Source organism: Saccharibacillus sp. O23 (assembly GCF_002205895.1).
Taxonomy (GTDB): Bacteria; Bacillota; Bacilli; order Paenibacillales; family Paenibacillaceae; genus Saccharibacillus.
In genome coordinates, this window is sequence record NZ_NJDE01000003.1 from 57,672 (window position 1) to 115,342 (window position 57,671).

The 57,671-nt window shown below is 59.9% G+C and carries 46 protein-coding genes (2 of these 46 cut by a window edge); 12 read left to right on the top strand and 34 right to left on the bottom strand.

Annotated features, from left to right (window positions below; genetic code table 11):
* The 12 genes from CDO73_RS04350 to CDO73_RS04405 all read right to left on the bottom strand — a co-directional run.
* Positions 1–7,260 carry the 5' portion of an S-layer homology domain-containing protein gene (locus tag CDO73_RS04350; RefSeq protein ID WP_088487285.1) on the bottom strand. Its footprint begins 3,858 nt before the window's first position, so only the first 7,260 of its 11,118 coding nucleotides appear in the window; its start codon is at positions 7,258–7,260; the stop codon falls past the left edge of the window.
* 384 nt (positions 7,261–7,644) lie between these two features.
* Positions 7,645–9,810, bottom strand: coding sequence for a helix-turn-helix transcriptional regulator (locus CDO73_RS27330; RefSeq protein ID WP_306437506.1), 2,166 nt, complete (start codon positions 9,808–9,810; stop codon positions 7,645–7,647).
* A gap of 22 nt (positions 9,811–9,832) precedes the next feature.
* Positions 9,833–10,078, bottom strand: coding sequence for a hypothetical protein (locus CDO73_RS04360; RefSeq protein WP_088487286.1), 246 nt, complete (start codon positions 10,076–10,078; stop codon positions 9,833–9,835).
* Between the two features lie 16 nt (positions 10,079–10,094).
* Positions 10,095–11,540, bottom strand: coding sequence for an ATPase domain-containing protein (locus CDO73_RS04365; RefSeq protein WP_088487287.1), 1,446 nt, complete (start codon positions 11,538–11,540; stop codon positions 10,095–10,097).
* A 149-nt stretch (positions 11,541–11,689) separates the two neighbouring features.
* The gene (locus CDO73_RS04370) at positions 11,690–13,396 is read right to left on the bottom strand and encodes a hypothetical protein (protein WP_088487288.1); all 1,707 of its coding nucleotides are present in this window, start codon (positions 13,394–13,396) and stop codon (positions 11,690–11,692) included.
* A 2-nt stretch (positions 13,397–13,398) separates the two neighbouring features.
* A complete protein-coding gene (locus tag CDO73_RS04375) occupies positions 13,399–14,214 on the bottom strand; it encodes an ABC transporter ATP-binding protein (RefSeq protein WP_088487289.1) in 816 nt (271 codons plus the stop codon).
* A gap of 93 nt (positions 14,215–14,307) precedes the next feature.
* Complete coding sequence (locus CDO73_RS04380; RefSeq protein ID WP_088487290.1) at positions 14,308–15,153, bottom strand: stalk domain-containing protein; 846 nt, start codon at positions 15,151–15,153, stop codon at positions 14,308–14,310.
* 346 nt (positions 15,154–15,499) lie between these two features.
* On the bottom strand, positions 15,500–16,930 hold the full coding sequence (locus CDO73_RS27115) for an MFS transporter (RefSeq protein WP_256972561.1): 1,431 nt from the start codon (positions 16,928–16,930) through the stop codon (positions 15,500–15,502).
* Positions 16,931–17,072: 142 nt separating this feature from the next.
* Positions 17,073–18,242, bottom strand: a complete 1,170-nt coding sequence (locus CDO73_RS04390; protein WP_088487291.1) for a winged helix-turn-helix domain-containing protein — start codon at positions 18,240–18,242, stop codon at positions 17,073–17,075.
* A 301-nt stretch (positions 18,243–18,543) separates the two neighbouring features.
* Positions 18,544–19,371: a carbohydrate ABC transporter permease gene (locus tag CDO73_RS04395; RefSeq protein ID WP_088487292.1), complete on the bottom strand. Its 828-nt coding sequence runs from the start codon at positions 19,369–19,371 to the stop codon at positions 18,544–18,546.
* Entirely contained in the window at positions 19,371–20,237 is an 867-nt protein-coding gene (locus tag CDO73_RS04400; RefSeq protein WP_088487293.1) for a carbohydrate ABC transporter permease, read from the bottom strand. Before CDO73_RS04400 ends, CDO73_RS04395 begins: the two co-directional genes overlap by 1 nt.
* Before the next feature lie 99 nt (positions 20,238–20,336).
* Positions 20,337–21,575 (bottom strand): ABC transporter substrate-binding protein, encoded by a 1,239-nt coding sequence (locus tag CDO73_RS04405; RefSeq protein WP_088487294.1) that lies wholly within the window; start codon positions 21,573–21,575, stop codon positions 20,337–20,339.
* Positions 21,576–21,974: 399 nt separating this feature from the next.
* On the opposite strand from CDO73_RS04405, the gene CDO73_RS04415 reads away from it, so the two are divergent.
* Positions 21,975–22,781 carry an alpha/beta fold hydrolase gene (locus CDO73_RS04415; RefSeq protein ID WP_088487296.1) on the top strand — a complete coding sequence of 269 codons (807 nt, stop codon included), beginning with the start codon at positions 21,975–21,977 and terminating at the stop codon, positions 22,779–22,781.
* A 120-nt stretch (positions 22,782–22,901) separates the two neighbouring features.
* Here CDO73_RS04415 and CDO73_RS04420 read toward each other — a convergent pair whose 3' ends face one another.
* The gene (locus CDO73_RS04420; protein WP_088487297.1) at positions 22,902–23,864 is read right to left on the bottom strand and encodes a 1,4-dihydroxy-2-naphthoate polyprenyltransferase; all 963 of its coding nucleotides are present in this window, start codon (positions 23,862–23,864) and stop codon (positions 22,902–22,904) included.
* 219 nt (positions 23,865–24,083) lie between these two features.
* Between CDO73_RS04420 and CDO73_RS04425 the strand changes: the two genes are divergently transcribed.
* A complete protein-coding gene (locus CDO73_RS04425; RefSeq protein ID WP_088487298.1) occupies positions 24,084–25,448 on the top strand; it encodes a TrkH family potassium uptake protein in 1,365 nt (454 codons plus the stop codon).
* Between the two features lie 647 nt (positions 25,449–26,095).
* Entirely contained in the window at positions 26,096–26,800 is a 705-nt protein-coding gene (locus CDO73_RS27420) for an HNH endonuclease (protein ID WP_373446969.1), read from the top strand.
* Between the two features lie 128 nt (positions 26,801–26,928).
* On the opposite strand, the gene CDO73_RS04435 is transcribed toward CDO73_RS27420, so the two are convergent.
* On the bottom strand, positions 26,929–28,476 hold the full coding sequence (locus tag CDO73_RS04435) for a sensor histidine kinase (protein WP_179218564.1): 1,548 nt from the start codon (positions 28,474–28,476) through the stop codon (positions 26,929–26,931).
* 547 nt (positions 28,477–29,023) lie between these two features.
* Between CDO73_RS04435 and CDO73_RS04440 the strand changes: the two genes are divergently transcribed.
* Positions 29,024–29,200 (top strand): CsbD family protein, encoded by a 177-nt coding sequence (locus CDO73_RS04440; protein ID WP_088487301.1) that lies wholly within the window; start codon positions 29,024–29,026, stop codon positions 29,198–29,200.
* A 477-nt stretch (positions 29,201–29,677) separates the two neighbouring features.
* Here the strand turns inward: CDO73_RS04440 and CDO73_RS04445 are convergent, their stop codons facing one another.
* Positions 29,678–30,271 (bottom strand): TVP38/TMEM64 family protein, encoded by a 594-nt coding sequence (locus CDO73_RS04445; protein ID WP_179218606.1) that lies wholly within the window; start codon positions 30,269–30,271, stop codon positions 29,678–29,680.
* A gap of 223 nt (positions 30,272–30,494) precedes the next feature.
* Between CDO73_RS04445 and CDO73_RS04450 the strand changes: the two genes are divergently transcribed.
* The 3 genes from CDO73_RS04450 (at position 30,495) to CDO73_RS04460 (ending at position 34,656) form a co-directional block, all read left to right on the top strand.
* A complete protein-coding gene (locus tag CDO73_RS04450) occupies positions 30,495–31,004 on the top strand; it encodes a cupin domain-containing protein (RefSeq protein ID WP_088487302.1) in 510 nt (169 codons plus the stop codon).
* Between the two features lie 191 nt (positions 31,005–31,195).
* Positions 31,196–32,839 (top strand): histidine kinase N-terminal 7TM domain-containing diguanylate cyclase, encoded by a 1,644-nt coding sequence (locus CDO73_RS04455; protein ID WP_179218566.1) that lies wholly within the window; start codon positions 31,196–31,198, stop codon positions 32,837–32,839.
* Between the two features lie 317 nt (positions 32,840–33,156).
* Positions 33,157–34,656: an amidase gene (locus CDO73_RS04460; RefSeq protein ID WP_088487304.1), complete on the top strand. Its 1,500-nt coding sequence runs from the start codon at positions 33,157–33,159 to the stop codon at positions 34,654–34,656.
* Positions 34,657–34,817: 161 nt separating this feature from the next.
* Here CDO73_RS04460 and CDO73_RS04465 read toward each other — a convergent pair whose 3' ends face one another.
* Positions 34,818–35,171 (bottom strand): nuclear transport factor 2 family protein, encoded by a 354-nt coding sequence (locus CDO73_RS04465; RefSeq protein WP_088487305.1) that lies wholly within the window; start codon positions 35,169–35,171, stop codon positions 34,818–34,820.
* 151 nt (positions 35,172–35,322) lie between these two features.
* Here CDO73_RS04465 and CDO73_RS04470 point away from each other — a divergent pair, with 151 nt between their 5' ends.
* Positions 35,323–36,234 (top strand): DUF72 domain-containing protein, encoded by a 912-nt coding sequence (locus CDO73_RS04470; protein WP_088487306.1) that lies wholly within the window; start codon positions 35,323–35,325, stop codon positions 36,232–36,234.
* Positions 36,235–36,317: 83 nt separating this feature from the next.
* On the opposite strand, the gene CDO73_RS04475 is transcribed toward CDO73_RS04470, so the two are convergent.
* The gene (locus tag CDO73_RS04475; protein ID WP_143536081.1) at positions 36,318–36,905 is read right to left on the bottom strand and encodes a nitroreductase family protein; all 588 of its coding nucleotides are present in this window, start codon (positions 36,903–36,905) and stop codon (positions 36,318–36,320) included.
* Between the two features lie 375 nt (positions 36,906–37,280).
* Here CDO73_RS04475 and CDO73_RS04480 point away from each other — a divergent pair, with 375 nt between their 5' ends.
* Positions 37,281–38,810, top strand: a complete 1,530-nt coding sequence (locus CDO73_RS04480) for an alpha-amylase (protein WP_088487308.1) — start codon at positions 37,281–37,283, stop codon at positions 38,808–38,810.
* Between the two features lie 216 nt (positions 38,811–39,026).
* On the opposite strand, the gene CDO73_RS04490 is transcribed toward CDO73_RS04480, so the two are convergent.
* Entirely contained in the window at positions 39,027–39,674 is a 648-nt protein-coding gene (locus CDO73_RS04490) for a LysE/ArgO family amino acid transporter (RefSeq protein ID WP_088487310.1), read from the bottom strand.
* 109 nt (positions 39,675–39,783) lie between these two features.
* Here CDO73_RS04490 and CDO73_RS04495 point away from each other — a divergent pair, with 109 nt between their 5' ends.
* A complete protein-coding gene (locus CDO73_RS04495; RefSeq protein ID WP_088487311.1) occupies positions 39,784–41,217 on the top strand; it encodes an aminotransferase-like domain-containing protein in 1,434 nt (477 codons plus the stop codon).
* 247 nt (positions 41,218–41,464) lie between these two features.
* Here the strand turns inward: CDO73_RS04495 and CDO73_RS04500 are convergent, their stop codons facing one another.
* From CDO73_RS04500 to CDO73_RS04530, 7 genes are all read right to left on the bottom strand, one after another.
* Positions 41,465–42,130: an NAD(P)H-dependent oxidoreductase gene (locus CDO73_RS04500; RefSeq protein WP_088487312.1), complete on the bottom strand. Its 666-nt coding sequence runs from the start codon at positions 42,128–42,130 to the stop codon at positions 41,465–41,467.
* A gap of 154 nt (positions 42,131–42,284) precedes the next feature.
* Complete coding sequence (locus CDO73_RS04505; RefSeq protein ID WP_088487313.1) at positions 42,285–43,268, bottom strand: aldo/keto reductase; 984 nt, start codon at positions 43,266–43,268, stop codon at positions 42,285–42,287.
* An 87-nt stretch (positions 43,269–43,355) separates the two neighbouring features.
* Positions 43,356–44,384 carry a DUF4850 domain-containing protein gene (locus CDO73_RS04510; RefSeq protein ID WP_179218568.1) on the bottom strand — a complete coding sequence of 343 codons (1,029 nt, stop codon included), beginning with the start codon at positions 44,382–44,384 and terminating at the stop codon, positions 43,356–43,358.
* Positions 44,381–44,917: an RNA polymerase sigma factor gene (locus CDO73_RS04515; RefSeq protein ID WP_088487315.1), complete on the bottom strand. Its 537-nt coding sequence runs from the start codon at positions 44,915–44,917 to the stop codon at positions 44,381–44,383. The genes CDO73_RS04510 and CDO73_RS04515 overlap by 4 nt, the downstream gene beginning before the upstream one ends.
* A 669-nt stretch (positions 44,918–45,586) precedes the next feature.
* The gene (locus CDO73_RS04520) at positions 45,587–46,150 is read right to left on the bottom strand and encodes a hypothetical protein (RefSeq protein ID WP_088487316.1); all 564 of its coding nucleotides are present in this window, start codon (positions 46,148–46,150) and stop codon (positions 45,587–45,589) included.
* A 379-nt stretch (positions 46,151–46,529) separates the two neighbouring features.
* Positions 46,530–47,174, bottom strand: a complete 645-nt coding sequence (locus tag CDO73_RS04525; RefSeq protein ID WP_088487317.1) for a pyroglutamyl-peptidase I — start codon at positions 47,172–47,174, stop codon at positions 46,530–46,532.
* Entirely contained in the window at positions 47,171–47,527 is a 357-nt protein-coding gene (locus CDO73_RS04530) for a potassium channel family protein (RefSeq protein ID WP_088487318.1), read from the bottom strand. Before CDO73_RS04530 ends, CDO73_RS04525 begins: the two co-directional genes overlap by 4 nt.
* Positions 47,528–47,771: 244 nt before the next feature.
* On the opposite strand from CDO73_RS04530, the gene CDO73_RS04535 reads away from it, so the two are divergent.
* On the top strand, positions 47,772–48,287 hold the full coding sequence (locus CDO73_RS04535; RefSeq protein WP_088487670.1) for a hypothetical protein: 516 nt from the start codon (positions 47,772–47,774) through the stop codon (positions 48,285–48,287).
* 268 nt (positions 48,288–48,555) lie between these two features.
* On the opposite strand, the gene CDO73_RS04540 is transcribed toward CDO73_RS04535, so the two are convergent.
* From CDO73_RS04540 to CDO73_RS26415, 7 genes are all read right to left on the bottom strand, one after another.
* On the bottom strand, positions 48,556–50,499 hold the full coding sequence (locus tag CDO73_RS04540; protein WP_088487319.1) for an acyltransferase family protein: 1,944 nt from the start codon (positions 50,497–50,499) through the stop codon (positions 48,556–48,558).
* 323 nt (positions 50,500–50,822) lie between these two features.
* Positions 50,823–51,893 carry an ABC transporter substrate-binding protein gene (locus tag CDO73_RS04550; RefSeq protein ID WP_088487321.1) on the bottom strand — a complete coding sequence of 357 codons (1,071 nt, stop codon included), beginning with the start codon at positions 51,891–51,893 and terminating at the stop codon, positions 50,823–50,825.
* A complete protein-coding gene (locus CDO73_RS04555; RefSeq protein WP_088487322.1) occupies positions 51,890–52,711 on the bottom strand; it encodes an ABC transporter permease in 822 nt (273 codons plus the stop codon). The genes CDO73_RS04550 and CDO73_RS04555 overlap by 4 nt, the downstream gene beginning before the upstream one ends.
* Positions 52,708–53,526 (bottom strand): ABC transporter permease, encoded by an 819-nt coding sequence (locus CDO73_RS04560; RefSeq protein ID WP_088487323.1) that lies wholly within the window; start codon positions 53,524–53,526, stop codon positions 52,708–52,710. The genes CDO73_RS04555 and CDO73_RS04560 overlap by 4 nt, the downstream gene beginning before the upstream one ends.
* Entirely contained in the window at positions 53,516–54,643 is a 1,128-nt protein-coding gene (locus tag CDO73_RS04565) for an ABC transporter ATP-binding protein (RefSeq protein WP_088487324.1), read from the bottom strand. The genes CDO73_RS04560 and CDO73_RS04565 overlap by 11 nt, the downstream gene beginning before the upstream one ends.
* Positions 54,644–54,911: 268 nt before the next feature.
* Positions 54,912–55,259: an NUDIX hydrolase gene (locus tag CDO73_RS04570; RefSeq protein WP_256972562.1), complete on the bottom strand. Its 348-nt coding sequence runs from the start codon at positions 55,257–55,259 to the stop codon at positions 54,912–54,914.
* Between the two features lie 88 nt (positions 55,260–55,347).
* Positions 55,348–55,506, bottom strand: coding sequence for an NUDIX hydrolase (locus tag CDO73_RS26415; protein ID WP_306437507.1), 159 nt, complete (start codon positions 55,504–55,506; stop codon positions 55,348–55,350).
* A gap of 111 nt (positions 55,507–55,617) precedes the next feature.
* Between CDO73_RS26415 and CDO73_RS04575 the strand changes: the two genes are divergently transcribed.
* Positions 55,618–55,803: a hypothetical protein gene (locus tag CDO73_RS04575; protein ID WP_088487325.1), complete on the top strand. Its 186-nt coding sequence runs from the start codon at positions 55,618–55,620 to the stop codon at positions 55,801–55,803.
* A 72-nt stretch (positions 55,804–55,875) separates the two neighbouring features.
* Here CDO73_RS04575 and CDO73_RS04580 read toward each other — a convergent pair whose 3' ends face one another.
* Positions 55,876–57,294, bottom strand: a complete 1,419-nt coding sequence (locus CDO73_RS04580; protein ID WP_088487326.1) for a GNAT family N-acetyltransferase — start codon at positions 57,292–57,294, stop codon at positions 55,876–55,878.
* A protein-coding gene (locus CDO73_RS04585; RefSeq protein ID WP_088487327.1) for a F390 synthetase-related protein crosses the window boundary here: on the bottom strand, positions 57,272–57,671 show its 3' portion. Its footprint extends 944 nt past the window's final position; 400 of the gene's 1,344 nt are visible here — the last part of the coding sequence; the start codon falls outside the window, past its right edge — the gene reads right to left on this strand; its stop codon occupies positions 57,272–57,274. The genes CDO73_RS04580 and CDO73_RS04585 overlap by 23 nt, the downstream gene beginning before the upstream one ends.

Consider the following 57,671-nt stretch of genomic DNA (forward strand, 5'->3'; position numbering starts at 1 on the left):
TCCGGCCGACGCTCCGAGCGCGACCGGAACGGTCGCGTCGGTTCCGGCCGACGTGCGCTGACCGAGCAGCGTCGTGCCGTCCGCCGCATAGACGCGGACGATATCGCCGGCTTGAATGCCGCGAACTTCGACGGTATCCGACGTCGTTCCGACGTTATTGACGATCGTCACGTCGTCTGTCGAAGGCGGAGCGGCCGGCTGCGGCGCTTGTTCCGCCAAATAGTCGATCAAAGCCGACAGATCGCCTTCCGTTCCGTTTCGTTCGATGCTGATACGAACATCGCCCGCAGCCGCGCTCAAGGTAACCGACACGGTTGCGCTCGTGCCTGTCGACGTATGCCGACCGAGCAGCGTCGTGCCGTCCGCCGCATAGACGCGGACGATATCGCCCGACTGAATCCCCCGCACTTCGACCGTATCCGCCGGTCCGTAGTTGTTCGTGACCGTCACGTTCGTATCGGTCGGAGGCGTCGGTCCTTGCGGCGCCGGTTCGGCCGCGTAAGAGATCGGAGCCGACGGAGCGCCGACTTGGCCGGCGCGCTCGATCCGGATGATCACGCTGCGGTCCGTATTGTCCAGCGTGACCGACACCACGGTGCTCGTACCCGTCGACGTATGCTGACCGAGCAGCGTCGTGCCGTCCGCCGCGTAGACGCGGACGATGTCGCCCGACTGGACGGCCCGCACTTCGACCGTATCCGCCGGTCCGGCGTTGTTGACCACCGTGACGTTGGTAGACGTCGGCGCGTTCGGCGCCTGCGGTGCCGGTTCGGCCGGATAAGTCTTCGGAGTCGGATCGCTTTCGACGCCTCCGCGCACGATCGTGACTATTACGCTGCCTCCGTCCGCGTTCAACTCGACCGGAATCGTGACGCTCGTTCCCGCAGCCGATTGTTGGCCGAGCAGTGCGTTCGTCGCGCCGTCGTAAACGCGGACCAGATCGCCGGCTTGGACGTCTTCGACGACGACGATCTTATCCGACGTCGTGCCCGTGCCGTTCGTGACCGTGATGTTGCCCGGAGCCGGCGGCTCCGGAGACGGTTCCGCCGCATACGTCTTGACGGCGGAACGCGCGCTTTCGAGCGTTCCGGCGCGTTGGACCGTTACCGTGACGCTGCCTCCTTCCGGGTCGAGAGAGACCGGAACGGTCGCGCTTGTTCCCGTCGAAGTGACTTGGCCGAGCAGAGTCGAACCGTTTCCGTCATAGACGCGAACGATATCGCCCGACTGCACGTTCGTCACCGCGACCGTATCCGAAGTCGTTCCGGCTTCATTGTTGACCGTAATGCTGGCCGCGGTCGGAGCTTCGGACGTCGGCGTTTGTTCCGCGCCGTACGTCTTCGGCGTGCGCGCGCTCTCGTAACCGCCGCGCACGACGCTGACTTCCACCGTGCCTCCGCCGGCCGACAGCGCCACCGGAACCGTCACGCTCGTTCCGGTCGCCGTGCGTTCGCCGAGCTCGGAAGTTCCGCCCGCCGCATACACTTTGACGATGTCTCCCGATTGAACCCCCAGCAGCGTTACGCTGTCCGAAGCGGTGCCTGCGGCATTCGTGACGGTAATGTCCGCCGCTGCCGGCGACGGCGTCACGACCGGTTCCGCCGCGTAAGGTTTCTGCGTGCTCGTGCTCTGAACGCCGCCGCGCACGATGCTCACCCGTACGCTGCCGGCCGAAGCTCCCAACTGCACCGGCACGACGGCGCTGGTGCCGGCTGCCGTCACTTCGCCGAGGAGCGTCGTGCCGTTGGCATTATAGACTCGGATCTGATCGCCGCTTTGAACGCCGGCAACGGTGACCGTATCGTTCGCCGTTCCCGCCGCGTTATTGACCGTGATATTGGCCGACGGCGGCGCCGTCACGCCCGAATTTTCGGCCGGATACGAGACGGACACCGGACCGCTGGTTACCGAATTGCGCTGTACCGTCAGTTTGAGCGTGCTGGCATACGATTTCAGACGCAGCGTCCGCAGCACCGCGGTTCCCGTATCGTTCGCGACCTCGGTGCCGAGACTCGCGTTCTCGTCGTCGAAGAACTCGACGATGTCGGCTTCTTCAAGGCCGGTTACCGTGACCACGTCTTCTTCATTCGGGTCCGGCGAACGTACGACGCTGACTTGAGCCGCTCTCGGAGCAGCAGGCTGAGCCGGATCGTACGCGTCGTACGCCGCGCTCGTCCGCGCGCTTTCGCTGCCGTCGCGGATAATCGAGACGAGGACCGTACCGCCGCCGTTGTCGTCCAGATCGACCAGTACCGTGACGCTGCCGTCCGCCGAAGCGGTCGCACGGTTCAGTTCCACGCCGTTCGCGCCTCGGACGACCACGATGTCGCCCGCCGTCACGTTATCGACGACGACCGGATCTTGCGCGCCTTCATCGTTCGTTACCGAGATGTCGCCCACGGCAGGACCGGAGCCCGGAGCCGCCGCTTCCGCATCGTAATTGATGCTCGTGGTCAGTCCGGCCACGCCCCGTCGTTCCAGAGCCACGCGGACGGTTCCGCCTTCCGGCTGCAAAGTGACCGGGATGGTAAATGCGCCGTCGTTGCCGACGTCGGAACGCCCCAGCACCGTCAGATTGGCATCGTACACGACGTAGACGTCGCCGGATTGCACGCCGGACGCGTCCACCGTAACGGTTACCGTATCCTGATTCCCCGTATTATTGACTACAACGACATTGCCGGCCGCCACCATCGGTACCGTCTCGGCGCCGGCGGCAAACGCGACGCGGCTGCTCTCTACGCCGCCTCTTACCCGCACGAGCGAGAACGTCTCGCCGGCCGGAGCGATGACCAGACTGACCGTCGTCGTACCCGATGCATAATCGGCGGCACCCGCCAATTCGCCGTTCGCCCGGTAGACGCGGACCGATTCGCCGGCATTCAGGCCTCGAACGTTCAACGAGTCCCCGTCGCCTACCGCGTTAACCGCGCTGACTTGCGAAGCGTCGATCGGTTCGACCGTCTCCGCGCCGTAGGTGACGGCCACGGAAGAGCTGAGCAGACCGCTCCGTTCGCGCGCCACGTACAAGCTGCCTCCCGCCGCGTTCAAGTTGGACGGGATGATCACGACCACGGTCCCGCCCGTGGACGTCTGAACTCCGATCTGCGCATTGGACGAGTCGTAAACGTGGATAATGTCGCCCGCCGTCACTCCGCCTACGGTGACCGTATCGACCGCGCCGCCCGTATTGGATACATTGGATACCGTAATGTCGGCCGCCGAAAGGGCCGGAATCACTTCCGCTCCGTAAGGAACGTTCGTCGGCTGGCTGCTGACGCCCGCTCGAGTAATCGACACCTGCACGATCCCGCCGGTCGGGATCAGCGGGAACGCGACCTGAACGGAAGTCCCGCCGGTTACGGTGCCCGTACGCGTTGTCCCGTCTTCGGTCACGGTTACGATGTCGCCGGACTGCAAGCCGACGACGGTCACCGTATCGGAGGACGTGCCGCTCGCGTTAACGACGGCGACGTCGTTGACGGCAGGCGCCGGAACCGTCTCGCTCATGTACGAGACTTGAACGGCCGGACTTTCGATCGTGTTGCGGATAACGGTCACGCGCACGCTGCCGCCTGCGGGCACGAGCGTTACGTCGACCGTCGCCGTTCCGCTGCCGTTCGCGGATGCCGTTCCCAACTGCTGCGATCCGTTCGCGTTGTATACGCGCACCGTATCGCCGCTTTGCAGGCCGTTCACGACCACCGTATCGCCGCTGCCGGTATTGTTGGTGACCGCGATATCGTTCGGGTCCGGCGCGGCTACGGTCTCGGCATTGTAAGGAACGCGGGTCGCCGAACTGGATACGCCGTCCGTACCGTTCGTGCTGTAACGTTGGATCGAGACCGCGACAAAACCGCCGTTCGCCGTCAGGATCACGCTGCCGCCGGCCGAGCCTCCGCTTGCTTGGAACTGCTGCTGATCGATCTGCGTATTCGCCGTGTTGTAGCTGACGACCGTCACGTAGTCGCCGTTTTGCAGATTGTTGACGGTCACCGTATCTTGAGCCGTTCCGGTGCCGTTATCGACCACAATGTTTTCGGCTGCGGGCGGCGGTACGGTCTCCGCGCCGTAGTTCGCCGTCGTCGCCTGGCTGGTTACGGTATTGCGCGTAATCGCGACCGTCACATACCCGCCTGCCGGAGCCAAAGCCAAATTCGCGGTCAACGACGTTCCCGTCGCCGCCGGAGTCGTGACGGTAGCGATCGGCGTCGTGCTGCCGGCAGCGTAGCTGTTCACTTTGATCGTGTCGCCGACGGTCAAGCCGTTCACGGTTACCGAATCGTTGGCCGTTGCTGCGCCGTTCGTCACGCTAATATCGGCAAGCGCCGGCGGATTGACCACTTCCGACGGATACGTGACGCGCGTCTCCGCGCTGGTGCGTCCGTTGCGGGTCACGGTTGCGGCGATCGTGCCGCCTCCCGGAACGAGCGGCGAGGTCAACGCGATCGCCCCCGTGCTGCCCGACGCGCCGGCCGTTCCGCTGCCCAATTGAGCGCCGCGTGTTCCGTCCGTGTCGACCGCGTAGATCGTCACGGCGTCGCCGGACGTCAGTCCCGTCACGGTTACCGTATCGCCGCTGCCGGTATTGTTGACCGGCGTAATATTACCGGCGGCCGGCGGGCTGACCGGCTCGGGACCGTAAGTCACGTTGTTCGGTCCGTTCAAGCCGAAGCCCGGAGCGGTAAAGGAAAAACTGAGCGTACCTCCTTCCGACAGGAGCGTCGTCTGCAATTGGTAGCGTCCGTCGGCTCCTACGACGCCGTTGGTCGCCAGCGGCGTACCCGCGCCGTTCGCTTGCGGATACACGGTCACCGTCGTATTCGGCGTCATGTTCGTCAGAACGAATTCGTCCAGCCCGCCTTCGGCGTTCACGACGGATACCGAACCGGTGAAGTTCGCGATTTCGGCCGAATAAGAGACCGATGTCGCGGCGCTTTCGATCGTGTTGCGAACGATGCTGACCCCGAGCGTTCCTCCCGTCGCCGTGAGGGCGATCGGGGAAGACGCGCTATAGGTTCCGCCCGCTCCGGCCGTCGCGTCGGCCTCGACGACGGCCTGGCCGCTGCGATAGATGCGGACTTTGTCGCCGGCTTGCAGGCCGGCCACCGCGATCTGATCGGACGAACCCGTATTGTTGGTTACGGCAATGCTCGTCGATGCCGGAGCAGGAACGAACTCCGCATTGTAAGAGACGTTCGTCTTCATGCTCTCGATCGTATTGCGGATAATGCTGACCTGAACGCTTCCTCCGCCCGGCGTCAGACTAAGGCTGCCGAGAGAAGCCGAATACGTACTGCCGGAACCGGTTGCCAGAGCCGAACCGAGCTGCGTCGAGCCGTCGGCCGAATAGACATGGATCGCATCTCCGGCTTGCAGGCCGCTCACGGTCACCGTATCCGTTGCGAACGGGTTGTTCGCGACCGTGATCGTATTGACCGGCGGCGCCGCGACGGTCTCCGAATTGTAGACGACGGCCGTACGGTCGCTCGTGATCGTATGGCGCAGAATCGCCACGTAGGCCGTGCCGCCTTTCGCCGTCAATTTGACCGGAACGGTCACGCTCGTAGCGGAACTGCCTACGGTTGCGCGGCCCAATTCGGTGCCGCCGCTCGGCGCGTCGTATACGATCGCCACGTCGCCCGCTTGCAGGCCGGTAACGGCAACCGTATCCGAGTCGCCGGAATTGTTGGTCGCCGTAAGCTGCGATGCGGACGGCGCGTCTACTTGTTCCGGGTTGTAGACCAGCGTCAGGCGCGGTCCTTCGATCGTGTTCCGCAGAATGCTCAGCGTCACGCTTCCGCCGTTCGGCAGCAGCGTCGCGGGAATATCCACGATTCCGCCGCTGGCCGGCGAAGAAGTGATCGGAGTCGCCGTGCCGACCTGAAGACGGATCCGGTCTCCGTCTTGCAGACCTTTGACCGACACCTTATCGGTATCGTTCGAACTGTTGGTAATCGTGATGTCCGAAGACAGCAGCGATTCGACGGTCTCCGCCAGATAGACGACAGGCAGAGCCAGACTCTCGACGCCGTTGCGGACGAGGGTCAGATTGACCGTTCCGCCGCCCGGCGTGAGCGCGACCGTCCCCTGAGCCGTACCGGCCGAGTTTGCGGTCAGCGATTGCAGCAGCGTGCCGTCGGTCGCGTAGACCCGGACGATATCGTTCTGCGTCAAGCCGGTCACCGTTACCTGATCCGAATTGCCGGTGAGATTGTTGATCGCGACCAGATCGTTCGTCAGCGCAGCGACGACTTCCGCCGCGTAAGGCACGACCGTACGCGTGCTCTCCAAGCCGTTGCGAACGCGCGCGACGTACAAGTTACCGCCCAGAGGCGCGAGCGTCGCGGACGCGCTGACGGACGTCTGGCCGGAAGCGACGGGATTCGAAGTCTTTTCCGGTACCGTAGCGGTCAGTGTTTCGTAGATGCGGAAACTGTCGCCGGGCGACAGATTGCTCACCGTTACCGTATCCGAATTGCCCGAAGCATTATTGACGTAGACCGAAGTCAGAAGAATCGGAGGAACGATCTCGGCCAGATAAACGACCGACAATTTGGCGCTTTCGATGCCTCCGCGCGTCTGGCTGACGTAGATCGTGCCGCCCGCCGGCGTCAGGGCCAACGGAACCGTAAGCGTCCCGTCTGACTGCGCGGTCAACTGAGTCTTAAGCGAATTGTCCGGATTATATATTTTGATGATGTCTCCGGTTTTGACGCCGCCTACCGCGACGGTATCCGAACTGCCCGGATTGTTGGTGACGTTAACGGAAGCTAGAGCGAGCGTCAGAGCGCCGACGTTGAGCGTGGCGGCCTGCGTATCGAGAGGGGTCGTGCTGATGACGGTCAAATTCAGTCCGTAAGCTTTGGCTTGAAAATCATAATTGCCCGAAGCCGGAAGCGTCTTCTGCTTCAGCGAGAGGGTGGTGGTCGTGGATAGGAGAGCCAAGCCGAGGCCGCTCAATCGGACCCGCTGCCCGCCGTCCAGAATCTGCGAAGGCGTCAGATTGACGCCGTTGATTTGGTCCGAGGTCGTGGCCGTGATTCCTGACGGCAAAATGAAATCCAAGGCCCCCAAGTTCAAACTTAAAACGGCACTATTGGTGTAAGCCACGTTGATGTCCGTTTTATCGCCTGCCACCGCGGACGGATTGGACATCGTCACGGTCAAAGCGCTTGCCGCGAGCACGCGTGCCGGGCTCAAAGGAAACATGGCGATCAATAAGACGATCGCCATCCATCCGCTCAACCATGATTTCATCGTCCGTCTTTTCTTCCTTTTTTCCATCCTGCATCAGCACCCTCTCTTTTTCTGTGTGTTTCTGCGGCTCGACGACATTTGCTGCTGGATCTGATTCAGGCTCTTCATTCGCAAAAAACTTCCCTTTTTCTTACAAAAAAGTGCCTTTGGAATTTTTATACAACATGAGGAGCAATTTTTCCAGTAGACTCCAAAAAATAGGGAATATATTACTATTTACTCACAAAAAAAGATCTTCCAAATTAGGAAGATCCACTTGTTTCATTATTAGAACTGCTGGGTAGCAAGCGAATGATCAAAAAAAAAAAAACGACGAGCTTCCCGCGAAACGATCGCATTCGTTTCGCGGTGACTCGTCGTTGTTAAGGTTTCCGATGCCGTAAATCAGCCGATTCCCCGATTGAACACTCTTGCGATCGCCTGCGCCCGGTCGCTTACGCTCATCTTGTTGAAGATGTTGGTCAGATGGTTCTTGACCGTATGTTCGCTGATAAACAGCTTGGCGGCGATATCTTTATTGCTCGACGCGCGCACGACCAACTCGAGAACTTCTTTCTCCCGCTTGGAGAGTCCGAACTCTTTGACGATCGCGTCGATCCCGCGTTCTTCCGCTTCCGCAGGGTTGAACGAGGCGCCCGAACCTTCGGACAGCGCCACTTCGCTCTGCACGGTATGCCGCACCGCCATAAACTTGCGAAAATGGTTGAACAGTTCCGGCGAGACGCCGGTCAGATGCAGACGGGCAGCCGTTTCTTCGTCCAGACTCGCAAAATACGTCACGGTCCTCAATACCTGAGCCGGTCTCGCATACGAGAAGGACCCGTTCTGGCCTTCCGAATCCGCCAGTGCCCGATATTCCTTCAGCACGGCCAATTCCTCGGCAAACGCCTCGCCCAATTCGCGCCGAGCCGCATCGTCCAGCACCGACAGCATGGCCGTCCGTTGAAGCGAGACGGCTTCTTCCGCCGGAATGCCTCCGTAACGCGCGTATTCGTCCAGCAGCCGCAGAACCAGATCCGTCTGCTTGCCTTGATCGTCTTCGCTCCGTTTCGCCGAGGCGTACATCAAGCGCAGAAAACGTTCGTTCTGCAAGCCGAGCTCTCGCTGATCGTGCACGGATTGCAAGATGATGCTGCCCATCGTGGCGAGCGCCAGCAGCACTTCGCGGCATTCTTCCGCTTCTTGCTCGCTGCTCAAAGAAACGGCCAGCACGCCTCTGGCTTTGCCCGCATAGACGATCGGATATTCGATCATCAGTTGGCCTTCTTCCGTCTGCGACAGCTCGAATCCTTGCAGCTGCGAAGGGCTTTCCCGCAAGAACCGTTTGGCGACGTCGCGCGCATACTGTTCGGCGAAGTCGTTGGCGATTCCGCGCGACACGATCTGCACTTTGTCCCCGCTCGAACTTTCATGCACGATAATGGCGGAAGACGGGTTCCAGATCAGACTGAGACTCATATCGACCAGCATGAACATGATCCGCTGCGTGTTCTGGGCGGAGATCATGAAGCGCGTGACCTCCATCAGCGGACGCAGCCGCTGGATCTGGCGTTCCATGCGAGCCTCGATCGTTCCGCTGGCGATATATTCGCTGATCAACGCGATCAGCATATCTTCGAATTCCCGCAGCAGCGGATCGTTCTGGGACTTTTGCTTGGCAATGAGGAACAGAATCCCCATCTGTTCGCTGCCTACCCGAATCGGGAAGCAGCGCAGCCCGTAGAAGTCTCCGATCCCTTTTTGCTTGAGGAAAAAAGATCTCGGATCGCGCTGAACGTCCGTCCACTGCATCGGACTGTCGCTTAACGCGGCCTGTCCGAGAAATCCTTCGCCTTCGCGGAATTCCGTATTCTGCAAGCTCGAAGCGCCTTCTCCGACCGCTCGCACGATCCGGTATTCGCCCGTCCCTACCTTCTCGGCATATCCCATGACGTCCGCTCCGGCGCTGATATCCATGAATTGTTCGAACGCTTCGTCGACCGAAGCGCGTTCCCGGCGCGCCGTAGACAGAACCGAGCGCAGATCCGCGAGACGTTCGCGCACGTAACCCTCTCGATAAGCCGAGCGCAGAAGACGTTCAGCGGTCTCCGCCAGCTTGCCGATCTTCTCTCGCCAGACTTCCGCTTCTTCGGCGGACAGCTCTTCGGCCTCGAGTACCAGATCGAGCAGCAGCTTACGGCTTTCGTCGTACAATCCGGCTCTGGCCGCTTCTTCTTCCAACATGGCTTTGGTGCCCGACTGGATGAGTACGCCGGCGACCACGTAGTAGACGGCGTCGTTCGCCGGAGATTTGAACGGAGCGATGATGAATTTGACTCCGGGGAGCCAGAGATCGCAGAGAGCGGGGCGGGTCAACCCGGCATACAGGCTCACTTCCTGCCAGAAACGTTCCCTCGTCTCGCCTTCCGACTCCTCCAGTTTGCGGAAAAACGGATGGTACGAGGAAGGCCGAACCAGCGGACGGCCTTGCCCGTCCACGATCAGAATCGATAAACGCGTAAATTCCGCATAGGTCTGTTGAACTTCTTCGACGGTTTTCTTTATGTCCATTGTCCAGCTTTTTTCGATCATATTAATGGATCTCCACTTCGCTTTGAGTATAAGGGGTTTTGTACGAATAGATTGCCATATTCCCTTCACCTCTTTTATCCAGGATGGAGATTGCGGCCAAGCGATTCAATACGATTTGCAGCGGTTCCACGCCGCGACCGAGTTTCTTGGCAAGGCCTTTCGCGGTCTCGTAGGCGTAAGGGTTGTTCTCGAAAAACACCGTGCACTCCATCTGTAGCTTCAACAACTCCTGGTCCGAAATCGTCATCTTTCTCGTGTGCCCCCTATATCAGCCTAACATACGGTCTGTCCCTGATATTGTCGACGATATGGGGAGCCGACATGCGGCCGCCCGGGGATTTCGTGATCTGGAGATACTGATAGCTTCCGTCCACCCACGTGCGGATAACCCCGTTGGAGGCCCGCTCGAGGAAGGATGCCGTCTCCAGCCCGATTTCCGTGAAATTGCTCTGGCAGAGCACGGTAATGCCGGCTGCCCTGCACCGGGCCATCTCGTCGGCAAAATGGCGTTTGACGAACTCGCGCCCGCGCTCGGAAATGATCGTATTGAGGTCATAGTGAATGAACCAGCGTTTGCCTTGAACGATCGTTTCGCGAAAATGCGGGTTGATCGCTTCGTACACTTTCTTCTGGTATTCCTCGTTCGAGAGCCGATCCACGTACACGATCAGATTCTCGTACTCGGGCGCGACTTTGCGATGGTAGTGATCGATAAAGAAGACTCTTTCTTCGAGCGCGGCTTCCCGGAGCGACGCGCCGAAGAGCTGGAGCGACTGTTCGAGGGTTTCGACCGAACTGAGTCCCGACAGCATGAACAGCACGCAGTCGCCCTGCTTGATGCGTTCGGCGTAGATCGAAGTCATCAGATATTTGTAATTCGCTTTGCTGTTGCTGTCCAACATGAATGCGCTTCCCTGCGGCAGGCCGCCGAGCAGCAGCTCGTCGAGCGATTCGATGCCCGTACTGAGGCGATCCACGCCGTCGCTCAAGATCTTGTCTTCGACCATCGACAGCGCGGGCAGGATGCAGATCCCGTCTTTCATGAAGCGATAATGATGTTCGCCTTCGACGATGCAGGTTCCCCGCATCTTCAGGATTTCGATCGTGCGTTTGCGGTATTTCTCCAGATGTTCGCGCAGCGACAAGCGAATGATGCCGTCGCAGACATAATTCTCGAACGGCGTGGAGCGGCCTTCCCATTCTCCGTATTCTCTCAGGAAAAAGGCGGTGAGGTTGAATTTGCGCATAATGTTGCGGATGGAATAGATCTGTTCGCGTCCGTCGGTCTGAATGCCGCCGAGCGTCCGGAACAAGCTGATGCTGTCGATGACGACGCGTTTGCAATCGATCTCGCGGATCAACTGTTCGAACAGACCGTCCGTTCTCATCATCTGATCGAGCAGCACGTCGGGTTCCAGACAGATGATCCGCAGCTTGTTCTGACGCTCCAATTCGCGCAGGTCCCAGCCGAACCCCGACATGTCCCGATAAATTTGCTCCGGCAGTTCTTCGAACGTGATGTAGATGCCGGACTCGCCGTACTGCCTGGCGCCTTCGAGCAAGAACTGAATGCCCAGCGTCGTCTTGCCCGTGCCCGGATTCCCTTCCAGGATGATCGTCGTTCCGCGAGGCACGCCTCCGCCAAGCAGTTCGTCCAGTCCCGGAACCCCCGTATATACGATATCTTGGCTAAGCCCCGTCTCTTGCATAAGTTCCGCCGACCCCCTTGAACCGAAATGATTGAAGCCGATGATTCGCTGTCTTGAGAATAGGAAATTTCTCTTATTCTGATTCTACCCGATAATATATGCGTTTGAAATAGGTTTTCCATTTTTTCCATAGGTATGTCAAAGATGATTCATTTGTTCGGCAAAAGGGTAGATCGCCAGATCCAACCATTTATCCCCAATACGAGAACAAGCAGGATCCAGACGGCGTACCCCGGAAACACCGTTTTGACCGCGATATGGGCGCCGGCGATCAAGCCGAGCAGCAGCATCGCGCCCAGCGTTCGCATTCCGCCGCTCTGATCGCTCGTAGGAAAAGGAAGCGAGAACGGCAGATCCCGATCGACGAACCGGAGCATGAGCGGAAGCAGAAGAGCGGCGACCGCCGCGATCACCAGCAGATCCGGAAGGATTCGGAAGCCGAACAGCCGGACGAAGACCGCCGACTCGAGCACGAACAGCGGCAGGAACAGTCGGATATACAAGGCTTTGAGCGTTCCGCGGAACGCCGCTTCGATACGGCGGATCGGAGCGCTGCCGTAGATCCAAGATCCTTTGAAGCTGCCCGAATATTTGATCATGAGCACCAGAGTGGGAATCATGATCGCGCAGGCGTACAGATTCAGGTAACCGATCCCGTGCCGGTAATCGATGCCCGCCAATCCGCCTTCTCCGCTCGCCGCGAGACTGAACAGGAACAAGAACGGAATCACCAGCGAGAAACCGAGCGACGGATAGACTTTGAGCTTGAACTCCCGTTCTCCGGCGAGCATCGACGACGCGAACACGTAGAAGGCCCTTTCTTCCGGTTCGCGGCAGACCAGATTCGCGAGCGTCCGGTTCAAACGGCGGGCCGGTTTGCTGCGGCCGCGCGGATCGGCTCCGCCCAGTTTCTCCAGGCTGCGCTCGAAAGCGGGCATTAACAGATACCCGACCGCGACGCCGGCGAGCGGAACGACGACCCCGAGCAGAGCCGGCACGACGTACAGCGGCTCCGCCCGTCCGTTCAGCAGCCATTCGAAGCCGGCGGCATACCAGAGAGGCGGCAGCGCGAGCTCCCACCAGCCGGGACGGAAATCGACCGCGAACCGCGCCAGATCCATCGCCCGGACAGCCAATTGATAGCCGACCAGCATGAAGACCGTCATCGCGATCTGCACGTAGTTGATCATGTCTTTGAGCGTCTCTCCGTCGAACAAACGAAGAATCAGCAGATAAACGAACACCGTGAACAACGCGACCAGCAGCCCGCCGAGCAGCAGCGACAGCAGAAGCAGCAGGCCGAATCCGAATCCGTACCGGACCATGCCGACGACGACGGGAACCGCGCCGAGCACCAACGCGAACTGGGCGAAATAGATCAGCACATGCAGCGTTTTGGCCATGCCGAGCGTTCGCGCGTCGACAGGCTTCGTATGCAGGATCGGCTTATCGCGCACGTCCAGCAGCACGGAAGAGAAATCCGACAGCATGGCGGTCATCATGATGAACAGCAGAATGGACAGCATGACGCCCGCTTGGATCAGATACGAGCCGTTCATCAATAAGAACAGGGAAGAGATCGCGCCGTACAAACCGTAGAAAAACAGCGTGCGCCGCAGCCCGCCGCCTTCTTCCGGCAGGTCTTTGGGTTTCAAAGCCGCGTCGCTCCGGGTGCCGAAGCCCCAAGCGCGGGAAGACCCTTTCGACGGAAACAGAGCGGCAGCTCCGGTCGTCCGGCGCTGATCCAGCGTCAGCTTGAGGGACAGAATCCGTCGCATGACGGGATAATCCACGCCCATTCTCGTAAACAGAGGGCGTATGCGGTCAAGCGCGCGAAGCGTGCGATAGTCGTTCATGATTATCGCTCCCCTACGGCTTCGGCCAGACGTTCGGCGATCTTGCGATGCTCGTGGAAATCGGTCAGTTGGTTGAACAATTCTTCCAGCGACTTCTCTCCGCTTCCGGCCCGCAGTTCCTCGAAGCTGCCGTCGGCGGCCACGCGTCCGCCGCTGAGCAGCACGATCCGGCTGCTGATCTTCTCGACGACGTCCATGATATGCGAAGAATAGAAGATCGTCTTGCCCTTTGCCGCCAACAGTTCGAGCAGTTCTTTGACGATCATGACGCTGTTGGCGTCCAGTCCGCTGAGCGGCTCGTCGAGGAAAATCAGATCGGGATCATGCAGCAAGCTCGAAGAAAGCAGCACCTTCTGCTTCATTCCTTTGGAATAAGAAGCGATGCGCGAATCGATCGCATGGCTCAGACCGAAGCCGTCCATGAGGACCTGCGCTTTGCGTTCGGCCGAGTCCGGCGCCAAGCCGTACAGCTCGCCCGCGAAAGTCAGATATTCCCGCGCCGTCAAACTGTCGTACATCTCCGCCGTTTCCGGCACGTAGCCGATCCGGCGCTTGTATTCGTGCCCGGACCGCGCGATGTCTTCGCCGAACAGGCGGACTTCGCCCGTATAGCCTTGCACCAATCCCAGCATGATCTTGATGGTCGTGCTTTTGCCCGCGCCGTTGGGGCCTATGTACCCGATGATCTGGCCCGGCCGCGCCTCCAGATCGATCCCGTTCAACACGTAACGGTCGTCGTATTTCATGCGAAGATCGCGGATATCCAGTACCGCGTCCTGCCGCGCATGATCGGTTTGTCCGACGTTTGCGATTTCCATGGCTTCTCGTCTCCTTGTTTGGACGAGGCGAGGCGACGCGCCGGAGTAACGGCGGCCCCTGCCTTCGTCTTCGTCAGGGAGGAACAGCGTTCGTCAGCGATATTCGTCGTAAGGGGTAAAGGCGGCTGCTCCGGCCTGTAGTACACCATTTGCATACGTATAAACGATCTTGAGGTCTCCGATAAATTCGGACATGCCGACCTGAACGCCGGCCGTGGCGGTCAATCGGCCGTCTTCCACTTGATAACGCAGCACGCTGCCGATGCTCGGCGCTCGGCCGCGATCCGCCTGCCGCGTCAGCAGGCGCTGCGCCGGGATAACCGTACGGATGCCGTCCGCTTCGATTGCGGCCGAGCCGTCGGCGGCGAACGAAGCGTTGAACTGCTTCAACATCGCCACTTCGGCTTCTTCCAGCGGAATCCGTTCCAGATCGGCCGTATAAACCACGGCTTCATTGACGTAGACGCCGGTTCCGCTGCCCTGCGTCAGCAGGATCACGGTATCGGGTTTCGCGCCTCCCGTGAGATTCGCCGACGCGAATTCGGGCGCGTATTCGCCTGTCGGTCCCATCGTCTTGCCCGGCAGATCGACCTCTTTCTCTCCCGCGCGCAGGCGCAGGTCTTCCCACATTCCGTTCCGGCCTTCGGTTCCGGTCACGGCAAGGGAGCCGTCGGGGGATTCGGCCAGCTTCGCGGTCCGACGATCCACGGTCAGAACCCGGTTCTTCTCGTCGTAACCGAATTTCTGCCCGAACAGTTCGCCGGCAAGGCTCAAAGGAACCATGACTTGACCTTCGACGAAATGGGGAGAAGCTTCGGTGACCACTTCGGTTCCGTCGCGATAGACTTTGATCGGAGCGGCGGCGGAAGCCGTGAGCGCGGCAGCGGCAAGGGACAGACAGACCAGAACGGAGGCGGCAAGGCGGCGTGTTTTTTTCATAATAGCAATGTCCTCATTTCGTTCCCGAAGGATATATGGAGTTGAAGGCGCTTGTCGCGAAGCGCCGTTAAGTTCGAAGCGACAGTCAGAGTTTCGTAAATTTCATGATCGATCCGTCACGAGAATCGAGGGTAGGGTCCCGACAACCTTGAACCTTGCTTATAGTTTATAACTACTAAAAACCCTACGTCTATTACCTTAAGCCATAACGGCAAATTTTCCAGAAAAAAAGTTGTAACCATCCTTACAGTTTAATGACAAAAACCCCTTTTCTCCCGAAAAGGGGCAAAAACCGTACCGAAAAAGCACGTACGTTCGCTTGTCGGCCCAATCTTCCTTCTTGATGTCACAACGTTCGCGAAGATCGCGAACGCCGCAGAAGAAGCGGAGCGAGCAGTCCCAACGCCAAGACGAGCGAACCGACCGACGCGAAGATCGGACTCGGTCCGTAGTTCTGCACCAACAGCCCGCCCAGAGGAGGCGCGGCGATCATCACGGCGCTGTGCAGCGTGGTCTGGATGCCGAAGACGCGGCCGGTCATGTCGGCCGGCGTCTCCGACTGGAGCGCGTAATTGAACGTGACCATGAACAAGCCGTTCCCCGCGCCGAGCAGCAGGCCGGCGGCGAGCAGCGCGACTTTCGGCGTCTCGGGCGGCAGCAGCCCGAGAAGCGCGATCGACAAGCCGAGCAGCGCGTAGCTTGCGCCGAGCTTGACGGACAGCTTTGCGCCGCGCAGCCGCGCAAAGCGCATATTGGCCGCGGCCGTGCCTGCGGCCGCCGCGCCCGACGAAGCGAGCAGCCAGCCGAGCGCGCCTTCGTCGCTCGGCGCCAGAACGCGCATCAAGCTGACGAATTGGAAGTCGATCATCTGGATGATCAGGATGCCGAAGAAAGCGAACAGCATCAGGGCGCGCAGCGTCGGCGTGCCCCGGACGAAGGCCCAGCCTTCGCGCAGCGCGGCGGACGCGCGCGGTCTGCCGCCGCTTCGCGGCGCGTCGTCGGCCGCCCGTAGCCGACGGGCGGCCCCGCTCTTCGCGGACGAAGCTTCGCCGTCCGCGCAAGCCGCCGGAGCCGCCGGCGCAGGACCGGGCGCACCGGCCCGGTCCGCCTTGCCCGCCGCAACCGCATCGGCTTCGGCAGCGGCAGCGGCCTGCTTCGGCATCGTCCGCAGGATGCCGAACGATACCAGTCTTGCGGCCGCATTGACCGCAAGGCACGCCTGCGGCGACACCAGCGCGAGCAGCGCCGCGCCCAGAAGCGGGCCGGCCACGCGCGACAGCTGGCCGACCAACCCGTTCAGCGAGGAAGCGTCGAGCAGCCTCTCCTCGCGCACGACCCGGCGCGTGAGCGCCTGCTGGGCCGGCACGTTGAACGTGCCCAGCGCGGCGCGCAGCGCCAGAATCGGCAGCAGCCAGCCGATCGAAGGCGCGAACAGGATCAAGACGGTCGCCAGCGCCGTCAGCAGATCGCAGATCCTCATCAGCTTCAGTCGATCGAAACGATCGGCGGCCGCCCCTGCCACGGTGCCCAGCAGAATGCCGGGCACCGCCATGCAGATCGGCACCAGCGCGATCTCCGTCGCGCTCGCCTGCCAGCGGTATCCGATCAGCACTTGAATCGCGATGGCGTCGAACCAATCGCCGAAGACCGCGATGCTGTAAGCGGCGAAAGTCCGCCCGAAGACCGGATGCCGGAGCAGCCACGTTCGCCCTCTTTCGGCAGACGCCTTCGGTCTCGGCTTCGCCCGCATGTCCGAACTTGCGGATTGTTCTCTCATGTTCCTTCTCCCTCTCCCGCGTTCGAACGGAATGTCCGCCGAACGCCGCTTGATCCTTCGTCTTGCACGGAATCAGCATAAACGGGAAATGTCAGAGGTTTATCAGAGGAACAAAGACCGGCTCGCCCGCCGGCCGACCGCGTCAAGCGTCGCGCCGCGAGTTCTCCAATCCGTCCAGATGATCGCCGATCACGGCCGCGAGCTTCGCATGGAGCGCGGAAAGCCCGAACCTCTCCGCATTTTCTTTCAGTTCGGCCGAATACCGGCGCGTCACGGCATGGTCCGGAAGCCGCTTCCGAAGCGCCGAGCAGATTCGCTGCAGCGCCAGCAGACGATGCGACGCGAAGCCCGAACGCTCGAAGATCGCGAGACCTTCGCGCAGATCTTCTTCGCCGATCGCGCCGCCGCTTTCCAGCAGCAGACGCGTCCCTTCCAGCATACGATAGCTCGCCAACTCCCGCAGGTAAGGCTCCGTCCGCAGAAGCTCCGCGATCCGCTTCGATTGTTCCGCGGCCGACGTGCGATCTCCCGCCAGCAAGCTGACGTACAGTCCTGCGGTCTCCAGCGCGATCACGAATCCGTCCATCCCCCGCTCGGCCGCCGTCCGCCGTCCGAATGCCAATGTCGCTTTCGCTTCCTCGATCCGTCCTTCGGCCGCATAGAGATCGGCGATATTCAGCATGCGCATCTCCAACTGCTGCTCTTCCCGCATCGCGTCCAGCTTCAAGGCGCGTTCGCAGATCGCCGCCTTCGGCTCCGGCGTATCGGCGAAGATGTAGAACAGCAGCAGCCAATAGAAACGTTCGCGCATCGGTACATCTTCCGTTTCGAGGAACCATCGCAGATCGCTCTGCATGAATCGCAGATACGACCGATAGAACGAATCCACCTCGAATCCCAGTTCGCGCTGCTGCCCGGCGAGCGCGAACATCGCGCGTCCTTCGCCCAACCGATGGTAACGCTCGAATACGCCGTTCATCGCCGCCTGCACGTCGGGATCGCGCAGCGAAGCGCCGAACGGTTCGGCTTCGGGCGGCAGCGCCAAACTGTAACCTACGCCCCTCACCGTCTCGATGGCCGGCCCGCCGACTTCTTTCAATTTCCGTCGCAGCCGGTAGACATGATCGTCCACCGTTCGATCTACCGGATATTCGCCCGCCCAGACGCGGTCGAGCAGTTGATCGCGGCTAAACACGCGGTTCGCGTTATCGTACAGATAGCGCAGCAGCGCGTATTCTTTGGCGAGCAGCACGGCGGAACGGCTGCCGCATTCCAGCGTCAGGCGCTCGTCGTCCAACTTCATCTTCGTCATCGAGGGTCTCCTTCCCGGACGCGGGAGACGATTTCCGTTGTTCCCGCGTCTTTTCGTCTCGTCGGCCGCCTCCGCTGCCCGCCGGGCGGATCTTCGCCGAGAAGGCGAAGAACCGATCCGGCAAACCGCCCTCTCGGATGCTCGGCCTGCATGCCGTTATTATACCGCACGTTCGAACGCGCGCCAGAACCGCAGGCGCGCGTCGCGAAAACGCCCGAACCGCGCAGCGCAAAGGCTTCGCGGTTCGGGCGTTTTTGTTCGGACGGGAAGAAAATCGGCTTTGAACGTTTCGCTTTTTTCTTTATTTCACCGCTCCCTGCGTGACGCCGTTGATGATCCATTTCTGCGCGAACAGATAGATGACGATCATCGGCAGCATCGCCAACAGGTACGACGCGAACGCCAAGTTGAATTCCGTGTTGAACTGGCCTTGGAACACGTACTGCACGAGCGGCAGCGTATACTGCGTCTGCTTGCTGATGACGACCAGCGGAAGCAGGAAATCGTTGTACGTGGACAAGCAGATCAGAATGCCCACGGTGGCGTTGATCGGAGCCATCAGCGGGAAGATGATCCGGGCGAACGTGCCGAACGTGCCGGTGCCGTCCACCGTCGCCGCTTCTTCGAGGTCGATCGGGATGGAGCGGATATAGCCGACGTAGATGAATACGTTAAAAGCCAGGCCGTAGACCGTATGAAGAATGATCAAACCGAGCAGATTCGTCATGTGCAGCGAAGCCGTCAGTTTGACGATCGGCAGCATGATGATCGGGAACGGAATGAACATGGCGCTGATGAAGTAGAAGTACAGCCCTTTGAAAAACCTGCTGCGTCCCATGTTCCGGGCCACCGCGTAAGCGACGAGCGAGTTGCTCAAGATGGTCAGCACCACGGTCGATACGGTAACGATCGCGCTGTTGCCGAGCGCTTGAAAGAAGTTCGTCATTTCGATCGCCCGCGCGAAATTCTCGAACCGGAGATTCGTCGGCAGGCCGAAGATCGAATCGAGCATATCGCTTTGGTTCTTGAGCGCGATGGTGACGGCCATATACAGCGGGAACAAAATGAAGATCGTCCCGAGCGCGATCAGGATCATCGCGATCCAGTTGGTGCGTTTGCGGCTGTTCATCACATATCCGTCTCCCTTCTCTGCAAGTATCGGATCTGCACGATCGAGATGACCGCGATGACGATGAAGTAGATGACCGAGTTCGCCGATTGATACGCGAATTCGCCGCCTTCGAAGCCGCCCGTATAGATCAGGTGCGAGATCGACTGCGTGGCGCGGCCCGGTCCGCCGTTGGTCAGCGCGACGATCAAGTCGAAGACCATCAGCGCGTTTTTCATCGCCAGCACCATATTGATGGTGAAGAAAGGCGCGATCAGCGGGAAGGTGATCTTCCAGAATTCCTGCCATTTGTTCGCGCCGTCCAGCCCCGAAGCTTCATAGAGCTGCGTCGGAATGGTCTGAAGTCCTGACAGATACAAGATCGTATTCAGCGCGATGCCCTGCCAGACCGCGACGAACACGACGCCGAGCCAAGCGAGCCCTTGACTGCCGAGCAGATTGGTGGACAGCGCCTCGAGACCGAGATTCTGTCCCCAGACGGTGAATACGTTGGAGAACAAATAATTGAATATGTAACCGACAATCAGAACGCTCAGGATGTTCGGCAGGAAATACACGCCCCGGAAAAAGTTCCGGGCTTTGATGTTGGCGTTCAATCCCATCGCGATCAACAGACTGAGCACGTTGATGACGATCGTGACCACCACGGCGAACTTGAACGTAAACCAGTACGCGTTGCCGACGTTGTCGTCTTGGAACAAATAATAATAGTTTTTGAAGCCGACGAAATCGTAGCTTTCGGCGAATCCGTTCCAGTTGGTGAAGGAATAGAATACGCCCTGAAGTGCCGGAAACGTATGGAAAACGAAAAACAGCAGCAGGGCGGGCACGGTCATCCAATAAAAGGCCGCTCTTCTTTTTACCATAGGGTGCTCCTTCTTAACTCGGCGCGCTCGCTGGAGGAAGAAGCGGCGCGCAAGGCGCTCGCGCGCCGAGTTACGTTTTTTTATTCAGAGGGTCGAGCTTCAAGAACGCCGGTTCGCGACTTTGGTCCACTCGCTGTCGAGACGCTTCAAGAAGGCGTCGACGTCTCCGTCCTGCAGGAACCCTTGCACCATCGAATTGAGCTGAACGGCGGCCGGGATGTAATGGTCGGCGAAGTCGACCAAACGGCCGGATTCGAAGTACGGCTGAAGTTCGGCGACGGCCGGATCGTTCTGGTCCACACCTTCGACCGCGGCAAACGCGGTCTGTTCTTTGATATACTGCGCGATATTCTCGTCTTGCAGCAGGAACTCGATGAATCTCAGCGATTCCGCGCGGTGCTCGGTACTCTCGGACACGGCAAGCAGCGTATCGACGCCCGATACGAGCTTATTGGCTTCGGCGTCGTCGACGGTCGGCGTAGCGAAAAAGCCGAGGTCGATATTCGCGTTGGCTTTGCGGATCTCCGGAATCGCCCAACTGCCTTGAATGTACATGGCGGCTTCGCCGTTCGCGAACGCGCGGTTGCCGTCGGCGTAAGTGCGGCCGAAGTTGTCGTTCGTACCGAACGGCAGCACGGCCAGCGCTTTCTCGGCGACCTCGCGCATGACGGGATCTTCGAACGTGACTTTGTCGTCCCGACGTTCCAAGAAGAAGTCGATGCCCGCGATATTCGGCGCGAGCGCGTTGAACAGCAGATTGGATGTCCAATCGTCTTTGTAAGTCAGATAGAACGGGGTGATGCCGGCGTCTTTCAGCTTTTGCGCGGTCTCCATCAGCTCGCTCCACGTCTTCGGCACTTCGAGGTTCTGCTGTTCGAAAATCTTGCGGTTATACATAATGCCGTCGGCATTGGCCGCGTAAGGAATGCCGGTGATCTCTTTGCTTCCCGTCAGGTCGGTCAGCATCTGCACGTAACGCGGATTGATACGGTCGAGCGCCGGCTCTCCCGTCAGATCGGCGAAGATGCCGCTTTGCCCCAATACCGAATACGTGTCGGTCGCGCCCATGCCGATCACGTCCGGCACGTCTTCTTTGACGACCCGCGTCATGAGCACCGTCTCGGCGTCCGGCGGATTGGTCTGGGTCACCGCGATATCCGGATTTTCTTCGTTGAACTTGGCGATCAGCCGGTCGAACGAATCTTTGGCTTCCGGTTTATTCTGGAAAAACTCGATATGTACTTTGCCGTCCGCCGACTGCCCGCCGCCGCAGGCGGTGAGCATCAGCAGCACGCCCAGCAGGCACGCCGTTCCCAGCAGTCTGCTCCATTTTGCCATGTGATGCGCCTCCTCGCAGTCTGATGTCGAGAAATTCCGATCGGAACTTCTCGGCGTCCGGCATCCGCCGGCCGCCTATCCGGTTAAACAATACCCTTCAAGCACGCGCCGCGAATCTTGTCGATAAAGCGTTTTCGGTCAAGGGATGCCCGAAAACGCGCAGCGGCCGCGCGGAACGCAAAATCGTTTTTTTTCGCCGCTTCGGCGATTCGAAGCGAATTTCCGGGTAATAACTACACGTTCGGCCGAGCGCCTTCGCCGCGGGCCCTCCCCCCGGCCCGGCGGCGCGGCACGGCTTTTTACCGATTGCTCCGTTCTTGCTTATGTTCGCAGCATCCTTGAACGGCCCGGCACGAGACGCGCAACCAACACGAGACACACGACTAAGGAGACGATCGCATGGGAAAATACGTTGAAGTCGAATCGGGAGTCAATCTGTACGTGGAAGACGTCGGTCAAGGACGGCCGGTGATCTTCCTGCACGGTTGGCCGCTCGATTCCCGGATGTTCGAATACCAATATATGCGCCTTCCGGCGCGAGGATACCGCTGCATCGGTATCGATGCCCGAGGCTTCGGCAAATCCGACGCTCCGTGGGAAGGTTACGATTACGACCGTTACGCCGACGACGTGCGCGCCGTGATCGACGCCCTGAAGCTCGAAGACGCCGTGCTGGTCGGATTCTCGATGGGCGGCGCTACGGCTGTCCGTTATGCGGCCCGCCATCAAGGCCACGGCATCTCGAAGCTGCTGCTGATCGGCGCGGCCGCTCCGAGCTTCACGGTCCGCGACGGCGTGCCGGACGCGATGAAGCCCGAAGAAGTGGACGAACAGATCATTCAACCGACGCTCGAAGACCGGCCGAAAATGATCACGTCGTTCGGCAAGAAGCTGACGCACAAGACTCCGAGCGTCTCGTCGTTCGCTTGGGTCGAGATGGTCGCTTTCCAAGCGTCCGCGGTCGGCACGCTGCGCGCCGCCGAGATGCTGCGCGACGGCGACCTGCGCGACGATCTGGCCCGCATCACCGTGCCTACGGCCATTTTCCACGGCGAGAAAGACAAGATCTGCCCGTACGGTCTGGCTCAAGCCATGAACGCCGGCATCGCGACTTCGCATGTGGTGACGTTCGAGCACAGCGGACATGCGGTGATGATGGACGAACCCGAAAAGTTCAACGACGAACTGGCCGCCTTTTTGACGTAAACGGCCGAGCCGCTTTCATCCGAACATCCATACAAAAAACCGCCTCGGCCGTTTGACGGCAGGCGGTTTTCGGCATTTCGGGCAGACGAAGCGATCTTGGGCGCGGCTAAGCGAATTCCGTCAGCCGAACCCGATCGCGAGTCCGGCAGCGACGGCGATCACGAACGCCCGCACGCCGGTGAGCAGAACGAAATTTTTGACCGCCAGCACGAAGGTCCGGCGCTTCGAAGGGTCCGACGTAAACGCGCGAATATTCCGGCGAAGAGGAATCAGCGTCGCCAGAATCGGCAGAAGCAGCAGCGGATTCACGCCGAGCCACAAGAGCACGAACACGTCGAGATACGACGCGTAATAGACGAACGCGAACAGCTTGAGCGCTCCGGGCCTGCCGATATAGACAGGAAGCGTATACCGGCTGTTCTCCACGTCTTCTTCCATATCGCATACGTTGTTGGCCAACATGATATTCGCGATGCTCGCGACGGCGGGAAGCGAGATCAGCAGCACCAGCAGCGTCTCCCGCGCGTTCAAATGAAGTTCGAACCAGCCGTCGGCATAAACGAGCGTCGCGATTTGCTCGGGTCCCGCCTGAATGTAGACCGAGACGAACGTGATGACGAATCCCATGAACAAGCCCGAGAACAATTCCCCGAGAGGCATCCGCGAGATCGGAATCGGTCCGAACGAATACAAGATGCCGACTCCGAACGAGAGAAATCCCAGCAGCAGCACGATCGCTCCCGCTTGTCCGACCAACAGGAGGCCCGCGGCGACGGCCGTCGCGAACAGCAGGACGATCGTCGATACGACGACCCATTCTTTGAGCCCGTGTTTGACGATCGCGTTATGTTCTTCGTAACCGTACCCGTGCGTGCGGACGGCTTTGCGGTAATCGTAGTAATTGTTCATCGCGGTCACCACCAGATCGAAAGACAGCAGCGAGAGCAGCATCAGCAGCGCGCTCAGCGGGCGGAACTCGCCGAAGCGCAGCAGCGCGTAAGCCGTTCCGAGCGCGAAAGGCAGCATGCTGGCGACTTTGGTGCGAATCTCGACGAGATCCAGAAAACTTCGAAACGTGAGCATTCCTTCTCCTTTCCCGGTACGCCGCGAAGCCGGAACGCCTCCCGCGGACGACGCGACCGTTTGTGCAGATCTTCAAATTTTAGCACGGATGCTGTTAGCCGTCATCGAACGCGGCCGAATCGGAGCAAGGGTTCCTTTCCTTTACTTTACAGAGCGCCGGTAATACAATGAATCGGAAATCCCGTTTGTATCCTACACTTAACGCGAGGACTATCCCGTATGTTCAAACCTATTCGAAGCCGCAACCCGCTGCTCAGGCTTAATCCGCCGCAAGTGCTGGCCGTAGGCTTTCTGATTATGATTCTGGCCGGAGCCGGCCTTCTCTGTTTGCCCGCCGCTTCGTCTTCGGGACGAGCGATGCCTTTTATGGACGCGCTGTTCATGGCCGCTTCCGCGACCTGCGTGACCGGCTTGTCCGTGCTGAATCCCGGCGTCGACCTGACGACTTACGGACAACTGGTATTGATCGCGCTGGTCCAGATCGGCGGACTGGGCTTCATGACGGTCGCCACGCTGATCGCGCTGGTGTTTCGCCGCCGGATCTCGTTTCGCGAACGGCTGATCCTGCAAGAAACGATGAGCCAGCATTCGACGGAAGGCATTATCCGGCTGGTCCGCAAAGTGGTGCTCTACGCCATCGTGATCGAATCGGTCGGCGCGCTGCTGCTGTTCGTCCGATTCTCTTTCGAGATGCCTCTGGGACAAGCCGCCTACTTCGGCGCTTTCCACAGCCTCTCCATTTTCAATAACGCGGGATTCGACTTGTTCGGAGCCATTCAGGGCCGCGCCAGCAGCCTGATTCATTACGTGGATGACCCGTTCGTCAATCTGATCGCCATGCCCATGATTCTGCTCGGCGGCATCGGTTTTATCGTCATTGCCGACTTGCTGGATTATCCGCGCAAACGCAAACTGTCTCTGCACAGCAAGGTCGTCTTGTTCATGACCGCCGTCTTGGTCGTGGTCGGCGCGGTCGTGATCTTCGTTTTCGAGTACACGAATCCGGCGACGCTGCGCCCGCTCGACCTGTCGGGCAAGACTTTCGCTTCGCTGTTCCAGTCGATCACGTCGCGTTCCGCGGGCATGTCCACGCTCGACGTAGGCGCGATGCGCCAAGCGACGCAGTTCTTTATGGTCATCATGATGTTTATCGGCGCGGCTCCGGGTTCGGCGGGCGGCGGCATCAAGGTCACGACGTTCGCGATCTTGATCGGAGCGATGATCTCGATGATCCGCGGACGGCAGGACATCGTGTTTTTCCGCTACCGCATCGCGCAGGACCGCGTATATAAAGCGATCACGTTCTCTTTGCTGTCGTTTCTGCTGATCGTCGTGTCGGCCATGATCTTGTCCGCCACGGAAAATTATTCGTTTCTGGGCATCTTGTTCGAGACGACGTCCGCTTACGCGACGGCCGGCATCTCGATGGGCTTGACGACGCATCTGACGCCGTTCGGCCAATTCATGATTACCCTGCTGATGTTTATCGGACGTCTGGGCCCGGTCACGCTCGCGTTCACCCTGACTCCGAGAATGGATAACGAACCGTTCCGTTATCCGGAAGGCAAAGTCACGATCGGGTAAACGGCAGCCGACGGCCGGGCAGACCGCCGATTCTGCCGGATACCTTTATGCATGTTGAGGAAGGAGGACCGCCAATGGGACGCAAACGAAGCAATCGCAAGAAGGATCAGACCCTCCAGAACCTCGAACCCGCCATCCCGGCGGAACCGCAAACGGCGGCGCAAGAACCGGAAAGCCGCACCGACGACGGCGGCCGCAAACCGCGGACCGCGGAAAGCGGACCGGAGCCGGACAGAACGCCGGACTCCGAATCGCCGCCCGCGAATGCCGTCCGCAAACGCAAACGACGGCGGCGCAAGAAAACGACGGACTCGCCGTCTTCTCTCCCGCTCGCGCCCGAAGACTCGGTAAGCGCGGCCCGCGCGCAGAAGGAAGAGACTCCGGAGAGCCGCTCCCCCGAAGCGGCGGAGCGGGGCGGCCAGCGTTCCGAACCGAACGGATCGCCGGCGGGCGGCGCCGGCCGCAAACGCAAACGGCGGCGCAAGAAGCGTTCCGCTTCCGGAGCAAGCCCGGCCCCGGCGGCCGCGCGGCCGGAGATCGAAGCCGAACGGCCTCGGCCGGAGCCGGGGCGACCGGCGGCATCTGACGCCGCAAGCGCCGAACAGACGGCCGCGGACGACGAAACGCAGGCGGGCTGCAAGGTCTGCTTGTATTGCGGCGAGAGCAAGCCGCTCGGAGACTTTCTCCGCCGGACCGGCAAGAGGTCCGGCGGCGGTTCGCGGCGCGGCGCCTGCCGCGATTGCCGCAAGCGCCGACAGGCGGCGGCTCTGGAATCGGAAGCCGAAGAGAATGCGGCTTCCGATCCGCTTCCGCCGTCGGCGGCGGCACGGCCGGCAATCGAATTACCGGACGCAAACGCGGTGCCGGAACCCGTTCCCAAACGGCGGATTCGTCGCCCGATGCCCGAACCGCCGGCGGACGCGCGGCTCGAACCGACCCGGGAAGGCGAATTGCGCCCGACGCGGCAGGGGACGATCCGCATGCGGGGACGTACCGATAAGGGACGCCGCTGGCAGCAGGAAACGGACCTGGAAATGGCGCGCTGTCTGGTCCGCGAACATGCCGCGGTCGTGGTGAACCGGTTTACGATTCGCCGGCTCTATACGAATCGCTCTTTCCGGCGCTACATTCTGGAGCGGGACCATTATACCTGCCATTTCTGCGGCGAATACGGCGATACCATCGACCATCTTCTGCCGCGAGCGAAAGGCGGCCATACGACGCCGCTGAACTGCGTCTGCGCCTGCATGCTCTGCAATCAGAATAAGGCGGACCGCGATCTGGACGAATTCATGGAAGATGCCGAATCGCTCGAAGATTTTTGCGCGGACGGCGGCAGTCCGGTCTCTTGACAACTTCCGCGGACGCTTTCGGGAACATCACGGATTCAAAAAAAGGACCTTTCGCGATTGTCTGCCGCCATTCGGCGCAAACGCGGGAAAGGTCCTTTTTTCGTTAGCGAAAGCAAGCGGAAGCCGCCTCAAGACCGACGCTCTCGCGCTATCGGCCGTCCTTGGCAGGCGGACGCCAGCACTTCGTACATCTCGCTCTGCCGCACCGGCTTCGTCAGCGAAGCGAACGAGGAATGCGGCCCGGCTTCCGCTTCGCTGTCGTGCACGAGCGGCAGCAGCAGAATCGACGGCACGTCCGGAAGAGGCGGCAGCCCGGGCAGGAGCAGCGCTTCGCGTTCGATCTCCCATTCGCTCAGCACCAGATCGAACGGGCCTTCGCGCGCCAAGGCGAGCGCCGCTTCCGCTCCGCCGGAAGCTTCGCGTACTTCCATCCCCATGCGCCGCGCCAAGCGCGACAGCGTTTCGCGGGTTCCGCCGCCGCCTGCCGCCAGCAGCAAACGGCGGCCGCTCAGCGCCCCTGCGCGCGGCGAGCTTTCCCCGTACGCGCCCTGCTCGATCTCCAGCGGCAGCACGAACGTCATCCGGGTTCCTTGCCCTTTGTTTCCCTGCGCCCAGATCTTGCCTCCCATCAGGTCGACCAATCGCTTGCTGATCGACAAGCCCAGACCCGTGCCGCCGTAATCGCCTTCTTCCGGCCGATGGACTTGGGCATAATCTTGAAATAAACGTTCGATCCCCGTTTGCGAGATGCCGATGCCCGTATCGCATACGCAAAATTCGATCCATGCCCGATCGCCGGCGTCGCCTTCGATCTGCCGCGCCGTAACGCGAACCTCGCCGACCGTCGTAAACTTGATCGCGTTGCTGAGCAGATTGCCCAATATCTGACGGATCTTGCGCACGTCTCCGATCAGCATCGGCACCGTATCGAGATCGAGGTCCAGCGTCAGCTCGAGTTCGGGGCGCTGAGCCGCTTTGGCCGCGAATTGATACGCCGTGTCTTCCAACGCTCCCGCCAAATCCATCGGCGCAAGCTCGAGCTTCATCTGGCGGGCTTCCAACTTGCCGTAATCGAGAATGCTGCTCACGAGTTCCAGCAAAGATTTCTGGCTGTCCTCGATGATCTGCAAATAATGGTCCTGTTCTTCCGTCAGCCCGCTTTCTCTCAAAAGCTGCGACATCGCGACGATCCCGTTCATCGGCGTACGGATCTCGTGGCCCATAACCGCAAGCAGTTCGCCGGTACGCCGCGCCTCGCGCTCGGCGTGTTCCCGGCCGCGCTGCAGCTCGCTCTCCCTTTTTAGCGCCGCGCTTTTCTGTTCGGATTCGGCCAGACGCGCCGCGACCGAAGCCGCGCGCTTCAGCGAAGCTTCTTCGTCATCGCCGAAAGTCGCGCTCGCGCGCAGCGCGCCGACGATGCCTCGCTCGCCGTCGCAAGCGAACGGAAGCGGCACGGTCAGGCAGTAAACGTCTTTCGGGTAAATCAACGGCTGTCCCGCCCGTACGCCTTCCCGCTCCCGTCCCCAGACAAGCATCGTACGCATCCCGTTATCCGTCTGCTTGGCTACGAACAAAGTCTCGGCATCCGTCATGCCGGCAGCCAGCTCGAACAGATCTTCCGAAGCCGCGGCCAAAGCCGGAGACGGGCACAGATCCGTTTGCATCGAATATTTCATCTTGCGTTCACCCACTTTCACAAGGAATGTCGGAACGAACATCATGAATGCATCTATCGGCAATTCGGTTGCCTCTCTTAGACGACATCTCGCGATAAGAAAAGGGAATTCCCGGGCTTAAGAAGTGATCGGCCTTCGAACGGCGATTAGGAAGAGGAAAAGGAACGACGGCGAAAAGGGCCGCTCGTATGTAAGATTCGGAAGAAGGATCGACGACGCAAGCCGATCAGGCAGGCGGCTGCCTTCTCGCGCCACCGAAGCAGGAGCAAAGAAAAACGGCAGCTTTTCGCTGGAGGAGTGTCGGATCAAAGAAGTTTGCGAATTTCGGAAACGGATCGATTTGAAATCATTATACCACTAAACCGGGGGGGCCCGTCCAACCCAAACCGCAAATAACGATTCCATTTCTGACATTTTCCTTGTCTTTTTCGTAAGTGAAACGATTCGAAGGCGTGATGTTTTTGTCGTTTAACTAACAAAGGTAAAGGGTAAATAAGAACGAGAACGTTTATGAAGTCATCCTCTAGACAAAAAGGAGATGTTCAACATGACGAACAACGGATTGGGCGATAAAGTGAAAGCAGGAGTCAACAAAGCCAAAGGCGAAATCAAGGATCAAATCGGCAATGCCAAGAACGATCCGGGTCTGCAAGCCGAAGGCAAAGCGGACAAAGCCAAAGGCGCCGTTCAAGACAAAATCGGCGATATGAAAAATAAACACTAAACAGCCTTAACGCTGCAAGATGCTCCCGCTTTCCGGCGGTTCATCCCCCGATTACGGGTTACTTCCATCGAGCGAACGTCCGTCGAGCCGATCGGCGGCGGCCGGAGCTTCGGCTTCCGGTTCCGAAATCAAAAAAGACCGCCCCCGCTTATGCGGGATGCGGTCTTTTTGCCGTTTCGCTTTTTTTCGCTCAAACGGCCGCCGCGATTTCGTCCGCACCGAGCCGATCGGATTAACCTCCGGTTTCTAACGGATCGAGGCGACGCTTAGCGGGCGGTTCGGAGCGCTTTTCGAATTCTAACGGATACAGATGATGCTTAGAATGAAAAAAAGCCGGTTTTCGGCCCGAAAAGAGGCGAATCGGCCGGCTAAGGAACCTAGGATCCGTTAGCCTTTCCGAAAGGGGGATTTTACCGTTCTAAGGAATCTGTGATCCGTTAGCGAAAACTCTTTTAACTCCTCGCTCGCTTCCCGCGCTTACAAGCCGCTTCCGCGCGTAAAATAAGCTTCCGCTTTTCGGCTTCCCCAGAACGACAGCGCCAAAAATCCCGCCACGTAAATCAGCTCGTACGGACGCTCGATAAATCTTCCGAGATCGGCGCCCACGTACGACACCGCCAACACCATGATCGCTTTGCCTCCGGCGATCGCGAGGAAGAACGGGAGCTTCGGCATGCGCGCTACGGCGGCGGCCGTATTGACGATCGCGAACGGGCCGACCGGCATCATGCTGAGGATAAACACGAAGCTGAACGCGTTGCGGCGCGCCCAGACCAAGCTTTTCTGCACTTTCGGGCGTTCCGACCAGCGCAGGAAATAAGGATGCGACGCCACCTTGCGCACGATCAGGAACGTGGTCATGCAGCCGGCGATCAGTCCGATCCACGAATAAAGAAAACCGAGCCCCAATCCGTAAGCGGCCGCGTTCACGCCCACGATCACCGCGGTCGGCAGCGGCGGAACGAACGATTTGAGAAAAGTAAGGAAGATGCCCGGCAGCGGACCGAGCGCGCGGAAACGTTCCAGCCATTCGTGCAGGTTCTCTTCCGTCATATAAGATAACAAGTTCATATTCAGCAAATGCCGTGCTCCTTTCGTACGCATGAATTCGGCTTTTTCTTGTTCCGGCATCGACCGGCATATCCGCTATTATAGCGGGTAAAGCCCGGCTTGCGCCGGTAATTTGTGGATTTTCTCGCAACGCCGACGGTCGAACGGGAATCATTCCGGGTAATGCATGTCATACGCAAGCACCTTGTCAACGTCGAAGGCATCCGGAAAGGGGATCTCGAAGATGAGCGAAACACACGGCACCCAGACTTTTCTGTTCGAAGACGACGGCATCATTCCGAATAATCCGAAGCTGCCCGTCGTTCTGTATCCCAGCGCGCTGCAAGGCAAGTCCGAATGGAGCGAGTCGGTATTCAACGGAAACGGTTGGCGCAACAGTTGGGAGAACGGCGTATTCGATTATCATCATTATCACAGCAATACGCACGAGGTGCTCGGCGTCACGCGCGGCAGCATCTTGATCCAGATCGGCGGAAACGAAGGACGCTCTTTCGATCTGCAAGCGGGAGACGTGATCGTGCTGCCGGCCGGGACCGGGCATAAACGGATCACCGCCAGCCCCGACTTCCGGATCGTCGGCGCGTATCCGAACGGCAGAGATTATAATACGCGCATCGAGCATGACGGCAAGCGCGAACAATCGATCGGCGAGATCGCCGAAGTGCCTCTTCCGGATACCGATCCGGTATTCGGCAAAGAAGGAATCCTGCTGCGATACTGGTCCGGTCGTTAAGGCGGAGCTTCCGGACGGGTTTCTGGATTTCGGCAGGAGAAAATGCCGGAGCCAGGCAATTTGTGGTATGATTTGCATGTTATTCGACGCGGCGGCGAAGTCGTAAAAAAGAGAGATTTGCCGCACGTCAAGGCGATGAATTTTGCGCTGGCATGCAGATCATCACTTACAGAACAGGAGCCTTCACGTCTATGAATGCCGCTTTTTCTACCTTTATCGCTCTCTTTGCCATCTCCGGCGTGCTGAGTATCTTGCTCGCTTTGTACACGTCTTTTCAAAAAACGCATTTCTCCGGCATCCGTCTGTTCGTGTGGATGTCTATCACGACTGCCGTTTATTCGTTCGGCAGTTCGTTCGAGTTGGCCAGCCATTCGCTGGAAGAGATCAAATTCTGGGTCACGTTCGAATATATCGGACTGCCGTTTATCTCGCCGCTCAACTTATTGGTCGTCTTCCATTACGTCGGACGCGAGCGCCTGATGACGCCTCGGGCCGCGATCGCGACGCTCGCCCTGCCTGCCGTCAGTTCGCTGCTGATGCTGACCAACGACCTGCACCATCTGATGTACCAGAACATCAAACTGCGCGACGATACGCCTTGGCCGCTGATCGATTTTACGATGGGCATCGGCTACGTGATCAACGGCAGCTACACATTGGCCTGCGGTCTGGTGGGAATGTGGATGCTTGCCCGCCATCTGCGCCAGACGCTGAACGTGTACCGCAAGCAGACCGCCACCATGTTCGTCGGCCTCTTTATCCCGATCGGAGCTTCGTTGGTCTACACCATGAACCTCACGCCTTACCACATCGACCCGGTTCCCGCTACCATGAGTTTTACCAATCTCTTATACTGCTGGTCGATCTTGTCCGCCGGTATGCTGACGTCCACTCCGGTCGTGCGCGAAAACATTCTGGAGAGCATGCGCGACGGCGTGCTCGTGCTCGATCCGGCCGGGCGCATCGCCGATTACAACAAAGCGGCGTCGCTGCTTTTTCCGTTTCTCGCTCCCGCGCTGATCGGAAGCAACGCGGTCCAAGCGATCCCCCGTCAGCATCTTCGCCCCGAAGACGCGGATATGGGCTTTCTGGAAGCCGAAGACCGGCAGATCGAATGGCTGGAAGGCCAAGAAGTTCGCCATTACCGGATTCGTTCGTCTCCGGTGTATCATCGGCACGGCGGCGCGCTGATCGGACGCACGGTCGTCGTCTTGGACGTGACGGAGACGGTGCTGCTGCATCGGAAGCTGGAGCGCATGGCGACGCACGACGGCATGACGCAGATCTACAACCGGACGCATTTCGTCGAATGCTCCGAGCGGCTGTTGACCGAAGCTCGGCGAACGCTTGAACCGCTGGCTTTCGCCCTGCTAGACATCGACCGGTTCAAGCTGATCAACGACACGTACGGCCATGACATCGGCGACCAAGTCATCCGGCACGTCGTGCGTTCCTGCAAGATCTACCTCGGCGACCGCGACGTCTTCGGACGCTACGGCGGCGAAGAATTCGCGCTGTGCATGCCGGGCCGCGAACCGGACGACGCTTACGGCCTGCTCGAACGGATTCGCCGGGAACTGGCTTCCGGACCGGTGATGACCAGCGCGGGGCCGGTCGACGTGACCGCGAGCTTCGGTTTGTCCGCGGCGAGCCGCGACCTTCCGCTCAAGCTGCTGACCAAGCAGGCGGACGACGCGCTGTATCGGGCCAAACAAAGCGGACGCAACAACGTGCAGATCGCCGGAAGCCGGGACGCGGACGGCGACGAGATCCCGCCCAGCCTGAGCGACGCCGAGCGCCGCAAAGGTTCGAACGGCGAATCGGCGTCGGGATAAAGATTCCGCGTGCCGACCGCGATCGCGGCGGCGAACCGGCCGGGCCGAAAGGCTTCTCGGCCGGTTTTTTCGCGCGCTGCCGTCTGCCGCGGTTCGAACCGGCTCAGATAAGACCGCTTCGGATTCGTGTCTCGGAGCGCTTTGTTGTACAATCGGTTCTGTCGGGCGGCGCAAGGAACAAAGAGCCGGCGCGCTTCGGCCTCGCGCCGCTTGCCGTCGATCGCTGCGTTCGACGCCGCTCTATTACCGGCAGCGCCCGTCCGAGCTTCCGATGCCCGGACTTCGAAAACGGCGCGCCAGAAAGAAGGAATCCGCACATGAATTTCGAACAATACGTCCGATACGACGCCGTCGGCTTGGCCGAACTGCTTCGGCGGCGCGAAGTCTCCGCGGCCGAACTGGTCGGAGCCGCCTTCGCCCGCATCGACGAAGTCAATCCGCGATTGAACGCGGTCGTAAGAAAACGCCGCGAAGCCGCGTCGGCGGAAGCCGCGGCGATGCCTGTGCCGGACGCGTCGCGCCCGTTCGCCGGCGTGCCGTACCTGCTCAAAGACATCTCGCAAGCGCTCGCGGGCGAGCCGCTCACCTCCGGCTCGGCGCTGCTCGCGAATAACGTCGCGCGCCGCGATTCCAATTATGTCGCCCGCCTGCGCGCCGGCGGCTTCATCCCGCTGGGGCATACGAATACGCCCGAATTCGGACTGAAGAACATCACCGAGCCGACGCTGCACGGCCCGGCCCGCAATCCGTGGAATCCCGATCATTCCCCGGGCGGCTCCAGCGGCGGCGCGGCAGCCGCCGTCGCTTCGGGCATCGTGCCCGCCGCCGGAGCCAGCGACGGCGGCGGCTCGATCCGCATCCCGGCGTCGTTCACCGGCTTGTTCGGCCTCAAGCCGACACGCGGACGGACCCCGGTCGGCCCCGGCGTAGGCCGCCAATGGCAGGGCGCGTCGATCGACTTCGCCTTGTCGCGCACCGTGCGCGACAGCGCCGCGCTCTTGGACCTGCTGCAAGTGGTGCAGCCCGAAGCCGCGTTCCAGACGCCCCTCTATCCGGGCGTCTATGCCGAAGACATGCGAGCGCCTCGTTCGCGCCCGCTCCGCATCGCGTTCACGACCGCTTCGCCGGTCGGTTCGCCCGTCGGCGAAGACGCCGTATCGGCCGTGCATAAGACCGTGCGCTGGTTGGAAGCGCAAGGACACGAGGTCGAAGAGAAACTCAGTCCGGTCAACGGCGTGCGGTTGATGGAGAACTACTACACGATGAACGCGGGCGAAGTCGCCGCCATGTTCCTCTCGCTGGAGCAGATGCTCGGCCGCGCGATCCGTCCGGACGAAGTGGACATCATCACTTGGGTATTCGCGGAAGCCGGCAAGAACGTGTCGGCCGCCGAATTCGTGCACAGCTTGAACGAATGGGACGTCGCCGCGGCGCAGATGGCCGAATTGTCGGCCCGCTACGATCTGTACGTGATGCCGGCCAGCGCTTTCCCGGCTCCTCGGGTCGGCGAGCTGACGCACAAGCCGGAGGAACTCGCGCCGTGGATGAGAGTCAGCGAATTGACGGCGAACGAGCAGCGCACCATGCTCTACGACATCTTCGAACGCAGCCTGACGTACACGCCGTTCACGCAGCTCGCCAACCTGACCGGACAGCCCGCGGTCAGCCTGCCGCTGCACTTGACGGAAGAAGGCCTGCCGCTCGGCGTGCAGATCATGGCCGCCAAAGGCCGCGAAGACCTGCTGCTGCAAGTCTCCGCGCAATTGGAGCAGTCCGAACTGTGGGTCGGCGCGACCGGCAATCCGATGCTGCCGTAACGCAAGACGCGCTTTCGGCGGCAGGGAAGGCGGTTTTCTCTTCGAGCTCCCTGCCTCTTTGTCCGTCGTTCTCGCGCAAGCTTCCGCGCCAAAAAGACGCTTTCCCGCAGCGGGAAAGCGTCTTTTTCGTGCGTGTATTCAAACTCGCTCGATTCGACCGATCATTCGTTTACGAACCACGCCGCGACGATCCGTCCGCCGTGCGTCTCGTAGATCGCCGCCGCTTGAATGACCCGGTCCGATCCTTCTCGAGTGACGTGCTCGTGGTCGATAACCCGGCTGCCGATCACCATGCGATTGACCAACTCCGCTTGTACCCGGTCTTCTTCGAAACGTTTGCGGTAACGTTCGCGCATCGCTTCCCGCCCTTGCGCGATCACCGTCCCGTCGATCAGATCGTACAGCTTCGCGTCTTCCGCATAGACCGCCAGAAATCCTTCCAAATCATGCGCGTTGTACCGGTCCAACTGCCGCTGGGCCAATTGTTCGGCTTCGCTTTTCGTTTCGTTCGCCATCCCGATCTTCCTCCTCGTCGATTGTCGATTGATTCAATAGGGTTCCATTATACCGCCTCCCGTCCCTTTCCGCGCCGCGTTACGATTGCCTGCCCCCCGTCGGGTGTAATACTAGAATGTACAAGCAAATGCCGGATAAGGAGGGATTCCCGTGATCACCATCGGACTCACCAATTTCAGCGACCACGACGAACTTTACGGCAAAAAGAAACCCGCCGAGCGGCTGCCCGCCTACAGCGAAACGTTCAAAGTCGTCGAGCTGGACAGCTCGTTCTATGCGATTCAGCCCGTAAAAAACTACGAAAAGTGGGTCTCTCAGACGCCGGAAGATTTCGGTTTCGTGATCAAAGCCTATCAAGGCATGACCGGTCATCTTCGCGGCAAAAAGAATTATTTCGATACGGCCGAGGAGATGTTCGCCGCTTTCCATACGAGTCTGGAACCGGTCATCGACGCGAAAAAGCTGACGATGACATTGTTCCAATATCCGCCTTGGTTCGACTGCACCCGCGAGAACGTGGAGAAACTGCGCGTCACGCGCGAATTCATGAAAGACGTGCCGTGCGCGCTCGAATTCCGGCACCAGTCTTGGTATTCGCCGCAGTTCCGGGACAAGACGCTCGATTTTATGCGCAAAGAAGGCTGGATTCAGACGGTCGTCGACGAACCGCAGGCCGGCAGCGGATCGATTCCGATCATCGCGCAGGCGACCAGCGACGAAGCCACGTACGTCCGCATGCACGGGCGCAACGTCGGCGGATGGCATAAGAGCAGCGATCCGAACTGGCGCAAACTGCGCTACTTGTATCGCTACAGCACCGAGGAATTGACGGAGTGGCGCGACATCCTGCTCGATCTGGACAAACAGAGCAAGCATGTATACGTCGTGTTCAACAATAACTCCGCCAAAGACGCCACCCCCAACGCGCTCGAACTCATGGAACTGCTCGGCCAACCGATCCCCGAAGGCGCGCCGTGGCCGCCGGATCAGCAAGGCAAGTCCGAAAAAGCGGACGAAACTCCTTCGGAAGAACCTCAAGCGCAGCAGGAAAAACTGTTCTGACCGCTCGAAAAAAACCGCTCCGGCGTCCTGTAGACGCCGGAGCGGTTTTGCTTCATGCGGATCTTTGGCCGGCCAAGCCGAGATTATTTAAACCATTTCAAGCGTTCTTCCAGCGGTTTGAACTGTTTTTCGCCCGCCGGAGCCGTAATCTTGCCGAACGGCATCTGCGCGACCAGCTTCCAGCTCTCGGGAATATCCCATTCCGGTTTGACTTTCTCGTCGATCAGCGGATTGTAGTGCTGAAGCGAAGCGCCGTAGCCTTCGGCTTCCAGCAGCGTCCAGATCGCGTATTGGTGCATGCCCGAAGACTGCTGCGACCAGATCGGGAAATTGTCTTGGTAAGCCTGGAACTGCTCCTGCATGCCGCGGATGACCGATTCGTCTTCGAAGAACAGGATCGTGCCGTAACCCGCTTTGAAGCTGTCCATCTTTTCCTTCGTCGGCCCGAAATTTTCCGCCGGCACGATTTCTTTCAAGATGGCGGTCGTGAAGTCCCACAGCTTGTCATGGTGTTCTCCGAGCAGCACGACCACGCGCGCGCTCTGCGAGTTGAACGCCGACGGGACATGCAGCAGCGTCTGCTCGATCAATTCGCGGATTTTGTCGTCGGATGCCGTCTGTTCCTTGCTGATCCCGTAGATACTGCGTCTGTTTTTCATCAGTTCCAGCATGCTTTCGGTTTTCAAGAATAACGCCTCCCAATCCATAATAACCGCTCTTCGCTCGCTTGCGGGAACGGCCCAATCCATCATTACCCTTCGGAAAGGGACATCCAAGCAAGAAACGCGCATTTTCCCCTTTCGGGTTCCGCCGGACGAATCGTTTAACCCCCCCGCTTTTTTGGGTAACGGGTATTAGTTCGGTTAGCGAGCGATTCGGCCGTCTCGCAGCCTCCAACCTTACATTCACCGAAACGATCTGCGGCGCCCGAACGCGTCCTTTTTCACGTGCCCGGAAGCGGGAACGTCATCAGGTCTTGCGCGCGTTTTCGGTCCCGGCAATCCAGTACTCAGCAATCTTATACGAACCCGAGGAGGCGTTTGGTTATGACCGCGAATCACACGATGATGCAATTTTTCGAATGGCACGTAGAAGCGGACGGACAGCATTGGAACCGCCTCAAAGAACTGGCGCCCGAATTGAAAAAATGGGGCATCGACTCCGTCTGGATTCCTCCCGTCACCAAAGGGCAATCCGCGGAAGATACCGGCTACGGCATCTACGATCTGTACGATCTGGGCGAATTCGATCAGAAAGGCACGGTCCGTACCAAATACGGCACGAAAGAAGAGTTGAAAAGCGCGATCGCGGCCTGTCACGAATACGGTATCGCCGTGTACGTCGATCTGGTCATGAACCATAAAGCGGGAGCCGACGAGACGGAACGTTTCAAAGTCGTCGAAGTCGACCCCAACGACCGCAACGAAGTCATCTCGCTCGAACCGTTCGAGATCGAAGGCTGGACCAAATTTACGTTCCCGGGCCGCGGCGAGCAGTATTCTTCGTTCAAATGGGACCATACTCATTTCAACGGCACCGACTTCGATAACGCGACGGGACGCACCGGCATCTACCGGATCGGCGGCGAGAATCGCGGCTGGGACGACAAGGTGGACAACGAATTCGGCAACTACGATTATCTGATGTTCGCCAATATCGATTACCGGCTTCCGGAAGTGCGCGAAGAGATGATGGAATGGGGTCGTTGGCTGGTCGATACGCTGCAGTGCAGCGGCTACCGTCTGGACGCGATCAAACATATCAACCATGACTTCATCCGCGAATTCGCGGGAGAAATGACCCGCAAACGCGGCGAAGACTTCTATATCGTCGGCGAATTCTGGAACAACGATCTGAACGCCTGCCGGGAATTCCTCGACAACGTCGATTACCGGATCGATCTGTTCGACGTATCGCTGCACTACAAACTGCACGAAGCGTCGCAGTCCGGGAGCGCGTTCGACCTGACGAAGATCTTCGACGACACGCTCGTCCAGACTCACCCGACCAACGCGGTCACGTTCGTGGACAACCACGACTCCCAACCGGGCGAATCGCTGGAATCGTGGATTCAAGACTGGTTCAAACAGAGCGCGTACGCGCTGATCCTGCTGCGCCGCGACGGGTATCCGTGCGTGTTCTACGGCGACTATTTCGGCATCGGCGGCGAGAATCCGATCGAAGGCAAGAAGATGGCGATCGACCCGCTTCTCTACGCCCGCTGCCAGAAAGCCTACGGCGAGCAGATCGATTACTTCGATCATCCGAACACGATCGGCTGGGTGCGCATGGGCGAAGAAGAAGTGTCCGGCTCCGGCTGCGCGGTCGTGATCTCCAACGGCGACGAAGGCGAGAAGCATATGAACGTCGGCGCGCACCGCGCGGGCGAAGAATGGATCGACCTGACCGGCACGCGCAAAGAGAAGATCACGATCGGCGAAGACGGATCGGCGACCTTCCTCGTGAACGGCGGCAGCGTGTCCGTCTGGGCTTCCCCGGACGAAGACGAGACGCAGGACTGCGCGGCGGACGACCAAACCGAGCCTGCGCAAGCCGGCGAAGAGAAAAGCGAATAAAACGACCTTTTCTATCTTTCGTTCGTCAGAAAGACCCCGAAATCCGCTTTCAAGCGGACTTCGGGGTCTTTTTCGCGCGGACGCGTCGGTGAGGCGGTTCGCTTCGGAAGGCGGCATGCAAGTCCGATGTCCGATACCCGCCAGCAGCGCACAGCGTTTCCTTCGCCCGCTTCCGCCGATTCGGACAGTCTGAAGCGGACGCGAAAGCGAATAGGTTCAGGCAAACGGTACTTCCCGAATCAAGCTTGCCAACAGGTACAGCGCCGTTCCCCAGACGAACAACGCGGACGCTCTGTTGAACAGCGCCGTCAAGCGGCCGCCGCCGTCGAAGCGGCGCAGCACGGAGCCCGCGGTCGCAAGAGCCGCGAACCATAACCAAGAGACTACGATGCAGGCCGCGGCGAAACGGATCTGAGCGGCTCCTTCGTAAGCGAGCGCGCTGGTGCCGATCACGCCGACGGTATCGAGCAGCGCATGCGGATTGAGCAGCGAGACGGAGAGCGCGAACGCGATCTGCCGCGAAGAAGACAGCGCCCGAACGGCTGCCGACGAGTCGGAGGCGTCGCCGGGCAGGGAAGCGGCCGGCCGCGTGCGCCATAACGAGAACCCCATATACGCGAGAAACGCGATGCCCGCCAGCATTAGTCCCAAGCGCAGCGCCTCGATCTTCAACACGACGGCCGAGACGCCGAACACGGCGAGCGAGATCAGCAGCGTGTCGCACAGCGCCGCGGCGATGACCGCCGGCAGCGCGCCGGACAAGCGCGGCTGCGCCGCGCCTTGATTGAATACGAACACGTTCTGCACGCCGAGCGGCAGGATCAGCCCGAGAGCCAGAACGAATCCGTGCAGTATAGCTTCCATGATGACATCGACTCCTTTTCTTCTTCCATGTTACGATGCGAAGAGAAAAAGAAAACCGCCAATTGGATGGTTATCGAACCATCCAATCGGCGGCGGAAAGGAGCAGCCCATGGACTGGAAACCGTCCCCCCATCCTCATCACACCCTTCAAGCGCAGATCGTCGCTTGGATCGCCGAGCGGATCGAGCACGGCGATTGGAACGCCGGTTTCCGCTTGCCCGCGCAGCGCGAATTGGCCGCGCGCTGGAGCGTCAATCGCAGCACCGTGCAAGCCGCGATCGACGAGCTGCGCGCCGAAGGCCTGCTGGAGACCCGCCGAGGCTCCGGCGCTTACGTCTCCGGCAGCGCTTGGAACGCGCTGCTGGCCCGCTCGCAGCCGAATTGGCAGCGGCATATCCGCGCCAGCGTCCACAAGCCGAATCGGCATACGATTCGGCTGATCAACGACAACGAGCCGGACCCTTCGCTGGTCCGGCTCGGCACCGGCGAGCTGTCGCCGGAGCTGCTCCCCGCCCGGGAGCTGGAGCGCTCGCTGCGCGATCTGAAGCTCGATCCCCGCGCGATCGGCTATTCCGAGCCGCTGGGCAGCCTTCGCCTGCGCCGGGCGCTGTGCGTGCAGCTCGAACGGCTCGGCATCCGGGCGCAGCCGGATAACGTCTGCATCGTCTCCGGCGCGCTGCAAGCTTTGCAGCTCATCGCCGTCGGCCTGCTCGAAGAAGGATCGGCCGTGTTCCACGAGCCGATCTCGTACCTGAATTCGGTCCATCCGTTCCAATCCGCCGGCATGCGGATGCTCCCGTTCCGCCACGGTCCGCAGCTGCGCGAACGATTGGCCCGCGCCGCCCGAGGCCGGCAATCGCTGCTCTACGCGGTGCCTACGCTGAACAACCCGACCGGCCGGAGCTGGAATCCGGCCCGAAGGCAAGGCATCTACGACGCCTGTTCGGAGCTGCGCATCCCGATTGTCGAAGACGACGTCTACCGCGACCTGCTGTTCGCGCCCGGTCCGCCGCCGATCAAAGCGACCGACGGCTCCGGCCAAGTGCTCTACATGGGCAGCCTGTCCAAGTCGCTCAGCCCCGGCCTTCGGATCGGCTGGGTCGTCGCGCCTTCGCCGGTCGCGGCGCGGCTCGCCGACGTCAAGATGCAGACCGATTACGGGTCGAGCGCTTTCTCGCAGGAGATCGCCGCCCACTGGCTGGAGACCGGCTTGTACGAACGCCACGCCGAGCGCCTGCGATCCGAACTGCGGCGGCGCGCGGCCCGTACCGAATCGGCGCTGCGCGAACGATTCCGCGAACTCGCGGATTGGGAAACGCCGGAAGGCGGCTTCTACATCTGGCTGCGCTTCCGCAAGCCGATCGCGGACAAAAGCTTTTTCCGCCGCCTGCTCGATCGCAAAGTGCTGATCAATCCCGGTTATATCTACGACCCGAGCGACCTGCACCATATCCGGCTGTCGTACGCCTACGCTTCGGACGAAGAGATGCAGGCGGGACTGAACGCGCTCCGCGAAGAAGCGGAGCGGGCTTGGCGGGATTGATCTTGCCCGAACCGCAAGCCTCAGATTCGACTCGGCGTCATTTCCGCGTCTAAGCGCCGCTGATTTCCGTTAGCCCGAATAGATTCGCGCAAAAAGACCGCTAACGGACATGCGTTCCGTTAGCGGTCTTCAAAGCGGGGTCGACGCGTATGCCTCGACAAGCCGCCGGCTTCGGCAGCGAACGGCGAAGCGTAACGTTTCGCCCGCCCGTTCTTTCTTGCAGACTCGCGGCCTGTTCCGTTACGCGTTACACCCAGCGCACGACGTCTTCCGTCGTTCTGCGCGTCTGAGGCCGAGGTTCTTTGGCCCGGTAGCCAAACGCCGCCATGACGCTTACGCTGTATGCTCCGTTTTCGAGCAGTCCCGCTTCTTCCAGCACCGCGTCGAGCTTGACGCGGTGGAAGCCTTCGATCGGGCAGGAGTCGATGCCGATCTCCGCGGCGGCGGTCATCATGTTGCCGAGCACGATATACGTCTGTTTCGACGACCAGTCGAACAAGCTGCGCTCGTCGCGCAGGTCGAAGTCGTTTTCTTGGAACGATTTATAGAATTCGCCCGTCATGCGGTCGACCAGTTCCTGCGGATAGCCTTTGACTTCCAGCATATGCTTCGCCAGGCTCGGCGAATCGTAACGCACGTCGCGGCGTGCCAAGATGACAACGAAATGGCTGGCCGTAGGAAGCTGGCCTTGCGCGCCCCAAGATACTTCGCGAATCTTCTCGCGCAGTTCCGGATTCTGGACCACGACGAATTTCCACGGCTCGAGACCGATCGAACTCGGCGACAGCCGACCCGTTTCCAGAATAAAATCGAATTCCTCGGCCGGGATTTTCCGATCGGGATCGAAGCTTTTGGTCGCATGTCTGAATCGGTACGCATCCAGAATTTCTTGCCGTTTCTTCTCGCTGCTCATCACTTGATTCATCCTTCCGTCTATACGCAAAAAAATCGTACGAATCGATAATGGGTACCTGTTCAACACTAACAGGTGTTGGTTACTTTTAATTACCGATTCATTCTATCGTTTTTGCGCTCGGCGGTCAAACGGCACGACGTTTCGGTCGCGATCAGATCTCGCCGCGGACATGGGGAACGACGCGTTCGCGGTAGAATTCCGCCAACCGCCGGTTCTCTTCGGACGAGAAGCTCGGAACCTGCGCCGCGCCCAGATTGTCTTCGATCTGACGCACGTTCTTGAAGCCCGGAATGATCGTGCTGACGCCGGGTTGATCCAGAATCCAGCGCATCGAAGCGCGGGCCATGTCTTCCCGTCCTTCGGCGATCCAACTCAGTTCGTCCGCAAGCTCGACGCCTTTGTCGAACGGCAGTCCGGCAAAAGTCTCGCCCACGTTGAACTGCTCGCCGTTGGCGTTGAAGTTTCGGTGATCGTTCGCGGCGAACGTGCTTCCTTTCGTGAATTTGCCCGTCAACAGGCCGCTTGCCAGAGGAAGGCGCACCAAGATGCCTTTGCCTTTCGCTGCGGCTTCCGGCAGCAGCCGTTCGGTCGCCGACTGCCGCAGCAGATTGAAGATGATCTGAAGCGCGTCGACGCCCGGCACGTCCAGACAGAGCAGCCCCTGCTCCACCGTCTCCACGCTGACGCCGTAATGACGGATCTTGCCTTCGGCTTTCAATTTATCCAACACGCCGAAGACCGCTCCGCCTTGCAAGATTTCGGTCGGCGGGCAGTGAATCTGATACAGGTCGATACGTTCGCGGCCGAGCCGCTTCAAGCTGTCTTCGCAATAGCGCCGGACCGATTCTTCCGAATACGTCGCCGGATCGTGAATATCGCCCGCCCGGCAGAACTTGGTCGCGATATGGATCTCGTCTTCGCGCCCTCGCGTCGCTTCGGCGAGCAGCTTCTCCGCATGTCCGCCGCCGTACACGTCCGCCGTATCGAAGAAATTGACGCCGGCTTCCATCGCGCGGCCAAGACCCCGAAGCGCTTCTTCGTCGCTCGAATTCCCCCAATCCCCGCCGATCGCCCAAGTTCCGAAGCTGACCTCGCTGATCCGCAGATCCGTACCGCCAAGCTGTCTGTAATTCATGCTGTTCCTCCTCGTGGTTTGTTGGCTCTCCGCTCTAATGTACGCAAAAAGGGAAGCGGTTGCAAACCCTTTCCCGGGCCTGTCTCCTCAATCGTCGATGCCGAGCGCCAATACCCCGTCGCTCGCTTCGAAGAAACGCAGCACGACATCTGCCGCCGCTGCGTTCGACGTGCCTTCCAGCGACAACTCCGCCTGCCGGATCACGTAAGTGCCTTGCTCGTCCCGCGAATAGCAGACCGCGCCGACCGCTACCGCGCCTCTGCCTTGGCTGGTCCATTCGTAACGCGAGAATCCGGAACCGCCCGACTCGCTCGTGTACAGAAGACGAAGCTGCTGCCCGCTGCGCGTCTCGGCCCGAATATCGTGCTGCTCCGCTTCTTGCTTCCGCGCCGGGAAGTACGTCGCCAGCGCCGTCCAGATCGTCGGCGAATCCTTGCTCGAATGCTCGTCGTAAAGCATGCGTTCTTTGGGATTCTGCGGGTTCTCCAGCTCTACGGCCACCGAACCGGACAAGCCGGCAGCCGCGACTTGTCCGGTCCAACCTGCCGGAATCAGCGTCAGATAACGTTCTTGATCGTCTTTCCGGACAATCATCAGAGCCTGCACCGTCGAAGCTTCCGTCTCCGTTACGGCAAACGAAGTCGCCTTCACCGCTTCTTCCACCCGGCGCGGATCGCCCGTCGTATCGGGTTCGAAAGCTTTGCTTTCGTGCGAACCGCCCGGTTTTTCTTCGTCGAACTGCGTCCCGGCATAGGCGAAGACCAACGGCACGTTCGCCACTGCCCCTTCCGCTCCGTCTTGAAGCGCCACCGCCAACTGCTGCCCCGCGCTTCGCGCCGCTTGTCCGTTCTCGTCGGTCGGCTCGGAGACCGACTGCGCCGTTTGCTGCTGCCGCAGCCCATCCAAGACTCCGCTGCGTTCGAGCGCCGTTCCTCCGACGACCAGCGCGACTCCCAGCACGGCGGCTCCGGTCAGGCGCGCCGCCGAAACTACGCGGCTCGGCTGCCGCTTTGCCGCCTCTTCTTCGACCCGGCGCATCATCTGCGGCGTAAACGAGCTGCGGCGGAACGGTTTGCGTTTCAATTCTTTTTCCCAATCCGGCGTTTGGTTCGTCATGCGTCTCCCCGCTCCTTTTCCCATAGTTCGGACGCTTGTTTGCGCGCCCGCCGCAATCTCGTTTTCGCCGCCGAGACCGAAATGCCCAGCGCATGAGCCAGCTCTTCCATCGACAGTTCGTAATGTGCCCGAAGCATCAAGATCTCCCGATATTTCAGCGGCAGCCGCATGACGACCCGCCACACTTCGCCCGTCGATTCCCGGCGCAGAAATTCTTCTTCCGCCGACTCTCCCGTATGCGGCTCCGGAAGCCGGCCGGGCAGCGTCACTTTGCGAACGAAGGCCAACCGGCGATACGAATACCAACGATTGCGCGCGATGCGCAGCAGCCAAGTCTTCATCGACGCTTCCCCGCGATAAGAACCGAGATACCGGTTCGCCCGGATAAACGTCTCCTGCGCCAGATCGTCGGCCAAATCATGCTTGCGGGTCATCACGTAAAGATAATTCCATACGTCCTCCCCGTAGCGTTCCATGATGGACCTGAGATCGTCGGCGGTCATGGAGAGGCTATCCTCCCTGTCGTGCGCCATGCCGTCCCTCCTTCTCTTCTATTCAAACTGACCCCGCGAGTCGAAGAAAAGTTGCCGAAAACGCAAAAAAAGCAAAAATCCGGAACGCACGGAGGGGCGTCCGGATTTTTGCCGGGATGATTCGAAACGAACCGTCGGAACGATGAAAAGCATCGGCGGCAGACAGGGGATCATGCCGCCGACGGAGGAGATCGGGCGAACCTGCCGGAATCCTTGCCGAGATTCGGCGGTCCGCGGCGCGTGCCGTTCGAGAGCGGAAGTCGCGCAATCCGAAACACGACGGCTTCGTCGAACGGACGGCGCGCTGTCGGGCCGTTTACGCCCGGATGTCGAGCAAGCTTCCGACGTCGCCGGCCGAACCCGAAGCCCTTTTTCGCAGGAGAGTCTTCTCGTCCGCCGCGCGCGGCGCGGTTCGGTTCGACGAATCCGAGGCGGTCGAAGCCGCCGAACCGAACGAGACGGACCTAAGCCGCCTCCTGCTTGCTGAATAGGGATCGGAATCCGGCTCGTTCGAGCCGATTACCTGTCGCTTCGCCATTGTAACGCGCCTGTATGAAGACCAGCTGAAGGAGAGCTGAAAGTTTGTTGAAAGCGTCCGTAAGCAGAAAAAAGCTCCCGGTCGCCGGCTTAGGCCGATCATCGGGAGCTTGCTTGCGTTCTCTACCGCCCTCAAACGCTGACGTCGAAATTGCGGCCGAGCTTCGCCGCGCGGGTCGGCTCGGGCCGAGTCTCCCACGGCTGCACCGCGCCCGGCGCTGCCGGAGGCGAATACAGCGATCCCGGGAAGTCCAGCGGGTTCAGCGCCGGACGGGCGTAAGCCTCGTTCGCCGGCGGCGACTTGCGCGCCGCCGCCTGTTGAACCGTCTCGGCAGCGGGCGCTTCTGCCGATTCTTCTTCCGGCAGCACGAACTTCGGCTGCTCCTCCCGCTGCGAGTCGGCGTCGCGGTCCGCCCGCCCTTGCACGGTAAACTCCGCGCGTTCGCCGTTGGCGGCATCGATCAAAGCGATATGCCGTTCCAGCAAAGCGATGTGCCGTCGAATGCGCAAAGCGCGCTGGTCGCGATCGGCTACCGATGCCGGAAGCTGCAGAACGCGCGACAGCTCCGCTTCAAGGCTCATTTTTCGTTGTTCGAGCGGAGCTTTGCCGTTGCGGCTTGGCGTGTAAGAAGAATTCAATGCCGTCAATCCGCCGATCGAAGATACAGAACTTGCTCTTCCTTGTATGCTGCTCATGGAAGCATCCGCCTTTCCCGGTTGAAAGATTAAGAAGCGTTCAGCCGAATATCGCTTGCACGGTACAATCCTTGTAAAGCATAAATTCCGTCAATCTGTATGTTTGCCGACGTCCTTGCCGTTGGTTCGGCTTGGCGCAAACGCCGTTGTCTCCGTCCGGGTCGAGAAAATCAAGAGAAGGGAGAGACGTTGTTATCCTGCATATCTTACCCTCTTCCCAACTTTTTGTAACAGATGATACCAAAAAAACTCGCTTCATCCGTAAAAACCAGATAAAGCAAGTTATTTAGCATTTTTGTATATTCGCGTGTTCTCGGCCTTCGATCGGCAGGAAATACGCAGTATTCCCTTAATTATATGCAGGCCAGAACGGCCTGCTTCAATCTGAGGCCGCGGCCTTCTCGCGAACGGCTTCGGCGGTCGTCCGCACGATGATCCGCAGCGCTTCCAGCAGCGTCTCCTGCGGCAGCGAAGGCCACGACGATTTCTGCGCCGCCAATCGGGTGGAAGCGGGAAAATGGACGAATCCCGCCAACGCGTCGAATTCTTGTCCGTTCAATTCGTCCAGCAGCGCGTACATCGTATTGTTGCAGATGTAAGTTCCCGCCGTATTCGATACGGCGGCCGGGATATCGGCGCCGCGAAGCGCTTCGACGATGCGCCGAATCGGCAGCGTCGCGAACAAGCCGTCGGGTCCGCCTTCTCGGATCGGTTCGTCCCGGGGAGCGCGGCCGCCGTTATCGGCGTAGCTCTCGGTGTCTTTGACGTTGATCGCGACCCGCTCCGGCGTGATCGCCGTTCGCCCGGCGGCCAACCCGCAGGCGATGACCGCGTCGGGCCGCAAGCGCCGAACTTCGTCCAGCAGCTTCCGCGCGCCGTCGTCGTAACGGACCGGCAGCAGGATCGTATGCACGCTTATTCCTTCTTGGCCGAACGACTCCCGCGCGATCTGCTCCATCAATTCTTCCGTCGGATTGATCGGCGATTCGCCGAACGGTTCGAAACCGGAGATCAAAATATTCATGCTTCCCCACCCTCTTCGATTTTTTCTTCGCGCCGCCGCTCTTTGAAGATCGCGTACGCGATATGCAGAATCAGTCCGATAAAAATGCCGGTTCCCGACAGCACGTAGGCTATGGTAAACATTTTGCCCAAATTCGTGGCCGGGACGAAATCGGGATGGCCTACGGTGCTTAACGTCATGACGCAAAAATACAAAGCATCGACGATCGACAGACCTTCCTCGCGCACGTAGAAGATCGTGCCCGACAGCAGGAACAACAGCGTCAGAACAAACAGCGCTTGAAAATTTTTCGAACGGAAAGATCGGAAGATCCCTCCGACCAAGCGTTTAAGCGTCAACAAAAATGAAATCATCGCCGGCCCTCCCGTGCTTTTTTTGACTGTAAATCGGTCTCGGGACCGATCCTTTTTCAATCCGCTGCATGAGGCACGGACCGCGATTCGCGCGTATAGTGAACGTAGTGAGTTGACCGCATTCCATCTAACATCTTAAGCGGTAAGCGTAATAGAGCTTATCTTGTTCGTTACCGGGTCTCGATCCTGCCGATTCGCCCGTCTGTCCTGCTTACATAACTATCTGATTAAGGAGTTGATGATCGTGTCCAAAAAAGCAATCTTGGGTCCGCTGCTGATCCTGCTCGGCGCTTATCTGCTGCTGGGTCAAGGAACCGGCATGAATTCGGGAATGATCTTCGCCTACTTCTGGGCGTCGTTATTCATTCTTCCGCTCGGTTTGTTCTTCCATTGGATGTTCTTCTCGATGACCCGCGGGCGCGCGCCCGGCCTGCTGATTCCCGGCGGCGTGCTGGTCACCGTCGCCATCGTCTGCCAGATCGCCATGCTGTTCGACAGTTGGGACGTGATGTGGCCGGGCTTCATCTTGGCGCCCGCGGTCGGCCTCTTCGAATTCTACTGCTTCGGCGGACGCAACCGCTGGCTGCTGATTCCGATCAACATTCTGACCGTATTGTCGCTGTTGTTCTTCGCCGTCTTCTCGATCGAAGCGCTGACGACGCGCACGTTCATGGAACAGCCGCTGCTCGCTTTCGTGCTGATCGCTCTCGGCGCGCTGCTGTTTATACCGTTCGGACGCAGACAGAAAGCGAAAATTTAAGCGAATCCGATCGTCTTTCGCCCTCCATTGTACAAGCCGTCCGCCGCCGCGTTCAAGCGAACGCGGACGCTCGATCCTCCGGCGATGTCCGGGGAGGCTCTCGATCCGGCAGCGTTCCCGATTCTGCCGTTTCTCCTCCCGGCTCGCCCGCTGTAAGCCGAAAGCCCCTTGTCCCGCGCCGAGCGGGACAAGGGGCTTTCGGTTTGCGCGCGCTGCGGCTTCGGGCGTTCAAGTCCGATCGCGCAGGAGCCTGCTATCGCCCGGATATTCAGTCTTTCTTCAGAGCTTCCACCAGAAGCTGCGTATAAGCGCGCGCGCCGGCCGGCATCAGATGCACGCCGTCGCGAGCGAAATAATCGTCGTGTCCGGCGCTGGCCGAATACCAGTCCAGCACTTCGACCCGGCCGTCTCGGCTCGTCGCCCGCGACAACGCGTCGTTGACCACGCTTTGCCACGGACGCGGCACCCGCGTATTGACCAAGATGATCCGTTTGGCCGCGGACAGCTTCGTCAGCAGTTCGTTCAGCTGTTCGTCGGTGAACGAACCGTTCGTGCCCAGTTGAACGACGATCGTCGTTCCGATCTGTCCTTGCGCGGCCAACTGATCGACCAATGCCGGAGCCTGCGACATCTGACGGCCGACCAGGCCGTCGACCTTGATTCCCGGAAGTTCGGCCGTCAGATACGGCTCGATATCGAGCATCACGGAGTCGCCGATCGCCGTCATCCCGATACCGGTACCGGCCGGCAGCGGCGCGTCGGCCGAACCGACGGCTGTCGACGCGCCGCCTTGCGTGCCTTGCGCGGGAGCGGCCGCTCCTGCCGCCGGCGTGCCGGCAGCGTTCGTCTCGCCGCTTCCGGCTGCCGGTACATCCGTGCCGGCGTAAGGCGTCTGCGCTTCGGCCGGCGGGGCGAAGCCTTTCATGGCAAGGCCCAATACCAGAACCAACGCGACCGAAGAACCCAGCGCGATCCATCTGCGCTTTCGGCCGACTTCCGGGGCGCGCATGACGCGGCGCCACCATTCGCCGAACTTGCCGGTGCGCACCGGCTGTTCGATATAGCGGTACGACAGCGCCGCAAGCGCGAAGCTGGCGAGAAGCTGAAGCAGAATGCGGGTCATGTTCGGCCCGCCGGTGTTCACGAGCGGCGTCGTCAAGACGATGACGGGATAATGCCAGAGATAGAGCCCGTACGACCTTGCGCCGATCCAGCGCAGCGGCTTCGCGCCGAGCACCCGGCCCAATCGGCAGGCCGGATGGGCCAACGCCGCGACCAGAATGGTCGTCGCCAGCGACAGCAGCACCATGCCGCCGCGGTACAAGAACGTGCCGTAGTCGTTCGACTTGAAGATCAGGATCGCGATGACGATCAAGCAGATCGTCGCCGTGACGTCGAGCGTCTTCGTCGCCGACTTCGAAATATTCGTCTTAAGCTTGCGGCTCGGCCAGACCACGGCCAGCGCCGCCCCGATCAGCAGCGAGAACAGCCGCGTATCGGTGCCGTAATAGACCCGGCTCGGATCTTCGCCCGGCCGGTACATGATCGCCATCGCCAGCGCCGACGCCAAAGCGAGTCCCGCTAGAACCAGCGCGAGCTTGCCCCGGTTCTTCCGCGCCAAGATCAGGCCGATGCCGAGCAGAATCGGCCAGAAGATATAGAACTGTTCTTCGACGGCCAGCGACCAGAGATGACCGAGCGGCGAGAGCGGCCCGAAGCTCTGGAAGTAAGACACCTGATGGAAGATCGACCACCAATTGCTGTAATACAGCAGAGCGGCCGGAACGTCGCCGAGCATGGCCGGAAGCCGGCTGTGATCGAACAAGATCGACCATAATACGGCGAACAGCACGACGGTCAGCATCGCCGGGAGCAGCCGCTTGGCGCGCCTGATCCAGAAATCTTTCATGTCGAACCGCCCGGTGCGGTCCCATTGGGCGAGCAGGATATCCGTGATCAGATAACCCGACAGCACGAAAAACATGGTGACGCCCAGCAGCCCGCCCGGCGCCCATTCGGTATGAAGATGGTAGGCAATCACGGCGAGCACGGCCAGCGCGCGCAGCCCGTCCAAGCCCGGCATATAGCGGCTCGCGTGCGGTTTGGGTCGATCGGATGCCGAAGCTTGCCGTCTTGAAGACGGAGATTCTTCCATTCCGTAACGTCGGTTTTCGCTTTTCGCCTCGTTGCCTGCGTATTGTCCGTTGATCATGGCCTCTGCCCTTTCGGTGATTCGGATTTATGTAGAGCCTCTACGGGTTTCGAACCTGCGGCTGTCGATATACTAACCCCTATTATAAGCAGGTCGGGCCTCGATAGCCAGACGAAGACCGTTTTTTTCCAGAGGGGCTTTTTTGATGCGGGCGAAGCTGCCGAAAAGCAGCAGGCAAGCCGGCGCGGTCCGTTCTTCGGTCCGAAGCGATCGGCGGCGAGCGGTTGACCGATGCGATCCGTCCGAAGCTTTCCGCAGCAAAAAACCGCTTTTTCGCTCAAGGGCGAAAAAGCGGTTTTGGCGTACACCCGGCAACCGGCCGTTTAAGACCCGTTCATTTTGAATTGCAGGAACAGTTCGTTATAACGCACCAGCATCTTTTTGCCCAGATTCTCGTATACTTCCAGACGCTCGGTCAACTCGTCCGGCGGATAGAACCGTTCGTCGCCCGAGACATCTTCCGGCAGCAGCGCCAGCGCGGCGTCGTTCGGCGTCGAGTAGCCGACGTATTCGGTATTCTGCGCGTTGACTTCCGGATCGAGCATGAAATTGATGAATTTCATCGCGCCGTCGACGTTCTGCGCGGTCTTCGGCACGACCATGTTGTCGAAATACAGGTTGGACCCTTCTTTCGGTACCACGTAATCCAGATCCTCGTTCTCGCTCATGATCTCCGACGCGTCGCCCGAGAACACCAGTCCGGCCGCCGCTTCGCCGTTGGCGAGCAGCAGCTTGATCTCGTCGCCGACGATCGCTTTGACGTTCGGGGACAGCTTCATCAGATGGTTCAGCGCCTGCTGAAGATGCTCTTCGTTCGTGTCGTTGAGCGAGTACCCTTGACTCACGAGTCCCGTCCCGATTACTTCGCGCGCGCCGTCGGTCAACAGGATGTCGTTGCGCAGCGACGGGTCCCACAAGTCTTCCCAGCTCTCGAACTTGAGATCGGTCAGCTTCGGGTTATAGACCACGCCGAGCGTTCCCCAGAAATACGGCATCGAATATTCGTTGTCCGGGTCGAACGACAAATTCAGGAACTTGGGATCGATGTATTTCATGTTCGGAATCTTGCCGTGATCGAGCGGAATCAGCAGCTTCTCTTCCCGCATCTTCTCGATCGCGTAATCGGAAGGCACGGCCACGTCGAACGTGGTGCCGCCCTGCTCGATCTTCGTCAGCATCGCTTCGTTCGAATCGAACGTCTGATAGATGACCGTGATCCCCGTTTCTTGTTGGAAACGGGTCAGCAGTTCGGGGTCGATATAATCGCCCCAGTTATAGATGGTCAGCGTATTGCCGCTGGAGTAACCTTGACTGGAATTCAGCCGCGCCGCGACGAACATGAGCGCGAAAGCGACGACCAGAATCAGCACCAGCGTGCGCGTCATCGACTTCATCTCGGCACCCCCATTCTGGCGGCGGCTTCGCCGCTCCGGCGCTTCTCGCTGCGTCGCGTCGAGATGTAATAAGCGACGACGAGGAAGATCGTGAACAAGAAGATCAGCGTGGACAAAGCGTTGATCGACAGCGATACGCCCTGCCGCGCCCGCGAATAGATCTCGACGGCGAGCGTCGAATAGCCGCTGCCCGTCACGAAGAACGTGACCGCGAAGTCGTCCAGCGAATACGTCAGCGCCATGAAGAATCCGCTGAAGATGCCCGGACGGATGAACGGCAGGATGACCTTCGTCAGCACGTCGCGGCGGCTGGCCCCGAGGTCGCGGGCCGCGTCGATCAGCGTCGGGCTCATCTCTTCCAGCCGCGGCAGGATCATCAGGACGGCGATCGGAATGCTGAACGCGACGTGCGAGATCAAGACGGACGCGAAGCCCAGCTTGATTCCGACGAGCGTGAACAGGATCAGGAACGAAGCGCCGATGATGACGTCCGGGCTGACGATCAATACGTTATTGAGCGACAGCAGCGTATTTTTGACTCGCGCGCGCCGCATGTTATGAATCGCCAGCGAACCGAATACGGCGATGATCGTCGCGATCGTCGACGACAGCAGCGCGATCACCAGCGTATTGATCACGATGATGATCAGCCGCGTGTCGGCGAACACTTCTTTGTAATAATCCAGCGTGAAGCTCTCGAAATCGTGCATCGCTCCGCCGCTGTTGAACGAGTAATACATCAGATACAGGATCGGCGCGTACAGTACGGCGAAGACCAGCACCAGATACAGGTTGGAGATTCCGTTCTTTTTCTTCATCTCCGCACCCCTTTCTTACTACCGCCGGTCACGAACATGATCACGGCCATCGCCACGATCAGGAAGACGGCGACGGTCGAACCCATGCCCCAGTCCTGCGTGACGAGGAAATGCTGCTCGATCGCCGTGCCGAGCGTGATGACTTTGTTGCCGGCGATCAATCGCGTGATCATGAACAGCGACAGCGCCGGGATGAACACCGAGATGCAGCCGGACTTCACCCCCGAGAGCGTCAGCGGAAAAATGACCCGGCGGAACGTCGTCCAACTCGATGCGCCCAGATCGCGCGCCGCGTCGGTGAGCGACAGGTTCAACTCTTCGATGGCGTTATAGATCGGCATGATCATGAACGGCACGAAAATATAGATCGATACGAATACGAAGCTTCCGCTGGTGAACAAGAGCTGCTTCTCTCCGATCCCGACCGTCTCCAGCAGCGCGTTGATCGGACCGTACGTGCCGAAGATACCCATGAACGCGTACGTTTTGAGCAGCAGATTGATCCATGTCGGCAGGATGATCAGCAGCAGCCAAAGCTGCTTGTGTTTGGTTCGCGTGAGCAGATAAGCGGCCGGATACGCGATCAGCAGCGAGAACAACGTAATCAAGAATGCGTACCAGAACGAACTCAGCGTCATTTTCAGATACACCGGGGTGAAGAAATCCGCATAGTTGGAAAACGTAAAACGTCCTTCCACGTCGAACAGCGAATAGTAGACGACCAGCACGACAGGCGCGATCACGAACAGCACGACCCACAGATAGTACGGGATGTAGGCGAGCGACCGCGTGGTTCCGCTGCTCTTACCGTTCATGGGCACCGACCTCGGCCTCTTCTTCGTCTTCCTCGTAAGCTTCGAGCCGCCGATCGAATTCTTCTTCCGTTTCTCCGAAGCGCATGACGTGGATCGCTTCCGGATCGAAGGTCAGCCCGATCTGCGCGCCGACGTCGGCCCGCTTGGTCGAATGGACCAGCCACTCCTGCCCGGATTCGTCGTAGCAGCTGATCTCGTAATGGACGCCGCGGAACAATTGGGTATCGACGCGGACTTTGAGTTTGCCGGCTTCCTGCGTCGTGATCTCCAGATCTTCCGGACGGATCACGATCTCGATCGGTTCGTTGGCGCGGAGGCCTGCGTCGACGCATTCGAACCGTTTACCGTTGAACTCGACCCGATAATCTTCGATCATCACGCCCGGCACGATGTTCGATTCGCCGATAAAATCGGCCACGAAACGGTTGATCGGCTCGTCGTAGATATCGTTCGGCGTGCCGCTCTGCTCGATCCGGCCTTGATTCATGACGAAGATGTAGTCCGACATCGCCAGCGCTTCTTCCTGATCGTGCGTGACGAAGATGAACGTGATGCCGAGACGCTGCTGAAGTTCGCGCAGCACGTACTGCATCTCGGTGCGCAGCTTCAGGTCGAGCGCGGACAGCGGTTCGTCGAGCAGCAGCACTTCCGGTTCGTTCACGATCGCCCGGGCGATCGCGACGCGCTGGCGCTGGCCGCCGGACATCTCGTTGATGCCGCGGTTCTCGTAACCTTCCAGATTGACCATCTTCAGCGCTTCCGTTACTTTGGAGGCGACGACGTCTTTTTTCAGCTTCTTGATCCGCAGTCCGAACGCCACGTTCTCGAACACGTTCAGATGAGGAAACAGCGCGTAATCCTGAAAAACGGTGTTGACTTGGCGTTTCTCCGGCGGCACTTTGTTGATGACCCGCCCGTCCAGATAAATAGAGCCGTTCGTCGGCTCCATGAATCCCGCGATCATGCGCAGGATGGTCGTTTTGCCGCAGCCCGAAGGACCGAGCAGCGTATAGAACTTGCCGCGCTCGATCTCGAAGTCGATCTTCTTCAAGACGGTCAGGCCGTCTTCGTACGTTTTCGTCACGGAATCGAAACGAATGATATATGGCTCTGCGATGGCGAAACCCCTCCTCTGTAACAGCAGCAGGGCCGGACCTCCCTCGGGAGTCTCCGGCCTTCTTCCTGCCTCTGGATAATGATTAACCTATTCTACCCGCTATTCTATAGAAAAAAAGCGTTAGGCGCTACAAAAGTATGTATACATAACCGTTTTTTTGAGTTAAAAGACGGTCGGAAATTCGCTGGGGCGTTGATCGGCAGCGCGGTAAGGCGGCGCCTTCGAATCCCCTTTTGAAGCGTGCGCATTTCCGATCTTGCAAACCCGCTCAAAGCGTTCGCTGCGCTTTGACGCTGCACGTAAAGTTCGTCTCGGTGACGTATTCGATAAAATTCACCGCGCCGGCATAGTCCAGATAAGACTGATAACGGAGCCGGATCGCGGGCAGCGTGATCCAATCCAGCACTTCTTCCTTAGGCACCCACTTGCATGCGCTGGTTTCTTCGGAAACGGTCAGCTCTCCGCCTACGGCCGTGCAGGCGAAGTCGAACATGACTTTGGTCGGCACGTCGGTGACGCCGTCGTACCATTTATGCAGCCCCGTATTGGAGATCACGTTCACCATCTGATTGACGACCACGTCGATCCCGCTCTCTTCTTTGACTTCGCGAATCACGCCGTCTATTACCCTTTCAACTCTTAATCAGAGGTTTACGTTTTCCTGAAACGCACACGCTTTTGGTGCGATTCAGGGGAGCGTAACCTTACCTTTGGTGTTGACAAGGTACGATCAGATTCTCCCCGACTTCGGTGATTCCGCCGGGATAGACCCAGCCGTCGTCATGCGCTTTGACCAGCAGAATATTGCCCTGCCCGTCTTCGACGATGCCTCCTGCGGATACGATATGCGTCGGAAATGTCATGAATATCCTCCTTGTCTAAACTCGTAATAGATGGTCCGGCTTCAGATTCGTTTAAGGCGTCGGTTTTATACTCGGATCAGATAAGACGCAGAAACGAAAGGATGATCCGACATGCTGCTATTTTCGATCTTGACCACCACGCTGCTGATCGCCGCCCTCGTACTGATCGCGATCCGCAAAATTCCCAAAAAAGCGGTGCTGCCTCTGCTCGCGGGCGCCATGACGCTGCGGCTGGCCGCTGCCGTTCCGATGCTGGCCGGCACGGGGCTGCTGCGGCGGGTGACGGAGTTGTGGTGAATCATTCGCGGATCGTGCCTGCCCGTCCTCGCGGAGACGCGATCCGGCGGACGTTTCGCGCCGAACTCCGCGTCAGAACTTGTATTTCTTCATGATCGGGACGCCGACGCGATTCAGCAGCGGCGACAGCAGGGCCCAGCCGATCCGGCGGTAAGGCGGCAGATGCCGGTCGTATACGGCGCTGTATTCGATTTCGGCCGTCGCGCCGCGGTTGCGCTTGAACTGCGCCGCTCCCGCGCTCTCGTGCAGCAGGCAGTTCTCTTCGGCCGCCCGCTTCAGCAGCACGGCGGAGAGCATCCGGTACAAACCCGTGTCCTGCGGTAGTCCCGTGTCGTAACCGAATACCGGCGTGGTCATGATGCCGTCTTGAACGTAATAACCCAACACCGCGTCTAGGCTCCCCGTGCCGCGAGCGCGCAGCGCGTGCAGCCGAAGCAGTTCTTTTTCGAGCGCGATCTCGAAAAATCGGGGCGTGAACACCGGATTATGGGCCGAATATTTATCGATATACAGCAGCCGGTACAGCTCCGCCAGACGCGGAGCGTCGGCTGCGGACAGCTCTTCCGGTCCGACGATGTCGTAACCCTGCTTCTCCAGCAGGCCGTAATCGCGTTTGAGCAGCCAGCGGGCTTTCGACGGGATCTTGTCCGGCGAATCGTACAGATACACTTGGCGGCTCGGCACGAGGCGAAAGCCGAGCGCCGTCAGCGTCTCGATATACAGCGGCGTCGTGCGCGGATTGAGCGAACGGAAGATCAGCGAGCGGTCGGGATACTGCCGCAGCAGCAGCAGGGCCGCTTCGCGGATCTCTTCCGCGCTCAGCGCCGGGTACAGATTGGTGGACAACAGCCGGTTGTTCACCTGCACGGCGCGGTTGAAGCGCGACGCCTTCAGCAGCATGCCCGCGGGCGTCAGCAGCGCGCCTAGCGCCGCCCGTGCGGCGCGCGATTCCAGCATCGCGAGCTCTTCGCGCGCGTAGCTGACGTAATGGGTATACGGCGAGAAGACATAGGAATCGCCGTATTCGCGGTCGCCGACGCTGATCGGCAGCGTCACGCCCGAGCCTTCGCGATGCAGCGCGCGCAGCGACGTATCGACGTTGGCGATCAAGGCCGGGACGCTTGCGGCCTGCATGGCGGCCAGCCAGCGCAGCGTTTGGGCTTCGCCGTCGGCGGAGGCAAGAGCGGACGCGGCATTAGCAGGAGCGCCGGGGTCGGAAAAGGCCTCGGGAGCAGCAGTCGCAAGAGCACCTCCGGCGGTAGAATCGGTCTCGACAGCAGCGGAGGCGGAATCCGCCGCTTCGGCAGCGACCTCGGCAGAGGCCTTTGCGGCAGTCGCAGAAACGTCCGCGATCGCAGCAGCAGAAACGCCTGCGCCTTCCTTCGTTACGGATTCTGCCGTCTCCGTCGATTCGCGCCTCGCATGATTATTCGTTTGCCGCTTCAGCCAAGCCGCCAGTTCTTCGCCTTCATACAGGTTCCATCCGTTCATCGACGGCAAACCTCCTCTGTACCCGCCTCAGTTTGACCGCTCCCGGCACAAAATCGTAAAGCGCGAATTCGATATCCGGCGTTCTCGCGCCGATCCGTTCGCAGAGCTGCGCGAGCGCTGTTCGGATCTGCCGCTCCGCGGTCGAAGCGTCGGCTCCGTCGGCCGTTTGCAGCTCGACGGTCAGCCGCTCGGGCGATTCCTGAATCGCGCGGTACGCTTCCACGGCTTCCGAAGCCGCGATGATCGTCCGGGAGACGAAGTCCGGGAACAGCGTGACGAATCCGCCGCCGCTTATTTTCGGCAGCACGAACAGATCGTCGCTGCGCCCTTCGATCCGTTCGATCGCCGCGAAAGGCGACCCGCACGGGCAAAGCTCG

Coding starts and splice junctions, on each gene's coding strand:
- CDO73_RS04550 (WP_088487321.1), bottom strand. CDS start 51,893: ATGAAGTCGATGACGCGCACGCTGGTGCTGATTCTGGTCGTCGCTTTC.
- CDO73_RS04360 (WP_088487286.1), bottom strand. CDS start 10,078: ATGACGATTTCGGACCAGGAGTTGTTGAAGCTACAGATGGAGTGCACG.
- CDO73_RS04390 (WP_088487291.1), bottom strand. CDS start 18,242: ATGACGAAGATGAAGTTGGACGACGAGCGCCTGACGCTGGAATGCGGC.
- CDO73_RS04400 (WP_088487293.1), bottom strand. CDS start 20,237: ATGGTAAAAAGAAGAGCGGCCTTTTATTGGATGACCGTGCCCGCCCTG.
- CDO73_RS04375 (WP_088487289.1), bottom strand. CDS start 14,214: ATGGAAATCGCAAACGTCGGACAAACCGATCATGCGCGGCAGGACGCG.
- CDO73_RS27115 (WP_256972561.1), bottom strand. CDS start 16,930: ATGAGAGAACAATCCGCAAGTTCGGACATGCGGGCGAAGCCGAGACCG.
- CDO73_RS04380 (WP_088487290.1), bottom strand. CDS start 15,153: ATGAAAAAAACACGCCGCCTTGCCGCCTCCGTTCTGGTCTGTCTGTCC.
- CDO73_RS04500 (WP_088487312.1), bottom strand. CDS start 42,130: ATGAGCAGCGAGAAGAAACGGCAAGAAATTCTGGATGCGTACCGATTC.
- CDO73_RS04560 (WP_088487323.1), bottom strand. CDS start 53,526: ATGAACGGTAAGAGCAGCGGAACCACGCGGTCGCTCGCCTACATCCCG.
- CDO73_RS04450 (WP_088487302.1), top strand. CDS start 30,495: ATGAGCGAAACACACGGCACCCAGACTTTTCTGTTCGAAGACGACGGC.
- CDO73_RS04530 (WP_088487318.1), bottom strand. CDS start 47,527: ATGATTTCATTTTTGTTGACGCTTAAACGCTTGGTCGGAGGGATCTTC.
- CDO73_RS27330 (WP_306437506.1), bottom strand. CDS start 9,810: ATGGACATAAAGAAAACCGTCGAAGAAGTTCAACAGACCTATGCGGAA.
- CDO73_RS04475 (WP_143536081.1), bottom strand. CDS start 36,905: ATGCTGGAACTGATGAAAAACAGACGCAGTATCTACGGGATCAGCAAG.
- CDO73_RS04580 (WP_088487326.1), bottom strand. CDS start 57,294: ATGAACGGATGGAACCTGTATGAAGGCGAAGAACTGGCGGCTTGGCTG.
- CDO73_RS04555 (WP_088487322.1), bottom strand. CDS start 52,711: ATGAAGAAAAAGAACGGAATCTCCAACCTGTATCTGGTGCTGGTCTTC.
- CDO73_RS04405 (WP_088487294.1), bottom strand. CDS start 21,575: ATGGCAAAATGGAGCAGACTGCTGGGAACGGCGTGCCTGCTGGGCGTG.
- CDO73_RS04370 (WP_088487288.1), bottom strand. CDS start 13,396: ATGAACGACTATCGCACGCTTCGCGCGCTTGACCGCATACGCCCTCTG.
- CDO73_RS04515 (WP_088487315.1), bottom strand. CDS start 44,917: ATGGCGCACGACAGGGAGGATAGCCTCTCCATGACCGCCGACGATCTC.
- CDO73_RS04435 (WP_179218564.1), bottom strand. CDS start 28,476: ATGAAATATTCGATGCAAACGGATCTGTGCCCGTCTCCGGCTTTGGCC.
- CDO73_RS04395 (WP_088487292.1), bottom strand. CDS start 19,371: ATGAACAGCCGCAAACGCACCAACTGGATCGCGATGATCCTGATCGCG.
- CDO73_RS04540 (WP_088487319.1), bottom strand. CDS start 50,499: ATGATCAACGGACAATACGCAGGCAACGAGGCGAAAAGCGAAAACCGA.
- CDO73_RS04510 (WP_179218568.1), bottom strand. CDS start 44,384: ATGACGAACCAAACGCCGGATTGGGAAAAAGAATTGAAACGCAAACCG.
- CDO73_RS04490 (WP_088487310.1), bottom strand. CDS start 39,674: ATGGAAGCTATACTGCACGGATTCGTTCTGGCTCTCGGGCTGATCCTG.
- CDO73_RS04465 (WP_088487305.1), bottom strand. CDS start 35,171: ATGGCGAACGAAACGAAAAGCGAAGCCGAACAATTGGCCCAGCGGCAG.
- CDO73_RS04480 (WP_088487308.1), top strand. CDS start 37,281: ATGACCGCGAATCACACGATGATGCAATTTTTCGAATGGCACGTAGAA.
- CDO73_RS04495 (WP_088487311.1), top strand. CDS start 39,784: ATGGACTGGAAACCGTCCCCCCATCCTCATCACACCCTTCAAGCGCAG.
- CDO73_RS04445 (WP_179218606.1), bottom strand. CDS start 30,271: ATGAACTTGTTATCTTATATGACGGAAGAGAACCTGCACGAATGGCTG.
- CDO73_RS04425 (WP_088487298.1), top strand. CDS start 24,084: ATGTTCAAACCTATTCGAAGCCGCAACCCGCTGCTCAGGCTTAATCCG.
- CDO73_RS04455 (WP_179218566.1), top strand. CDS start 31,196: ATGAATGCCGCTTTTTCTACCTTTATCGCTCTCTTTGCCATCTCCGGC.
- CDO73_RS26415 (WP_306437507.1), bottom strand. CDS start 55,506: ATGACATTTCCGACGCATATCGTATCCGCAGGAGGCATCGTCGAAGAC.
- CDO73_RS04525 (WP_088487317.1), bottom strand. CDS start 47,174: ATGAATATTTTGATCTCCGGTTTCGAACCGTTCGGCGAATCGCCGATC.
- CDO73_RS04520 (WP_088487316.1), bottom strand. CDS start 46,150: ATGAGCAGCATACAAGGAAGAGCAAGTTCTGTATCTTCGATCGGCGGA.
- CDO73_RS04575 (WP_088487325.1), top strand. CDS start 55,618: ATGCTGCTATTTTCGATCTTGACCACCACGCTGCTGATCGCCGCCCTC.
- CDO73_RS04505 (WP_088487313.1), bottom strand. CDS start 43,268: ATGAATTACAGACAGCTTGGCGGTACGGATCTGCGGATCAGCGAGGTC.
- CDO73_RS04365 (WP_088487287.1), bottom strand. CDS start 11,540: ATGCAAGAGACGGGGCTTAGCCAAGATATCGTATATACGGGGGTTCCG.
- CDO73_RS04415 (WP_088487296.1), top strand. CDS start 21,975: ATGGGAAAATACGTTGAAGTCGAATCGGGAGTCAATCTGTACGTGGAA.
- CDO73_RS04420 (WP_088487297.1), bottom strand. CDS start 23,864: ATGCTCACGTTTCGAAGTTTTCTGGATCTCGTCGAGATTCGCACCAAA.
- CDO73_RS04440 (WP_088487301.1), top strand. CDS start 29,024: ATGACGAACAACGGATTGGGCGATAAAGTGAAAGCAGGAGTCAACAAA.
- CDO73_RS04460 (WP_088487304.1), top strand. CDS start 33,157: ATGAATTTCGAACAATACGTCCGATACGACGCCGTCGGCTTGGCCGAA.